The 57,671-nt window shown below is 40.7% G+C and carries 47 protein-coding genes (1 of these 47 running past the window's edge); 16 read left to right on the forward strand and 31 right to left on the reverse strand.

The window, feature by feature from the left end; genetic code table 11:
* Positions 1-207: 207 nt before the first annotated feature.
* Positions 208-423, reverse strand: a complete 216-nt coding sequence (locus H5125_RS22435) for a TetR/AcrR family transcriptional regulator (RefSeq protein WP_157822837.1) — start codon at positions 421-423, stop codon at positions 208-210.
* Between the two features lie 151 nt (positions 424-574).
* Positions 575-1,936 (reverse strand): Na+/H+ antiporter NhaA, encoded by a 1,362-nt coding sequence (nhaA, locus tag H5125_RS02285; protein WP_182743420.1) that lies wholly within the window; start codon positions 1,934-1,936, stop codon positions 575-577.
* 380 nt (positions 1,937-2,316) lie between these two features.
* On the opposite strand from nhaA, the gene H5125_RS02290 reads away from it, so the two are divergent.
* Positions 2,317-2,529 carry a hypothetical protein gene (locus H5125_RS02290; RefSeq protein WP_011637494.1) on the forward strand — a complete coding sequence of 71 codons (213 nt, stop codon included), beginning with the start codon at positions 2,317-2,319 and terminating at the stop codon, positions 2,527-2,529.
* Positions 2,530-2,660: 131 nt separating this feature from the next.
* Here H5125_RS02290 and H5125_RS02295 read toward each other — a convergent pair whose 3' ends face one another.
* On the reverse strand, positions 2,661-3,128 hold the full coding sequence (locus H5125_RS02295; protein WP_162023135.1) for a hypothetical protein: 468 nt from the start codon (positions 3,126-3,128) through the stop codon (positions 2,661-2,663).
* 187 nt (positions 3,129-3,315) lie between these two features.
* Entirely contained in the window at positions 3,316-3,603 is a 288-nt protein-coding gene (locus H5125_RS02300; RefSeq protein ID WP_162023137.1) for a coiled coil domain-containing protein, read from the reverse strand.
* A 586-nt stretch (positions 3,604-4,189) separates the two neighbouring features.
* Between H5125_RS02300 and H5125_RS02305 the strand changes: the two genes are divergently transcribed.
* The gene (locus H5125_RS02305; protein ID WP_101088256.1) at positions 4,190-4,798 is read left to right on the forward strand and encodes a flavin reductase family protein; all 609 of its coding nucleotides are present in this window, start codon (positions 4,190-4,192) and stop codon (positions 4,796-4,798) included.
* 126 nt (positions 4,799-4,924) lie between these two features.
* Here H5125_RS02305 and H5125_RS02310 read toward each other — a convergent pair whose 3' ends face one another.
* Both H5125_RS02310 and H5125_RS02315 read right to left on the reverse strand, forming a co-directional pair.
* Complete coding sequence (locus H5125_RS02310; RefSeq protein WP_182743421.1) at positions 4,925-6,664, reverse strand: DUF885 domain-containing protein; 1,740 nt, start codon at positions 6,662-6,664, stop codon at positions 4,925-4,927.
* A gap of 270 nt (positions 6,665-6,934) precedes the next feature.
* A complete protein-coding gene (locus H5125_RS02315; protein ID WP_182743422.1) occupies positions 6,935-8,731 on the reverse strand; it encodes an acyl-CoA dehydrogenase C-terminal domain-containing protein in 1,797 nt (598 codons plus the stop codon).
* Between the two features lie 576 nt (positions 8,732-9,307).
* Between H5125_RS02315 and H5125_RS02320 the strand changes: the two genes are divergently transcribed.
* The 9 genes from H5125_RS02320 (at position 9,308) to H5125_RS02360 (ending at position 19,569) form a co-directional block, all read left to right on the forward strand.
* Positions 9,308-11,758, forward strand: a complete 2,451-nt coding sequence (locus H5125_RS02320) for a TonB-dependent receptor (RefSeq protein WP_182743423.1) — start codon at positions 9,308-9,310, stop codon at positions 11,756-11,758.
* A gap of 141 nt (positions 11,759-11,899) precedes the next feature.
* On the forward strand, positions 11,900-12,562 hold the full coding sequence (locus H5125_RS02325; RefSeq protein ID WP_182743424.1) for a nitroreductase: 663 nt from the start codon (positions 11,900-11,902) through the stop codon (positions 12,560-12,562).
* Positions 12,563-12,587: 25 nt separating this feature from the next.
* On the forward strand, positions 12,588-13,592 hold the full coding sequence (locus H5125_RS02330) for an alpha/beta fold hydrolase (RefSeq protein WP_259395376.1): 1,005 nt from the start codon (positions 12,588-12,590) through the stop codon (positions 13,590-13,592).
* A 135-nt stretch (positions 13,593-13,727) separates the two neighbouring features.
* Positions 13,728-14,933, forward strand: a complete 1,206-nt coding sequence (locus H5125_RS02335; protein WP_182743426.1) for a DUF2855 family protein — start codon at positions 13,728-13,730, stop codon at positions 14,931-14,933.
* Positions 14,934-15,019: 86 nt separating this feature from the next.
* Positions 15,020-15,931, forward strand: coding sequence for a bile acid:sodium symporter family protein (locus tag H5125_RS02340; protein WP_182743427.1), 912 nt, complete (start codon positions 15,020-15,022; stop codon positions 15,929-15,931).
* Positions 15,932-15,965: 34 nt separating this feature from the next.
* Positions 15,966-16,658, forward strand: coding sequence for a crotonase/enoyl-CoA hydratase family protein (locus H5125_RS02345; protein ID WP_162023146.1), 693 nt, complete (start codon positions 15,966-15,968; stop codon positions 16,656-16,658).
* A 10-nt stretch (positions 16,659-16,668) separates the two neighbouring features.
* Positions 16,669-17,523, forward strand: a complete 855-nt coding sequence (locus H5125_RS02350; RefSeq protein WP_182743428.1) for a crotonase/enoyl-CoA hydratase family protein — start codon at positions 16,669-16,671, stop codon at positions 17,521-17,523.
* A gap of 90 nt (positions 17,524-17,613) precedes the next feature.
* The gene (locus H5125_RS02355; protein WP_182743429.1) at positions 17,614-18,399 is read left to right on the forward strand and encodes an alpha/beta fold hydrolase; all 786 of its coding nucleotides are present in this window, start codon (positions 17,614-17,616) and stop codon (positions 18,397-18,399) included.
* Between the two features lie 72 nt (positions 18,400-18,471).
* Positions 18,472-19,569 carry a sorbosone dehydrogenase family protein gene (locus H5125_RS02360; protein WP_182743430.1) on the forward strand — a complete coding sequence of 366 codons (1,098 nt, stop codon included), beginning with the start codon at positions 18,472-18,474 and terminating at the stop codon, positions 19,567-19,569.
* 1,076 nt (positions 19,570-20,645) lie between these two features.
* Here H5125_RS02360 and H5125_RS02365 read toward each other — a convergent pair.
* A complete protein-coding gene (locus H5125_RS02365; RefSeq protein ID WP_182743431.1) occupies positions 20,646-21,668 on the reverse strand; it encodes a hypothetical protein in 1,023 nt (340 codons plus the stop codon).
* A 422-nt stretch (positions 21,669-22,090) separates the two neighbouring features.
* Here H5125_RS02365 and H5125_RS22110 point away from each other — a divergent pair, with 422 nt between their 5' ends.
* Both H5125_RS22110 and H5125_RS02375 read left to right on the forward strand, forming a co-directional pair.
* The gene (locus H5125_RS22110) at positions 22,091-22,390 is read left to right on the forward strand and encodes a phage integrase N-terminal SAM-like domain-containing protein (protein WP_310734166.1); all 300 of its coding nucleotides are present in this window, start codon (positions 22,091-22,093) and stop codon (positions 22,388-22,390) included.
* Between the two features lie 1,034 nt (positions 22,391-23,424).
* A complete protein-coding gene (locus H5125_RS02375; protein WP_123777506.1) occupies positions 23,425-23,763 on the forward strand; it encodes a cytosolic protein in 339 nt (112 codons plus the stop codon).
* 614 nt (positions 23,764-24,377) lie between these two features.
* Here H5125_RS02375 and H5125_RS02380 read toward each other — a convergent pair.
* The 18 genes from H5125_RS02380 to H5125_RS02465 all read right to left on the reverse strand — a co-directional run bounded on the left by H5125_RS02380 (position 24,378) and on the right by H5125_RS02465 (position 45,975).
* Positions 24,378-25,169 carry an SGNH/GDSL hydrolase family protein gene (locus tag H5125_RS02380; protein WP_259395378.1) on the reverse strand — a complete coding sequence of 264 codons (792 nt, stop codon included), beginning with the start codon at positions 25,167-25,169 and terminating at the stop codon, positions 24,378-24,380.
* 102 nt (positions 25,170-25,271) lie between these two features.
* Complete coding sequence (locus tag H5125_RS02385; RefSeq protein WP_182743433.1) at positions 25,272-26,180, reverse strand: haloalkane dehalogenase; 909 nt, start codon at positions 26,178-26,180, stop codon at positions 25,272-25,274.
* A 142-nt stretch (positions 26,181-26,322) separates the two neighbouring features.
* Positions 26,323-27,495: a VWA domain-containing protein gene (locus H5125_RS02390; RefSeq protein ID WP_101087185.1), complete on the reverse strand. Its 1,173-nt coding sequence runs from the start codon at positions 27,493-27,495 to the stop codon at positions 26,323-26,325.
* Between the two features lie 6 nt (positions 27,496-27,501).
* Positions 27,502-28,335: a MoxR family ATPase gene (locus H5125_RS02395; RefSeq protein WP_101087184.1), complete on the reverse strand. Its 834-nt coding sequence runs from the start codon at positions 28,333-28,335 to the stop codon at positions 27,502-27,504.
* 74 nt (positions 28,336-28,409) lie between these two features.
* Positions 28,410-30,524, reverse strand: coding sequence for a molybdopterin-dependent oxidoreductase (locus H5125_RS02400; RefSeq protein ID WP_182743434.1), 2,115 nt, complete (start codon positions 30,522-30,524; stop codon positions 28,410-28,412).
* Positions 30,525-30,725: 201 nt separating this feature from the next.
* On the reverse strand, positions 30,726-31,724 hold the full coding sequence (locus H5125_RS02405; RefSeq protein ID WP_182743435.1) for an NADP-dependent oxidoreductase: 999 nt from the start codon (positions 31,722-31,724) through the stop codon (positions 30,726-30,728).
* Positions 31,725-31,808: 84 nt separating this feature from the next.
* Positions 31,809-32,873, reverse strand: coding sequence for a patatin-like phospholipase family protein (locus tag H5125_RS02410; RefSeq protein WP_182743436.1), 1,065 nt, complete (start codon positions 32,871-32,873; stop codon positions 31,809-31,811).
* Positions 32,874-32,927: 54 nt separating this feature from the next.
* Complete coding sequence (locus tag H5125_RS02415) at positions 32,928-34,598, reverse strand: AMP-binding protein (RefSeq protein ID WP_182743437.1); 1,671 nt, start codon at positions 34,596-34,598, stop codon at positions 32,928-32,930.
* 89 nt (positions 34,599-34,687) lie between these two features.
* Positions 34,688-35,869, reverse strand: coding sequence for an acetyl-CoA C-acyltransferase (locus tag H5125_RS02420; RefSeq protein ID WP_101087179.1), 1,182 nt, complete (start codon positions 35,867-35,869; stop codon positions 34,688-34,690).
* Positions 35,870-35,990: 121 nt separating this feature from the next.
* Positions 35,991-36,911 carry an SDR family NAD(P)-dependent oxidoreductase gene (locus tag H5125_RS02425; protein WP_182743438.1) on the reverse strand — a complete coding sequence of 307 codons (921 nt, stop codon included), beginning with the start codon at positions 36,909-36,911 and terminating at the stop codon, positions 35,991-35,993.
* A gap of 74 nt (positions 36,912-36,985) precedes the next feature.
* The gene (locus H5125_RS02430) at positions 36,986-37,447 is read right to left on the reverse strand and encodes a MaoC family dehydratase (RefSeq protein WP_059743536.1); all 462 of its coding nucleotides are present in this window, start codon (positions 37,445-37,447) and stop codon (positions 36,986-36,988) included.
* 385 nt (positions 37,448-37,832) lie between these two features.
* Positions 37,833-39,638: an acyl-CoA dehydrogenase gene (locus H5125_RS02435; protein WP_182743439.1), complete on the reverse strand. Its 1,806-nt coding sequence runs from the start codon at positions 39,636-39,638 to the stop codon at positions 37,833-37,835.
* Between the two features lie 103 nt (positions 39,639-39,741).
* Positions 39,742-40,503, reverse strand: a complete 762-nt coding sequence (locus H5125_RS02440) for an SDR family NAD(P)-dependent oxidoreductase (protein ID WP_182743440.1) — start codon at positions 40,501-40,503, stop codon at positions 39,742-39,744.
* Between the two features lie 162 nt (positions 40,504-40,665).
* Entirely contained in the window at positions 40,666-41,700 is a 1,035-nt protein-coding gene (locus tag H5125_RS02445; RefSeq protein WP_182743441.1) for a phosphotransferase family protein, read from the reverse strand.
* A 223-nt stretch (positions 41,701-41,923) separates the two neighbouring features.
* Complete coding sequence (locus H5125_RS02450; protein ID WP_182743442.1) at positions 41,924-43,135, reverse strand: acyl-CoA dehydrogenase family protein; 1,212 nt, start codon at positions 43,133-43,135, stop codon at positions 41,924-41,926.
* A 90-nt stretch (positions 43,136-43,225) separates the two neighbouring features.
* Complete coding sequence (locus H5125_RS02455) at positions 43,226-44,350, reverse strand: NADH:flavin oxidoreductase (protein WP_182743443.1); 1,125 nt, start codon at positions 44,348-44,350, stop codon at positions 43,226-43,228.
* A gap of 65 nt (positions 44,351-44,415) precedes the next feature.
* Positions 44,416-45,186 (reverse strand): SDR family oxidoreductase, encoded by a 771-nt coding sequence (locus H5125_RS02460; RefSeq protein WP_101087172.1) that lies wholly within the window; start codon positions 45,184-45,186, stop codon positions 44,416-44,418.
* Positions 45,187-45,240: 54 nt separating this feature from the next.
* Positions 45,241-45,975 (reverse strand): histidine phosphatase family protein, encoded by a 735-nt coding sequence (locus H5125_RS02465; protein ID WP_101087171.1) that lies wholly within the window; start codon positions 45,973-45,975, stop codon positions 45,241-45,243.
* A 354-nt stretch (positions 45,976-46,329) separates the two neighbouring features.
* Between H5125_RS02465 and H5125_RS02470 the strand changes: the two genes are divergently transcribed.
* The gene (locus H5125_RS02470; RefSeq protein WP_182743444.1) at positions 46,330-47,244 is read left to right on the forward strand and encodes a LysR family transcriptional regulator; all 915 of its coding nucleotides are present in this window, start codon (positions 46,330-46,332) and stop codon (positions 47,242-47,244) included.
* Positions 47,245-47,429: 185 nt separating this feature from the next.
* Here H5125_RS02470 and H5125_RS02475 read toward each other — a convergent pair whose 3' ends face one another.
* The 3 genes from H5125_RS02475 to H5125_RS02485 are packed head-to-tail and all read right to left on the reverse strand — an operon-like array spanning position 47,430 to position 51,152.
* Positions 47,430-48,563 carry an HDOD domain-containing protein gene (locus H5125_RS02475; RefSeq protein WP_182743445.1) on the reverse strand — a complete coding sequence of 378 codons (1,134 nt, stop codon included), beginning with the start codon at positions 48,561-48,563 and terminating at the stop codon, positions 47,430-47,432.
* Positions 48,560-50,545 carry an EAL domain-containing protein gene (locus H5125_RS02480; RefSeq protein ID WP_182743446.1) on the reverse strand — a complete coding sequence of 662 codons (1,986 nt, stop codon included), beginning with the start codon at positions 50,543-50,545 and terminating at the stop codon, positions 48,560-48,562. The genes H5125_RS02475 and H5125_RS02480 overlap by 4 nt, the downstream gene beginning before the upstream one ends.
* 4 nt (positions 50,546-50,549) lie before the next feature.
* Positions 50,550-51,152: a response regulator gene (locus tag H5125_RS02485; RefSeq protein ID WP_182743447.1), complete on the reverse strand. Its 603-nt coding sequence runs from the start codon at positions 51,150-51,152 to the stop codon at positions 50,550-50,552.
* A 100-nt stretch (positions 51,153-51,252) separates the two neighbouring features.
* Here H5125_RS02485 and H5125_RS02490 point away from each other — a divergent pair, with 100 nt between their 5' ends.
* Entirely contained in the window at positions 51,253-52,587 is a 1,335-nt protein-coding gene (locus tag H5125_RS02490; protein WP_182743448.1) for an HD domain-containing phosphohydrolase, read from the forward strand.
* A 90-nt stretch (positions 52,588-52,677) separates the two neighbouring features.
* Positions 52,678-55,782 (forward strand): ATP-binding protein, encoded by a 3,105-nt coding sequence (locus tag H5125_RS02495; RefSeq protein WP_182743449.1) that lies wholly within the window; start codon positions 52,678-52,680, stop codon positions 55,780-55,782.
* Here H5125_RS02495 and H5125_RS02500 read toward each other — a convergent pair.
* The 3 genes in view from H5125_RS02500 to H5125_RS02510 are tightly spaced (at most 14 nt apart) and all read right to left on the reverse strand, a layout consistent with a single transcriptional unit that may run on beyond the window.
* A complete protein-coding gene (locus tag H5125_RS02500; protein WP_259395379.1) occupies positions 55,771-57,063 on the reverse strand; it encodes a sensor histidine kinase in 1,293 nt (430 codons plus the stop codon). The two genes, H5125_RS02495 and H5125_RS02500, sit on opposite strands and share 12 nt — an antisense overlap.
* A 14-nt stretch (positions 57,064-57,077) precedes the next feature.
* Entirely contained in the window at positions 57,078-57,656 is a 579-nt protein-coding gene (locus H5125_RS02505) for a chemotaxis protein CheC (RefSeq protein WP_101087163.1), read from the reverse strand.
* On the reverse strand, positions 57,653-57,671 hold the 3' portion of the coding sequence (locus H5125_RS02510) for a response regulator (RefSeq protein ID WP_162023171.1). It continues 347 nt past the right edge of the window; the window shows 19 of its 366 coding nt (coding positions 348-366); its start codon lies beyond the right edge, outside the window — the gene reads right to left on this strand; its stop codon occupies positions 57,653-57,655. Before H5125_RS02510 ends, H5125_RS02505 begins: the two co-directional genes overlap by 4 nt.

A 57,671-nucleotide genomic window follows, 5' to 3' on the forward strand; every position in this document is an offset into this window, starting at 1 on the left:
TAAATAGTTAGATAAATAGTTAGATAAATAGATAAATAGATAAATAGATAAGCATCTACGTTTTTAAATAAATCCTAACGCGCGTGACAATCAACAGTTTCAATACTGCTTATTTCATCATCCATACAGAAATGTGGGCAACCCAACACGCGGCCATGTTTCTCGATAGCTTCAATTAGTGTTTGTTGTATATCGTCAAGGTAGGCTTTAAGTCGTTCTAAAGGTGGCCTGGTTAGCGAAAAAGGTGTTCATTTTCGGCTTTTTTATCTCCAATCCGTCGAGGATGGCCTCAGTAACATGTTCTGATTTAGATTTGAAAAAATAGTAGCAGCCCTTCTTGACGCCGGCTCGCTCACATATAGCATCAATAGTGAGAGTGCCATAGCTGCTCTGCCACATTAAATCTAATATTGCTTGTAGCAAACGTTCTTTGCCATCACTTTTGGCCCATTTCCAGTACCTATCAATACGTTGACATTATTGACGTTAACATTATTGACGTTGACATTGACATTATTGAAATTGACTATTATCTATTCGTCTCGATACGCTAATTGGGGCTAACTAATTTAACTTAATCATCAGAAACCAAAAACAATATAGTAGCCCCTATTATCCCGGCTAATAATGAACCGAAAAGGATACCCAGCTTAGCTTGTTCGATTAAAGCGGGCTGCCCCTCAAATGCTAAGGCTGATATAAACAATGACATTGTAAAGCCTACACCCGCTAAAAATCCGATACCTATGATATGAGGGAATGTCACCCCATTAGGTAACCTTACCGCACCCACTTTTAACCCTAACCAAGCAAAAAGGCTAATACCAATGCCTTTTCCCAACACCAATGCGAGTATTATTGCTAGTGTGACCACAGTATCTTTAAATTCAGGAATCATTGTGGGTAACATTACACCTGCGTTCAAAAAAGCAAACAAAGGTAAAATAATAAGGCTAACGGGTTTGTCTAGCGTATAGCCCCAACGTAATATCGGCGCTGTACTTTGCTTGGCAATATCTTCGGCCTTTACAGCAAGTGCGTGTTGTTTTTCATTCTCAAGGATAGGAGTGTCTACACTGTCTACGTCCTTAAATTCTTGAATGACATTTTGCATTTTACGACGAAACCAAATTTTATTGGTATAAGGACGCGTCGGTACCATCATTGCAGCTAAAAGACCGGCCGTGGTTGCATGTACGCCTGATTGAAGAATAAACCACCAAAGAAAAAAACCGCCCATTAAATAGAAAATAGGTTTTCTTATGCCCAGAATGTTGATAAAAAATAACACTAATAACGTCAGAGCAGCCCACAATAATGACAGAACTTCGATTTGTTCAGTATAAAATAATCCAATAACAGCAACGGCTCCCATGTCATCTACAATGGCTAAACCCGTAAGAATAATGTAAGCAGCCCGAGGTGCTTTAGCGCCTAACAGTGTTAAAATACCTATAGCAAATGCCGTGTCTGTGGCCATAGGAACACCCCAACCTTGATACGCATTGGACGAGTCACTAATCCAAATAATGCTTGAATATATCAGTGCTGGGAGCACCATGCCCCCTAATGCCATAACAATAACTAATGCAGCATCTTTTAAATCGCTAAGAGCGCCGACCAAACATTCATATTTTATTTCTAATCCTAAAATGAAAAAAAACAACACCATCAAGCCATCATTGATCCAATAATGTAAGGAATGACTTATTGACCAATCGCCAAGAGAAATAGTTAATTTAAGTGTACTGAGTGCTTCATAACTGTGTTGCCATCCTAAGTTAACCATAAGAATTGCGGCTATTGCCGAAACAAGTAACACGATTCCAGCTACGATCTGGCTATCGATGAATGACTCCACAGGTAATGAAAACTTAAGAAAACCACGCTCTAACGGAGCATGATCACGATTCTCTTCCTTTATTTCGTAACCCATAACTTGTCTCCATCACGTTATTGCATGATTTTTTAACCGAAGAATGTATCCAGAACCCTTTAAAATCAATACATTAAACATCGAGTAAATACGATACCATCTTTGCTAACAAAACGGCTTTATATCCTGTCAATCGCGCTGAAATTTAATGCAAACCTAGCATCACGTTTGCCAAACCAGCGGAGCTAAGCGATTAACATTGCTGATAAACTGTCAAGACACGCCTGAGAATATGACTGTAATCGGTTTAATCAACTGACTATGTATTCTGGTCTGTTTCGGTATATTTACCATCACTATGATTGCAACATACACGGTTATATTGTTAGTGTGGTAACCCGCTATGACATAAATATCGAACAATTAACGGAGCGAAACTAATGGGATCTAACAATACTGATCAACATAAACACAGTATCGCGACTTTTGCAGCCTTGAAAACCGCCATTGCAAATGATGAAGAGCAGTTAGTAAAGGAATTATTGGCAGATGAACCGATGCAAGAGCTTGAGAAAAGCTACCTCCTTGACCTAGCCCATCTAAACAATAATCGTACTATCATAAAATTACTTGAAGATATTCCTGAAAAATAGCTAAACAAAGAAATATAGTGTGTTGATGTCCTCTCTATTTAGCTAGCCATTTTCCCTTAAGAGAATCGCCGCTTATAGCGGCGAATAAATACTTATCTAAGCGATACATAAAAACCATTGTTCACAAATGACTATATACTTTCCTCTTCTCTTTTTTCTATAGTAGCGCTTAATTTTTGATATACACCAAGTGCGACAATTAAGATAGCTGATACCATAATAAGTAAGGCTGGATAGAGCAAAAGGCTAAGGTCTTTCGTTCCTGCTTTAAATATAAAAACCAGTCCTTCAATGCTGACTGCTATAGTAATAATGACAATAATTTTTGTAATTGTTCGTCTTGCCTCTTTGGGATCTCGCAGCTCTTTGTCCTTAAAAACCTCTTCTTCCATCATATACTGTGCTACATCAATAATGGCTGCTGCAATAATGATAGCAGCGACAGATTGAAGCATTAATGGAATAAATCCAGAGTCATACTGTATGCCAGAAATGACCTCATAAATGGACCACAGCATAATTATCAAAGATAAGATGATAAGCACTACAGCTGCGAACAAATGAACTCCAGCGAAAATCTTATTAAACAGTTTTTTCATATTTTTTCCCTCTAAGAATTTATCAACCAACGTGGCCCATTCAGCTATTAATGTGTACACACATTTGAAGCGAAGGTGTTCATCCAATATTGATACTTGCTTGTATCATTTAATGCATAAACTCATTAATGATTGGCCGCCATAATGTAGGGATACTATTAACTCGAGTTTCTATTATGTAGCATGCTTATTTGAATCTTGACGTCGCAGACTTAAATGCCGAACCAAGCGAATCCCAGGCGCTGTCAATACCGACTTTTATGTCTTCCCAAGCATCGTCACCGGCCTTTTTAAGCTCAGTAAGCTTTTTATTGGCAGTGTCCTTCATAGACTGAAGTTGCTCTATTTGTTTGTAGTATTCAAGCTGCTCATCAGCTGCGGCCGCATCAGCTTTTGCTTTAAGTTTGTCGATATCAGCGCTCCACTCGTCGAGCTGCGCTTGCAATTTCTTTTCGTATGCTTGTTTCTTACTCATAATGATTGTCCTTTTAAATACATTGGATACGCTATACATTTTAAGTGTTTCTAGTTTATTTGAATCACTGGGCCTCAGCATATTTGATTATTTACCGGCATAAATTTACCAGCCTAAATTTACGTTACCACGCAAGGCGGCATATTGCTCACTTCTGCCTCATTATTGCTTGTCATGTAATATCGTTATGAAGATATGTTAATGGATCTATTTGCTACCTTTGCTCGTAAAAAAGCCTGCGATTAAAAAATTTAAGCTGTTATATGAGATACATGAGATACATGATGGTTATTTATCAAGGCAATTGAGCACTGCGCAGTATCGAAATACAGTAGCTAGAAACAAACTAACATGAATAAATCATACTAGAGGTATATTGGTTTGATTTATTTAGCATTAATATCAATGAATTATAACCATAAAGCTAATGAGTCATTTACAAGCAAAAACACACTCAGATGAAATAATTTATGGCCTAGATATCATATAATGCAAATTGACGAACAATATCCCAGATGTAGCGTTAATTGGTGAAGCAGCCAATTTTGATTGATAAGGTTGCACTAGTTAGTGTTAAGGACTTTTAATGCATTTTACCAAAGAGCGCTTAGACGCGCTTGAAAAACACACCCGTAGCCATTTAATCAATTCACTGTCAGGATTTAAAAGCGCTAATTTAATAGGTACACAAGATTTACAGGGCAACACTAATTTGTCGATTGTCAGTTCGGTTATTCACCTAGGTGCCAATCCGCCGCTGGTTGGTATGATAATCCGCCCTCACAGTGTGCCGCGTCATACCTTTGAAAATATTTTACAAACCGGCTTGTATACCATTAATCAAGTCAATCAATCTATTTATGAGCAAGCTCATCAAACATCTGCTCGATATGATAAAGATGAATCAGAGTTTGAAGCGACGGGATTAACGCCTGAATATCTATCAGACTTTAGCGCGCCTTTTGTAAAAGAAAGCCGCCTAAAATATTCAGTTAAGCTAGTAGAGCATCAACATTTAGCTATCAATGGTACCGAGTTTGTTATTGGTGAAATAGTTGACGTGTATGTAGACGATGATGCGGTTCAAACTGATGGGTTTATAGATTTACACACTATTGATACGGTAGCGATTAGCGGGCTCGATTGTTACTACACAGGCAATAAACTGGCTCGTTTGCCTTATGCTAAAAAATAGCGGTGACATAATTTTATCGTGCTTAAGCTAATTTATAGCATGTGCGGCTGCATAAAATAGCCAGAATACGAGCCGTATTTGATAAATCCCATTTAACTAAATGGGATTTATCAATATCAACGTATTTTACTTTTTAGTTAAAAAGCGTTCTTTAACGGCTTCTGCCATTAAATTGGGTGGAATTAAGCCTTGCTCTAACACAAAGTTATTAAATGCCAAGCGATCAAACTTATCGCCTAGGGCTATTTCGACGTCGGCCCTGATCTCCAATAATCGTGATAAGCCATAAAAGTAACTGCCAGCCTGACCAGGCATTCTCATGGTGTATCGATCCACTTCTTGTTTCACTGCCGCTTCTGAAAATACCACGTCATTGCGTAACAATGCATAGGCGTTTTCTTTTGTTGTTAGACCTAGGTTCAACATCGGATCTAACATGGCGCGAGCATTACGTAATAGTCGATGCTGAAGCGCTATAAGCTGTGCTTCAATAGGAAGGTATGGCAACATTTCAGCTTCGGCATACAGTGCCCAACCTTCAACGTTTACGCTGTTAAAAGCATAATAAACACGTGCGAGTGACACGCCCTGCTCCAACATGACCGCAAATTGTAATTCATGCCCAGGTCTGCCTTCATGAGCACTTAATGTATAAGCAACGGCATTAAAATTAAAGTCATCGTAAGCAGCATCCCCGGTTAATGCAGGGTTACCGGTTGTCAGTACAAATTGCCCTTGTTCACCCGTATTACCAATAAACGGTGGCGGTAACATATGAGGCGCTGGACTGCCCGCAGCCTCTGCTTCGCTGGCCAATCGCATAATCATGTCGCGCTCAGGTAAATTGACCACTTTTTTCTGAGTGATTAACGCTTCAAGTTTTTTATTAATGGCTCGATAATGATCTTCAATCTTATCGTTGTCTAAAGAGTCTTTTTTAAGTGCTTTTATCACATCGCGATAATCACTTGATGGCATATTAAACTTTTGCGCAACCAACGGCGCTAACGCCTGCATGTTGGCTTTGGTTATCATATAGCTTGCTTTCGCGCGTTCAATTAACAACTCAGGTTCGATATCAATGCCAACTGTTTTGAGTTTTAAAGCGTAAATTTCTGACGGTAAGCGGAAGTCATCTCGGCTAGTTGGAATAACGGTTTTTTCTGCCCACTGACGGTAATCTGCAATTTGCTGCTTTAGTAGCGACAAATTCTCATCGGCTTTTATGAATTCATTTTTCTCAAACAACTGCTGCAAACCTTGCAATAAGGTATCGGTTCTTGCCAGTGCTTGGTTTACTTCTTCTTTTGTTGGCCCCATTAATTTTTTGTTGGCTAATGCGGCTTCATACAAGGTTTTTGCTTGTTCAGTTAACGCAGGTTGACCCGTTTTACCGACATAACACGCTAAACGAGTATTAGCCGCTTGTTTACGTGTATCTGACATTTGATCATCTAATAATGCCGACACGCCTCTAAATATAATTAACGGCACGTCCACCCAAGGCAACATGTATTTGTCTTCTAATTTACCCGAGGCAATGGTCTGATCAATATTGTTGATAATAATGTTGAGGTCTTGACGAACCTGCAATGATTTTTCAGTTTTAAGCGCTTGTAACAACGTCTTTTTACTGGTTTCAAGAGTACGAATATACTTATCTTGTTGTGCCTTAGTAATGCTGCTGCATTGACTATCGGTTTCAGTAATGCCAATTGAACTTGCCATTTCAGGTTGAAATTGACTCGTTACCTGAATTTGTTTGTTGGTGTATGCATTACTGACATCAACCCAGGATTCCGCTGATGATGTCAACGGAATAAGAGCAAGTAGTGGAATCACAGACGTGAGTATTTTGCCTGACATCGGCTTAGTCCTTTTTTTATTATGAAGTGATTACTATAACCGAATAAAGATCTAAAGTGATGAGCGCTGAATTAACTAATCTGTAACGAATAGTGATCAACAAATCAGGTTATAAAGTAAACCCTTTTAAAGTAATGATTAGAAAAACAGTCAGTGCATGAGTTACATCTGTATTGTTACTTCGCAGCCAATAAAAAACCGCAGCGATTGACGCTGCGGCTTGTTCTATCGAGAATATAATCGATTTTAGCGGATGATATAATTGCTCAATTAAAAAGCAAAGTCTTCGCTATCAAGTGCCATCATAGAATCGACACCATTGGCAATACATGCCGCATGGCCTTTAGCCCTTGGCAGCATGCGCTGCATAAAGAACTGAGCTGTTTTAATTTTAGCCTCATAGAACGCTGGCTCGGTGGTGCCTGCAGCCAATTTATCTTGCGCCACTTTCGCCATTTTCGCCCAGAAGAAAGCGAGTGTGACGTAACCGGCATACATCAAGTAATCCACAGACGCCCCGCCGATTTCATCCGGGTTTTTCATCGCCTTGCCACCAATTAACACGGTCAGTTCATGCCACTCTTTGGCATAAGCCATAATCGGTTTAATAAACTCAGCCATGGCTGGGTTATCCATGTTTTGTTGGCAGAATACGGTAACGTCTTTAGAGAAAGGCTTTAATACTTCACCCTGAGTACCAATAATTTTACGCGCCAGTAAGTCTAATGCCTGAATACCGGTAGTACCTTCATATAAACAGCTAATCTTGGTATCGCGCATTAACTGTTCCATGCCCCACTCTTTGATAAAGCCATGACCACCAAAAATCTGCACACCGTGGCTGGTACATTCAAAACCCAGCTCTGAAAGGAATGCTTTAGCAATCGGCGTTAATAAGGCTAACTTTGTTTCAGCATCAGCTTTAATGGCTTCGTCTTTTTCGGCATGGCCAATATCAACTAGCTGGGCAAGATACGAAATTAACGCACGGCCACCTTCAGCAATCGATTTCTGAGTTAACAGCATTCTGCGAACATCTGGATGAACAATGATTGGGTCAGCTGGGCCGTTAGGATTTTTAACCCCGCTGATTGAACGCATTTGTAGACGATCTTTTGCGTATGCCAAAGCCCCCTGGAATGACGCTTCAGCAGCCGCAACACCTTCACTAGCAACGCCAATACGGGCAGCATTCATAAAGGTGAACATGCACTTAAGGCCGCGATTCGGTTCACCAATCAAATGTCCTGTAGCGTCGTCGAAATTAATCACACAGGTCGCGTTACCATTAATGCCCATTTTGTGTTCAATAGAACCACAACTCACGCCGTTTCTATCTGAAATGGTGCCATCTTCATTAACGTTGAATTTAGGTACGATAAATAACGAGATACCTTTATTACCTTCTGGCGCACCAGGAATACGGGCAATAACGATATGGACAATGTTGTCAGAAAGATCATGCTCGCCAGCTGAGATAAAGATTTTAGTGCCGCTTAATGAATAACGTCCATCGGCCTGTAACTCAGCCTTGGTGCGCAACATACCTAAATCGGTACCACAATGCGGCTCAGTTAAACACATTGTGCCAGTCCACTTACCTTCAACTAACTTTGGCATAAATTGTTGTTTTTGAGATTCTGTGCCGTGTGCTTCAATGGTGGCTAAAGCGCCATGACTTAGCCCTGGATACATGGCAAAGCTATGGTTAGCACTGGAAAACATCTCAGCAATACTGATATTTAATGAATGCGGTAATCCTTGGCCACCAAACTCTTCAGACTGAGATAACGTTGGCCAACCACCTTCTACATATTGAGCGTACGCCTCTTTAAAACCATCTGGTGTGGTCACCACACCGTCGTTCCATGTACAACCTTGCTGATCGCCTATTTGGTTTAATGGTGCCACAACCTGTTCGGTTAATTTTGCCGCTTCAGCAATAATCGCATCAACCATATCGATACTGGCATCTTGGTAACCCAAACGCTGATAGTGCCCTTCACAATCTAGCAGTTCTTGCATAACAAATTTTACGTCACGAATGGGGGCTTTATATTCAGGCATTGTTACTCTCCATGTCATTATCAATCTATATCTAGTTAGTGATTATTTGGATGAATTTTTCCATGCAAATAATATTTGTTACTACCGATGCTAAGTTAACTACAAGTATTATCCAAATGCATAATAATTATATGTATACATTCGTTTGAATTATAGTTTGTCGGTATTGTTAGACTTTCAGCAACCACTTCGCAACAAAACCGCCTCAGCCCTCGACGATTATTCATCCTACGCATAACTAAAAACACTCAGACGGTGAAATTCCTCAGTGCATTATTCGTTATATGAATAGTTGCTTATCAAAATAATTGATTTGTTTAATTATAAAACACCCCCTAGCATGATTTGGCGGTTAATTGTTCACTAAAGTGGTAATGACGTATTTTCAGGATAATTTTTCAACATAGAAAATTAAGCTGATTGATCCCCCCTTGATGTTATTGAATAACGCTAATTTTACAACGCTATATATTTACAGGTTACAAATAAGAACGCTTAAGCGTCATACATATCTTTTGTAAATCAATGTATTGGCAAGCTTGTTTAATAACGATTAGTCATCGTCTGGGGAAATAAATGAATAATAATAAATCAACATATTTTAAGCATTCTTTACTCGCATTTGCGATTATGGGAGTAATGAGCTCAGCTGCAAATGCTGAAGATGAAAAACCAAAAGCACAAAAAAGTGCAGACGATATAGAAAGAATCGTCGTAACGGCATCTAAACGTGCCAAAGGATTACAGGAATCTCCTGTGGCCATTACGGTAGTGAGTAGCAAAGCAATAGAGCAAGCTAAAGTAATGGACATAACAGACTTACAAACTCTGGTACCAACTCTACGCGTCACCCCACTACAACGTTCAACTAACACCAACTTCTCAATTCGTGGCTTTGGTAATGGCACCAACAATACGGGTATTGAGCCTTCTGTTGGGGTATTTATCGATGGTGTGTATCGCTCTCGTGCGGCATCTCAAATAGGTGACTTACCAAGACTGCAGCAAATTGAAGTGCTAAGTGGACCACAAAGTACCTTGTTTGGTAAAAATGCTTCTGCTGGGGTCATTAGCGTCACCACGCGAGAACCCGCTTATTATCAAGAAGGTAAAATTGAAGTTGGCGTAGGTAATTTCAACCAAAAAGAAATTAAAGGTTATTACACCAATGGCATAACCGATAATTTAGCATTTAGTGTTTCTGGTGGATTGAACAAACGAGATGGTTACACTGAAAGTGTGGTGGGATTAGACGATATTAACGACCGTGACCGTTGGAATATTCGAGGTCAGGCACTGTACGAACCAACTGAAGACGTAAAACTTCGATTAATTGCTGACTATAGTAAAATTGAAGAAGCATGCTGTACCGTAGAGAATTCAATTAATGGCCCTACTACTGGCGCTGTGCGTGCGCTCGGGGGCATGGACCTTGATGAAACAGATTCATTTGCTTATCAATCTACTCTTAATTCTAATCCCGATAACAACGTCAAAGATGGTGGAGTATCACTGCAGCTAGATGTTGATTTTGATGGTTATTCATTTACCTCAATCAGTGCATTTCGTACCAACGATTCTGATTTTATGAATGATGTCGATTACACTTCTCTCGATATTTTGAACGAAGGCGGCTACACCGATATCGAAACAATTACCCAAGAGTTTCGCTTAACCTCTACCGGTGAACGTCAGCTCGAATGGATGTTTGGCGCATTCATTTTTCATGAAGAAGTGACCACTGGCGATACCTTGTATTATGGTAACGACATTAGAAATTACTTTGATGTGTTGATGGCTGCTGGTGGTGCTCCGGGTTTATTAGCGGGTGTTGAAGGAGTATATGGCTTGGATCCCGGCACATTTTTCTCAGGTGACTCGGCAGTAAGTTCTGAGTTTGAACAAGAAAATGATGCTTACTCGATATTTGCCAGTTTTGATTACCATATCAGCGACGATTTTACCGCCATATTTGGCGTGAGTTACACCAATGACCAAAAAGAAATCAACATCACTCAACAACATTCCGATGTCCTTTCTGCACTCGATTTAGACACAGTACCAACATTGTATGGCGTGCCTATTGGCAGTATTCCTCAGTTGGCACCTGCGGTACCAGTGATTAAAAGTTTGCAGTTTTTACCCCCTATGCTGGGGTTGCCAAATGCTGTTGAAAACAATCAATCAGATGATAGTAAAACCACGTGGTCACTACGCTTAGCTTACGAAATTAATGACAATGTCAATATATTCGCTACAGCAGCAACAGGTTTTAAAGCAACGTCTTGGAACTTATCGCGTTATTCAAGCCCTTTCGCAGCGGATCAATCTGCATTAGAAACGGCAGGCTTAGCACTTCCCAATCAGGTTTATGGCGGCCGTTATGCCTCACCTGAAGAAGCAATGGTGTACGAGCTGGGCATTAAGACTCAATACGAACACGGATCATTTAGCGCAACCATATTTGATCAAACCATTGAAGGGTTTCAGTCATCTATTTTCATTGGCACAGGTTATGTACTGGCTAATGCGGGTAAACAAAGTACCCAAGGTATTGAGTTCGACTCTAATTATAACCTCACTGAAGATTGGTCATTTACCTTAGCGGGTACCTTCCTCGACCCTGTTTACGACTCGTTTGTTGGTGCATCAGGTTTAAACGGACCGGTTGATTTATCTGGCGAGAAACCGGCTGGTATTCATGAAGTTAGTATCACTGCCGGTATTGTGTATAACTTTGAAGTATTTAATGGTGCCGATGGCTATGTTCGTACCGATTACCTTTTCGAAAGTGATACTAAGCTGGCTGAAAACACCCCTGAATCATTATCTCGCGAGGTAAACACCTTCAACGCAAGTACGGGACTGGCATTTGATAATGGCGTCAGTTTACAGCTTTGGGTGCGTAACTTAACCAATGATGAATATCTGTTGTCGGCATTCCCACCTCCAATTCAAGCGGGCAGTTTTAATGGTTATCCAAATCAACCACGTACCTTTGGAGCCAATATTTCGTACCAATTTTAACTAGCTAAACAGTCTGCAGTGACGGTAATAGCGCTTTACTGCCACTGTAGGATTTTTTATTAACATCAAGATTAAGCAACTGATTTATATCGCTAATAACGCTATAAACTCACTATCAATAAAACAATAAGAGTGTCCTATATGTCTATAGAATCAATATTAAAAAACCGTTACTCAGCACGCGCCTTTCTCGACAAACCGGTTGCCAAGGAAACCTTGGATTTGATTTTTGCCCATGCACAGCTTTCTCCTTCCAATTGTAATGTGCAGCCATGGCAAACTTGTGTGGTTTCGGGTCAGACAAAAGACACATTGAAACAAAAGTTTATGGAAACACTCATGAGCGGCGCCTCGCCAAATCCTGACTTTAATTGGCTACCGCAATATCAAGGTATTCATCGTGATCGTCAATTTGGCTCAGCGAATGCGTTGTATAGTGCAATCGGTGTAGCACGAGAAGACAAAAAAGCCCGTCAAATGGCGATGGTACGTAACTGGCAGTTCTTTGATGCGCCACATGCGGTGTTTTTCACTATGGATAAATACTTAGACATTATGGGCGCTGTTGATTTAGGTATATATGCTCAAACACTGTCATTGATTATGGCAGATCACGGCATATCAAATTGCATGCAAGGTGCATTAGGGCAATTCCCCGACCCAGTAAGAGAAATATTAAACCTCCCTGCCGAGCGCGGTATTTTATTTGGGATGTCTTTTGGTTACGCCGATGACAGTGCAGCGGTAAACAATACCCGTACCGATCGTGAATCCATTGAAAACGCTGTGGCATTTTTCGATTAACCAGTCATGACTAATGAGATTGAATATGAAACTAGAGCATAAAAATATTTTAGTGGATAACGTCAATATTCATTACGTTGAATCAGGGCAATCTACTGAAGCAAATAACGTATCTGCTGTAGCTGACATCACTGTGCTCAAAGCGACAATAATTTTTTTGCATGGATTTCCTGAGTATTGGGGCACATGGTCAGCTCAACTGAGTTTTTTCTCACCACATTATCGTGTTATCGCACCTGACTTACCGGGATACAACTTAAGCGACAAACCCGACGATGTTAGTTTTTATGCGGTACCCAATCTTATCGGCTTTATGGCCAAGTTTATTGCTGCAATTAGCCCTACTCAGCCTGTTATTTTAGTCGCCCATGATTGGGGCGGTGCTATTGCTTGGCCATTAGCAGCGTTTCATGCTCAGTTAATCAGTAAGCTGATAATTGTTAATGCGGCTCACCCAAGTACCTTCACTCGAGAAATGATTAACAATCCACTACAACGCAAAAAAAGTGCTTATATACATCAATTAATCAGCGCATCGGGGGAGTCATTATTAACGCAAGATGATTATCGCTATTTAAGCGAAGACATCATGGTTAGTACCAACCCAAGCGTGTTTACCGCCGCTGTAAAAGCGCAATATAATCAAGTGTGGAGCCAAGCAGGCGCAATTAATGGCATGTTGCAATATTATCGCGCTATGCCACAACTGGCAGAAAATGACACAGATAATCAACGTTGCAATTCAACAACGGCATCATCCCTAGACACAACATCGACTCAAAATGACACAACTAAATCGAGTCCCGTTAAACAAGCATCGCAGCTTAAAGTACCCAATATACGGATCAATGTTCCCACATTGATTTTATGGGGCGAACAAGACCTTGCCTTCGTTAATGAAAATCTCGATGACATTCATCACTATGTGCATAACTGCACCATAAAGCGTTTTCAAGACACCAGTCATTGGCTACAACATGAAAGGCCAGACGAAGTGAATGTCGCCATTAATAATTTTATAAACGATTAATATCAATTTAAATACATTTAAAAGTATTTAAAAACAAAAGGTTAATTGCATCCTTAGTTAAAGGCTCGTTGTAAAACAAACTCAATATAGTGCGCTAAATAACAAACAAAATAATAATAACGATAAAGGGATTTTATGACGACATTAACATCACAAGTTCAGCCGACACTTGTATTTGAAGTGGCTAAAAATGACTTGTCACAAACACGTGTTGTTGAGCTGAATATTGAGCAGCCATTGGCTGACAATGAAGTATTGCTTAAGGTGAGTAAGTTCGCGTTAACCGCAAATAACATCAGCTATGGCATCACTGGGGATACATTAGGTTATTGGCAATTCTTTCCTGTTAACAATGTCCCTTCAGATACAGCTTCAAATTCGATTACGTCTACAACGCATACTGCTCAACAAACTCAATGGGGACGATTACCTGTCATGGGGTTTGCCGATGTGGTGTCGTCAAATAACAAAGATATCAACGTCGGTGAACGAGTGTGGGGATTTATGCCAATGGCGACCCATCTCAAAATCATTGCTGGTAAAGTTAACCCAAGCGGGTTTTCAGATATCAATCCATGCAGAGAAGGCTTATCTCCGGTTTATGCGCGCTTTGATCGTGTTACGGCCAATCCTTTTTATCAGCTAAAAAATGAAGACTACGACATCTTATTACGCGGACTGTTCACCACATCTTGGTTAGTGGATGACTTTATGTTCGACAATAATTATTTCGATGCCACGCAATATCTGATTACCAGTGCATCCAGTAAAACCAGTATCGCCCTCGCCTTTGCCATCAAGCAAAGAGGCCAACGTAGCACGGTTGGCATTACCTCAATGGCCAATCTCAGTTTTGTTGAATCATTAGGTTGTTACGATGTCGTTATTAGCTATAACGACATCACCACCCTAGATGCCAATGTGGCATCCATCTTAGTGGACATGGCCGGTGGTAAAAACACCTTAGCCGCCATTCATCACCACTTTACCCAACAACTGCGCTATTCATGCCGGATCGGTGCAACCCATCATGGCGATATTGACTTAACAGACACACAAAGTGATGGTCTGCTACCAGGTGCACCTCCAACATTCTTCTTTGCACCAACACAATTGAAAAAACGCAGTCTTGAATGGGGGGTTGGCGAAACCATGAAACAAATGAATCAATCGTTACTCCGTTATATAGACTTTTGTAGATCCATTATCACCATTTCCCACACCCATGATCTTCACCACGTTAATGATATTTACCAACAGGTTTTAGCCGGAACAGCTGATGCATCTGTTGGACAAATCATATCGTTAGACCCAAATACACTCAAACCAAGTAAGCAATAGGCAAACTCTCAATCAACAAGCTCGTGTTTAAAAAATAAAAATGGACGTTATCGGCCCAATAAAGGTCATATCTGAATGAGGTTATTATGGAAGATATTGAATTAGTGACATTTGTTAATTCGCAAGTTATCCCAGTGTGCATCTTTTTAATTATGATGGGCATGGGGCTATCTTTAGTGACAGACGATTTTAAACGCGTGCTTAAATACCCTAAAGCAGTTGCAATTGGATTAACTAACCAGCTACTTTTGTTACCTATTATTGGCTTTGCATTAGCCAATATCATGCCATTAGAACCAGAATACGCAGTAGGAGTCATGTTACTGGTACTGTGTCCAGGTGGCACAACATCCAATATGTTTTCTCATTTAGCGAAAGGTGATGTGGCACTGTCGGTCACCATGACGGCGGTGGCCAGTTTAATTACCGTGTTTACTATTCCCGTGGTGCTTAATTACTCATTAATTCACTTCATGGGGCAAGGCAATGAATTCCAGTTACCAATACTGGCAACCATGTTTAGCTTAATGAAGCTGACCATTGTGCCTATTTTGCTGGGCATGTTGATCAGACGTTACGCTCCCAAAATTGCTGAAAGTATTCAAGTCCATGTATCACGCTTTGGCATATTGTTTCTGACGTTGTTAATTATATTTTTAACGTATATTCAGCAAGATATCGTTATTCCTGCACTTATCGCCGCAGGACCGGTATCGATTATTCTTAATATTTCAACCATGCTATTAGGATATTATTCAAGTAAATGGTTTGGATTAAATCTTGCTCAAAGAACGTCCATTACCATTGAAGTCGGCCTACAAAACAGTACCTTATCCATGTTTATGGCGTTAACATTGTTGGCTAATTACAAGATGTCATTCACGCCGGCGATTTACACCCTCACAATGCTCTTTACCGCAGGGATTCTAGCGGGTATGTTAAATTCCAAGTATTTTAAATCGAAAAATAATGGCGAAGTGGTTGCCGATAACGCCTAGACGAAACTAATAATTAAAATAACAAAGGTAAACAATGGAACTGATCACCGTAGTAATTGAAAACAATGTGCATGTTATTACCCTTAGCAATGGCAAAGTTAACGCAATATCGCCTGAAGTCATCGCCCAAATCAACAGTGCATTGGACCATGCAGAGCAGCAAAATGCAGTGGTCATAATAACTGGCCAACCCGGAATTCTATCTGGCGGCTATGACCTTAAAACCATGAAGCAAAGCGCTGAAGCGGCAATTGCTTTGGTCACTGCAGGCTCAACGTTAGCCCGCAGAATGCTCGCATTCCCAACGCCTATTATCGGTGCCTGTTCAGGCCATGCCATCGCCAAAGGCGCATTTTTACTACTCAGCTGCGACTACCGTATTGGCAGCGCAGGTCCGTTTAAAATTGGCCTTAACGAAGTGGCTATTGGCATGACTATGCATCAGGCAGGCATTGAAATCGCGCGTAATCGTATTCCGCAAAATTATCTGTCGCGCGCGGTAATCAATGCTGAGTTATTTACACCAGAACAAGCAGTAATGGCAGGTTTTCTCGATCAAGTGGTTGAGCCAGAACAACTCATGGACACTGCACATGCCGTGGCTAAACACATGCAAACGCTGAATATGGCTGCGCATTTAGGCACCAAATTAAAAGAGCGTAAGACTATTCTCGCCTCATTGGATGCAGCCATCGAGCAAGATAAGCAAATTTCATTGAAATTATAAGGATATAAATATGATATCGCAAAAGACCTATCAAACGCTCACTGTCGACATTACCGATAAAGTGGCTCACATTATCCTTAATCGTCCTGACGCGTTAAATTCAATGAACGTCGATTTTTGGCATGAATTTCCAAGCGTAATACACGATATCAATAATCAATCGGCGGCTCGCGCCATTGTCATTTCCTCAACTGGCAAGCATTTTAGTGCTGGTATGGACTTAGCCGTATTCAGTGCGAGTAACCGCGACGAGAATATCGAATTAGGCCGTAAACACGACCAATTACGCCGCTTGGTTCTCAAGCTACAAGATTGCTTTAACGTGCTTGAAACAGCTCGCATGCCTGTGTTAATGGCTATTCAAGGTGGCTGTATTGGCGGCGCCGTTGATATGGTCACCGCGGCAGATTGCCGTTATTGCACCAGCGACGCTTTTTTTAGCATCGAAGAAACCAAACTCGGCATGACCGCTGATGTAGGGACCTTGCAGCGTTTACCTAAATTGATTTCAATCGGATTAGTGAAAGAGTTAGCCTACACAGGCCGAAGAATGCCTGCGGCTGAAGCCAAAGCAGCCGGATTAGTTAATCATGTATATGAAGACCAAGCATCAATGTTAACTGCTGTATTAGGCATTGCTGCAGATATTGCCGCCCGCTCGCCTTTAGCCGTTACCGGCTGTAAAGAGATGATTAACTATGCCCGCGACCACAGTGTCGCCGACAGTTTACATTACATGTCGGTATGGCAAAGCGGCATGTTCCAACCTCAAAACGACATGATGGAAATCTTTAAAGCGAAAGCGCAAAATCGTGCGCCTGAATTTGAAGAGTTAACGCAAATTGACCCATTAAAAATATTCTAAGCATTGGGTAAACCAGCGTTATTGCCAATTAACTTAGCTCATGACTGAATTAATTTAATCATTAATAGCGCTAACCCTTTAGAGTGAACTATGACAAAACCTTTGATAAACCTAGTGCATGCCAATGGCTTCCCCGCTGGCAGCTATAAAACATTTCTACAAGAGTTTGATAACGACTACCGTACCGTTGCCCACAATCAATTTGGCCATAATGTTCTGTATCCAATACACAATAACTGGCAACACCTTGTTACTGAACTTGTTGAATTTATTAAGAAGCAAGATGAAAAAGTCATTTGTGTTGGGCATTCATTCGGCGGTGTTATATCGTTTATCGCTGCTTGCCAACATCCTGAGCTTTTTCGAGGTTTAGTGATGCTCGATCCACCTGTCGTCACCGGCGCATTCTCACATTTGCTGAGTTTTATTAAGCGAACACCTTATATTGATAAGCTTTCTCCAGCAGGAAAAGCCAACACACGCCAAAATCACTGGCCAGAAAACACTAACTTAGTTGATTATTTTTCACAGAAAACATTGTTTAAAAACTTTGATTCTCGTTGCTTACAAGACTATGCATCATCAAGTGTGGTGCTACGCAATAAACGTTTAGAGCTCAGCTTCTCTCCTGCCGTCGAAGCCGACATCTTTAGGCATTTACCGACCAACCTTGTTAAATACAAAAACAAACTGACCGTGCCAGCAAAACTGATTTACGGTGAAAAGACTCAGATATTCCCGATTAAACATTTTGTTCGGTTTGCAAAACTGAACGACATCGAGTTAATGACGCTACCCAATGGCGGACACATGTTTCCATTAGAACAACCAGAAAACACCGCCAATATGGTCAAACAGATCATTAAAGACTGGTGATAATTACCATTACACTTGGCAACTAACTCAAATAACTCAAACAGATAAACAATCTATTTTAAGAGGCCCAATATGATTAAACCAATCAGTTTGCTATCTACCCTCGCGCTTTTGGGCTTATCTTATTCAGTCTATGCACTGCCGTTAAATAACATCCAATTACCAGCAGGGTTTACCATTGATGTGTATGCTGAAAATGTTGAAAATGCGCGCCAGATGGCGCTTGGTGACAACGGAACTGTTTTTGTAGGCAGTCGCAAAGCAGGCAATGTTTATGCGCTTATAGACAGTGATAATGACTTCAAAGCTGACAAGAAAATCATTATCGCAACGAATTTGTTTATGCCATCCGGTCTTGCTTACCATAATGGCAGTTTGTATGTCGCTGAAGTCGATAAAATCTGGCGTTATCCTGATATTGAACAATCATTACCCAAGATCCCTAAACCAGAATTGGTGTACGACAAGCTGCCTAACAAATCCCATCACGGCTGGAAATTTATCGCTTTTGGCCCAGATGGAAAGCTGTACATTCCCGTCGGCGCGCCTTGTAATGTGTGTGAAAGTGAGCTTCCCTTTGCCAGTATTTTACAATTAGATCTTGAAACAAAACAAACCACTATCGTCGCTCAAGGTGTACGCAACAGTGTCGGATTTGATTTTCACCCACAAACAGGTGAGTTATGGTTTACCGATAATGGCCGCGACATGATGGGCGATGATTTACCCGATGATGAGCTTAATCGAGTCACTCAAACTGGGAAACACTTTGGTTTTCCTTATATTCACAACACAGATATTGCCGATACAGATTTTACTAACCCCAAAATCGCCAAACTCAACACGCCTCCGGTATTAACCTTAGGTGCTCATGTTGCTGCATTAGGCATGGAGTTTTATCAAGGTAGTCAATTCCCTGCTACTTATAAACAATCAATCTTAATTGCCCAGCACGGCTCGTGGAACCGCACTAACAAAGTGGGTTATCGCATTATGCAGGTGGCACTTGAGGGGAATAAGGTGATTGATTATAAGCCGTTTGCCACGGGTTGGCTTGAAGGCGAACAAAGCTGGGGCCGACCAGTTGATGTGATGACCCTGGTAGATGGCTCTATCTTGGTATCTGATGACTTTGCCAATGCTGTGTATCGGATTAGTTATACCAAGTAATAAAAAGCCAAGCGTTAAGCTTTAGCTGTACGACTGGGATACAGTTTGATCACTATCAAACTCACTCTTGGACAAAAGTGTATTTAAGATATGGCCTGCGGCCACTAACGTCGTGGCGCTTCGCCCACACCAGACCAAGTGGAAACCAACGGCTGTTCCCTCTTGGAACTCCCAGCCGCCCCGCAACATTTTCGCTATTTACAAAACAAGAACTGCGAAAAGGTCGCCATGGGAATTGATCCATCTTTGAATCTCGTTTGTAATCGGCCTCGGCCTTACTCGAAAATGCTAACGCTTTCGATGGTACATCCTGTACCGCGAAAGCTAGCCTGACGTCCTGTCAGGCTCACGCTATTTTCTTCAACGGCCTCAAGTTCAGAGTTGAATTTATCCATTCCCAATAATGTCTTCTGACTCATTTATGGACTGAAATCGGTTAGATCTTAGGCTCTAAAATTTACGGTTCACATTATCATTGCTAATGATTAGCTTAAGAAAGTGAGTTTATGTTCACTAAAAGATGGATCGCAATTCACTCTTGAAACAAGAAGCTAACCAGAAAGCTTAGCTAGACGTTATAAATGAACCGCTCTCACCTCCTAAATCCATTTAGACGTGTGCGGAGCCGCATGCAGGGTAGTGTGGGGACTGGAGGCTAAATACCTCCGGCTACCCGATTAGTTGCAACAACGTTAGAGATGATAGGTTAAATTATTTATAAATATTAATAATAACAATGCCGCTAAAAAAGACTATAAAACTAAGTAATTGTATAACATTACTTGCAATAAATAACTTTTGGACTTCTTTAGGTACTTTATCTCTTTGCTTTAATCTATCACAACGTTTTGCCTGCCAATAAAATTGAAATATCAGTCCGTAACGTGAAACACCTAAAGTTGCTGAGAATATATTCAATGAAAACAAATAGTAGTTATCATCAATAATGTCCTCAACCATGGGTAGCCATTTGTTTTTTATAAAAAAAATAAGTAATACACTAGTAATAAGTAGGCATATTCCTGCACAAAACAAGATGAGTGATATTTGAGTTGTCAAACTTAAATTGCTGAATATCAACGAATTATACTCTTTGATTTATAGATCTCTTCACCTAAATACTCTCCTCCAGAGCCCCCATACTTCCCACCGACAAAACCAGTACCAGCACCAACGACTAAAGAACACCAAAAGAGGCTGGTTCCTGCACTTGGTGCACCAAATATAATGTTACAGCCGCCATAAGCAACTAACCCACCCAAAGCCCCACCACCAATACTACCAGCAGCCTTCCCTGTTTGGGTATATTTCGATTTACTACATTGAGAATCATCACCAACGGTACAAGCTTTTTGAATGTTAGATACTGCATCAACACCTGTTAGCATAATTCCTAAATAGCCTACACGTTTCAAATTACGTGACATTTCAGCTACTGCTGCATAGTTCTTATGAAAGTTGGGTACAGTTGTGGCATTTGCAGGCTGCTTATTCCACTGTTGAATGATGCTTTTACTGCTTAGTCCCAAATTACTACGGATATCACCAGCCACAAGTTTTCCACCTAAACTTGGTTGTCCAAAACGACTTAATGCTGCATCCAATCTAGCAAATTGTATTTTACGTTGGGTGAAAAAATTCTTATTATGTAGGTTACCATTTGATTTATAACTAGTAACATAGGTTCGCTCTATATCTTTCAAAATAGATTTAACTTGGGCTGTATGAGCATTCCACGCGGTATTACTTACGCCTATCAATAAGCCGTTATAACTAGCAATATTTGAGAAAAACTCATATCTATTTACTAGCAATTGCTTTTCAGAGTTACTCAATTTTAATAAAGTTAAATCAACTGCTTTAGCGACATTTAAAAATTCAGCTTCCTCAATTGTGCATTCTTGAGCATCTGCTGGAGATAGCAATACCACCTGTCCTACTTGAACAATTCCATTCTTAATATGGGAATTAACCATTTTAAAGTGTTTGTAAGTATTCTCGGAGGGAGAGTTGTACATAGTCATAATCAGTTGATCAACAGGCATCTGTTTTTCAACTATATGTATTGCTTTATTTTGTGTACTAGGCAGTGCATCCATGTTTTAATCCTTTAATTTCCATTTGTGATTTTGTTGAATTAACAACTAATCGCCTGAGATTGTACTCAATAAGTAACTGTTAATAAAGTAACTTTCTCTAACTATCGACAAACTCCGAAAATAGTTTTACCGCAAGCAACTAACGCCCATTTAAGGGGCTGATAATTGTTGGCTATAATGTGATAGGAGCGAAACAGCCAACGGTAATTTGTCCCGCTTGAACAGCTTGTTGAACGAAGCCGCTCTGCGGCAAAAAAAGATAAAAACACATCTTTAGTCCCATCATAAATACTTACTAGACCCTGCCAATATTGGCATTTATCTAGGAGTATCACCATGAACGCATCTGAACAACAACGCTTTGATTTTCTTTATAACAACATCTTACCAATTTAACGCTGCAAGGCAAGCGGCCTGCTACCATCGATGCTTATAGCCGTGCAGTCAGGCGCATTAGTGCTTATTTTGACTATTGCCCTGACAACCTTTCAATCGATGATTTAAAGCGCTATTTTGCTGATTTAATTGCCTCTCACTCCTGGAACACCGTAAAACTCGACCGTAGTGGATTACCGTTTTTCTATCGATATGTTCTTAACCAGCACTGGGAGTGGCTGAGGCTTGTTAAGCCACTGCAGGTCAAACGCCTACCGGATATTCTAACCTCTGCCGAAGTCTCAATCGTCATTAGCCTCACCCATAAGCTGCGATATCAAGTGTGATTTAACCATGTGCAGCATGGGATTGCGTCTCGGTGAAGCAATTTCATTGCAGGTTGGCGATATCGATTCTGCGTTGATGCAGGTGCATATTCATGACACCAAAGGCGGCAAGGATAGGCTTGTACCCTTACCATAACGCACATTGTTAGCGCTGCGGTATTATTGGCAAACTCATCGTCATCCCCGGCATGTTTTTCCTGGTAAAGACGGTAAACCTGACTCACTGATAGATTGCGCATTAATGTCGTTTAAAAAACAAACGATTAAATTTATTTGCAACATTATCAATCAATTATACTTTTCTAAATAAATCTGCATTACAACTTTAGGCCTACCTAACGAGTTGTTTGATTTTAATTAAGCTAAATCTATTTATACCTGTATATAAAACCAGCTCATTAGGTTATGCAATCTAGCAAATAAAAAATGGTTTCTGTAAAAGAGTATTATCAATTAAATTTTGTATGTAAAACGAAGGGAACCATTTTTAAATAGGGCTTTGGTTCTAAGTAACTTTGGGGCATAAATGATTTGCATACCTTGCTTGCAATTGGCGTCATTCAACTCTGAACTTGAGGACGTTGAAGAAAATAGCGTGAAGCTCACATGGCCTTTCTCGCACATCCATGTGCTACAAGGCATTCAGGCATCCTGCCTATCAGATGTGAGCTTAGCTTTCGCGGTACAGGATGTACCATCGAAAGCGTTAGTATTTTCGAATAAGGCCAAAGCAGTCTGCAAATGCAGGTCAAAGTTAAATTTAACCCCATGGCGACCTTTTCGCTTTTCAGAAAATGTTGCGGGGCGGCTGGGTGATCCAAGAGGGAGCAGCCGTTGGTTTCCTTTTGGTCTGGTGTGGGCGAAGCGCCACGACGTTAGTGGCCGCAGGCCATATCTTAAACAAAATTTGGGACAAAGACGTGTTTCAAGGTGGCCTAGTGAATGACCGTAAATTGCACAGAATTACTAAATCTCTACTATGTTCTGCCCCTGATCATGTTAAAATCTCCGCATCAGAATTACCGAGAAACTCAATGTTTATCCATCATGTTAACGGCATCGACTGGCTAGTAATCACAGCTTTTGAAGAACTGAAAACTATGTTTATCGAAGAAGCCGGTACGATACCCTCTTGCTTCTCTACCGCCAGCGAATTGAACCTGGTTGATCAGGCAAAGCGAACTTATAGATATTTGCCTACTCTCAGCGGCGTAATCACCGATATCGGTACATATCAAAGACAGGGTAACGAAGAAGATTTGGACCCACAGCTTGCCTGCTTAGTTGAGGGGCATGGTCGGGTATTTATCTATCACGGCGGCTTTGTAGCTTTTGTGGATGACGAGCAAACCTTTATTACCCGAATAGACTGAAAATTATTCAGTAAGTTGAAATTGACGAATTGGCATCCCTAGCAAGGAATGGGGCATAAATGAGTCAGCCGGCCATAATTTAACATGGACGGGTTTAACTCTGAACTTGAGGGCGTTGAAGACTCTTTATACAAGAATGCGTGAAGCTCACATGGCCTTTCTCGCACATCTGACCGATAAGGATATTGGAAATGTCATTAGGATGTAGGGAACATCATTGACCATGTGCTACAAGGCATTCAGGCATCCTGCCTATCAGATGTGAGCTTAGCTTTCGAGGTACAGGTCGTTCTTTGGCATCTGACCCAATGGATATGGGGAATGTCATTATGATGTCGGGAACATCATTGACCTTGCCATCACGACATTCGTGAATCCATTCACATCAGATTCCCATCGGAAGCGTTAGTATTTTCACTCCTTATTACAGATGGACCAAAGCAGTCTACAAACGAAGTTCAAAGCTAGATAAATCCCATGGCGACCTTTTCGCAGCTGTTGTTTTGTAAATAGAGAAAATGTTGCGGGGCGGCTGGGCCCATTCTTTTATAAAGAGTAAAGAGGGAACAGCCGTTGGTTTCCTCTTGGTCTGGTGTGGGTGAACCGTCACGACGTTAGTGGCCGCAGGCCTTGTGTGAAACACATGTTGAAGCACAAATACCACCAACTATTTGTTCTACCACTAACTTTGCCCATGCATTATAAATCGGTGCACCTGGGTGAAACCCATCGGTAGCCATCACTTGGCGCATAAACTCCAGCATAGTGATGTCAGGTTGTGGGTTTTCCAGTGGCAATTTGATTAATCTGAAACTTGTGGATTGGTCGACTTGTTGATTTAACTTAATAAGTAATTGCTGTAATTGGCGATTAAATTGATTTGCTCGCTGGCCTAAACTCCAACGAAGTGGATGAGGCAATGCAGGAAATAGCCCCAAAGGCGGTAACGCAGTGACCAATATCAATTTGGGCCTGTATCGCTTTGTAATCAGTTCAAATAACGCTTTTTGTTGCAGCAACCACTTCTCGCAACTGATTGATGAGGTAATGTCATTCACCCCTAATGATGTCACGATGACATCATAATGCGTTTGCCCGAGTATGGGATGTGCGTTATCAATCTGCTGTTGTAAGGCTTGTAAGGTGGTATATGTAGTCGAGCCTGTTTTAGCAAATAAGCCATAACTAAACTCGAGTTGAGGACTTAATTGCTCAATAACCTGCCCTAACAAAGCATGCTGTTGAAATGCCACTCCCACTCCTGCAGCGGCTGAGTCGCCCAAAATAAGCAAACTCAACGCAGGATTGGGCCCAGTTTGCCCGACACGCTCGCCCTCGGGTTCCGGTAATCTTGGCGTAGTGCGGCGAACCTTAAGCCCCTGAAACACCAACAACGGGGCTAACATGAGTGACACTCCTTGATACAGCATGGTTATCCTTTATTCACTATTAAACGAATCCTAATATTGTCACTCAGCACGGCTTAATCATTAATGTTGAATAGACCCTTAACGATTATCAGCAATAAAGTTCACTACAACGTCGGCCAATACTTCGCCTTTGTCCTCTTGCAAAAAGTGCCCTGCAGCGATGATAGTGGTGTGCTTTTGCCCTTTTGTTCCTGGAATGAGTTTTTGCATCAAGGCATCACCACCCGCAGTAATCGGATCTGAATCACTAAACGCGGTTAAAAATGGCTTTTGCCATTGGCACAATACTTTCCACGCGGCGCGGTTTTTATCTGCAGCAGGATCGTCAGGCGTTATTGGCACTAATAACGGGAATTGACGCGCGCCCTCTTTGTAGCGCTCATCTGGAAACGGCGCATCGTACGCAGCAATAACCTCAGCACGTAAAGTCGATACACAAGCGCTGTTAATTAAGTTGCCCGTTGGGAATATCTCAACGTCTTGTGAGAACTGACGCCATTTTTTAAATGCTTCACCTGGCTCATGGTCACCAGTGGGTAACATGGTGTTGGCACAAACAACCCGTGCAAATCGCTCGCTTTCTTCAGCCGCTAAACGTAAACCAATTAATCCGCCCCAATCCTGACAAACCAAGGTAATGTTAGTGAGATTAAGTTGCAGCATCAGTGATTTAATCCAATCGACATGACGTTGATAAGTATAATCGTTACGGTTTGTCGGTTTATCTGAGCGACCAAAACCAATAAGATCAGGTGCAATAACACGATGACCGGCTTTAACGAGAATGGGGATCATTTTGCGGTACAAAAAGCTCCAGGTCGGCTCACCATGTAATAACAATATTGGTGCGTCATCCTTAGGGCCTTCATCAAGATAATGGACTCTCAGTTCACCACCCTCAGTGTCATCAACGGTTAAGTAATTCGCAGTAAAATGGTAATCAGGTAAATTGGCGAAACAACTGTCGTCGGTGCGTAAAAAATCCATATTAATTCCCTTCCTTATTGTGTTTTGTATCAATATTGTCTGAGTAATGTAACCTCGCGCTAAATAAGCCACATTGCTGACTGTCACTGAACCTTGAATGTTGACGTCACGGCGTTAGTTCATTGCATGCAACGAACTGACATTAACTCAGATCCTTAATCGCCCGTCCTATTCCATCAACCGTTAATGGATACATTTTATTGTTCAGCAACTGTTGAATAATGGAAATAGAATGATGTATTGGCCAGCGATTTTCCGGTTGTGGATTAAGCCATGCCACTTTATTGAAATGCCCCAGCAATCGATTCATGTATTCAATGCCGGGCTTTTCATTCCAATGTTCAACACTGCCGCCTTTAGCGATAATCTCGTAAGGCCCCATGGTCGCATCACCGACAAAAATGACTTTATAATCGGCACCAAATGTTCTGATGATCTCTTCTAAATTAATCACTTTATCAAAGCGGCGGTTATTATCTTGCCAGAGATTTTCGTACACACAGTTATGAAAATAAAAGAATTTTAAATGCTTAAACTCACTGTGCGCCGCAGAAAAAAGCTCTTCACATGTATGAATATAATCATCCATTGAGCCGCCAATATCGAAAAACATCAACACTTTAACGGCATTGTGACGTTCCGGTTCCATGTGAACATCTAACATTCCACCGTTCTTGGCGGTTGAACTGATAGTGGTATTAATATCCAGTTTTTCACTGGCCCCAGTGCGGGCAAATTTTCTGAGTTTTTTAAGTGCCAATTTAATATTTCGAGTACCCAGTTCACGGTCTTGGTCGAAGTTTTTAAACTCGCGCTTATCCCACACTTTCACGGCACTGTTATTACGGTTTTTATCTTGGCCGACTCTAATCCCTTCAGGGTTATAGCCATAAGCGCCAAACGGAGATGTGCCGCCTGTGCCAACCCATTTATTGCCGCCTGCATGACGTTTTTTCTGTTCTTCTAGACGTTCTTTTAACGCCTTCATTAATGCTTCAAGCCCGCCTAAAGATTTAAGCTTGTCTTTTTCTTCTTGAGAAAGGTGCTTTTCAAACTCCTTTCTTAGCCAATCTTCGGGCAAAATTTTATCAAATACATCAATACTTTCGATGCCTTTAAAATACTCAGCAAAGGCGTTATCGTACTTGTCGTAGTGGATTTCATCTTTAACCATGACAATTTTGGCAAGGTTATAAAACTCTTCCACATCGGCAAACACCACCCCAGCTTTTAGTAACGCAATCAAATCTAATAGCTCACGTAAGCTACAAGGCACTTTGTGCTTTTTTAGGATCAGAAAAAAATCAATAAACACGATGCACTACCTGTTTCTGCGGCTCATAAAAGCAAGCTTTTCAATCAATGAAACGTCTTGTTCATTTTTAAGCAATGCGCCAAACAAAGGAATGATGTCTGATTGTTTATTTAGCAAAGTGCTTTGAGAAATATCATCCGATATTAATAACTTAAGCCAATCGATCAATTCAGATGTTGAGGGTTTTTTCTTAATACCGTTGACATCTCGTAAATCGAAAAACACCTCTAATGCTTGCTGTAACAAGTCTTGCTTAACATTAGGATGATGCACGTCGATAATTTTTGCCATTTCATCTTTGGTGGGAAATTTAATGTAATGGAAAAAACACCGTCTTAAAAACGCATCTGGTAGCTCTTTTTCGTTGTTAGAGGTAATGATGATAATGGGACGTTGTTTAGCTTTGATAACCTGTTGAGTTTCGTACACATAAAACTCCATTTTATCGAGTTCTTGTAGCAAGTCGTTAGGAAACTCGATGTCCGCTTTATCAATTTCATCAATCAGCAATATCGGTCTTTGTTCTTCTTCAAACGCATGCCATAGCTTACCTTTAACGATGTAGTTACCGATGTCGTGTACACGCGCATCACCTAACTGACTGTCACGTAGACGGGACACAGCATCATATTCGTATAAACCTTGTTGCGCCTTGGTGGTCGACTTAATGTGCCATTGATACAGTTTACAATTAAGAGAACGAGCAAGTTCTTCTGCTAACTGGGTTTTACCCGTGCCCGGTTCGCCCTTAATTAATAACGGTTTCTCTAAAGCAATAGCGGCATTTACCGCTAAAGTAAGCTCGTTTGAGGCAATGTAGTTCTGTGTACTTTTAAACATGGTCAACCTTTTCATTTATGTCATTTTGCCGTAGCAAAGCTTTTTCATGTATTTGTTTGGGCATATATCTGGCTTTAAGCCACGTTAATGGCAACCGGCGTGCCATTAAATGCTGCATTTCCTGTTAGCATATCAACTCTAGCGGCATCCGTTAAATCATTAATGCTCACGCCAGGCTGCGCAGATGCCACTGACATGTTAGTGCCTTGCTGATTATGGCCCCACCCTTGCGGCATACTCACAACACCTTGTTGAATATCGTCAGTAATAACCACTTCGATATTGATTGTTCCAACAGCAGAAGTCACCGTTACCACTTGTCCCTGCTCAATACCTAATTTTTTTGCATCTTCAGAATGCACTTCTAAAGTGCAAGGGTTTTTACCTTTAGTTAAGCGCTGCGAGTTTTGTGTCCAGGTGTTATGACTTTTCACTAAACGACGACCGATTAAATCAAATGGATAAGCCTTGTCGCGTGCAGTTGGTGTCATCATCGCGTCTAAACGAGGTAAGTCATCGACATACACTTGTGGGAATAAATTGACCTTACCGTCTGCGGTTTTAATGCGTTGTTCAATACAGGGCATTAACGGGCCAAGGTCGATACCATGCGGATTGTCTATTAACTTTTGCAAGCTGATGCCTTGTTCACCATACGGACCATTTTTGAGTTCCATGTCCAGTATCATCTCTGGGGTGACTTTTTGCATTGGGTCATCGGCAGGCAGGTTTAGCATTCTGGCTGAAATCTCTTTTAGAATTTGCCAATCGCTGCGTTGTTCTGGCAGTTTTTCAAATAATGGTGCTGAGTATTTCACCGTGTTTCGCACCGAAAATGAATTAAAGAAAATATCAAAGTGGGAGTTCTCGACTCCTGTAGTGCCCGGTAAAATAATGTCTGCGTATTTGGTAGTTTCATTTAAATAGATATCTACCGACACCATGTATTCAAGCCCAGCAAAGGCTTGTGCCAATTTATGACCACTGGGCGCTGACAATACAGGATTGCCCGCGACGGTAATGAGGCTTTTAATCTGCCCTTCACCCTCGGTTTGTATTTCTTCTGCTAAGGTTGCCACCGGGAATTCGCCATTAAAGAATGGCAATTGACGAACACGAGTGTGATGCTGACCAAATGAGCTTTTATGGCCTCGTTTATGATGACGTAATAAATCAAACGCAGGTTGTGGAAACATCGCCCCACCGGCACGGTCAAAGTTGCCAGTAATAATATTGAGTACATTGGTGAGCCATAAACATAAGCCACCGAACGTTTGAGTCGAGGCGCCCATGCGGCTATAACAGACCGCAGATTCGGCCGCCGTCATGTCATCTGCAAGCGTACGAATACTAGCGGCATCAATACCGACAAACTCTGCTAGCGCTTCTGGCGAATAACCTTTGGCAAGCTTAGCTACATCATCCAATCCTTCAACCATGTTCTCTAAATGGCGTAAATTGACCTTATCATTGGCAAATACACAATGAATTAATGCCAGTAACAACAGTGCATCTTTTTCAGGTCGAATAAATAAGTGCTGGTCAGCAATGTTAGCGGTGCGGGTTTTGCGCGGATCGACTACAACAATTTTTCCGCCACGCTTTTGAATCGCTTTCATTCGCCCAATGACGTTTGGCGCGGTCATCATGCTGCCGTTTGATACCACCGGATTAGCGCCAATGATCAACATAAAGTCAGTTCTATCAATATCCGGTACCGGAATTAGCATACCTGCACCAAACATAAAGTTAGACGCTACATGATGGGGTAATTGATCAGCCGAAGCTGAGCTAAAGCGATTGACAGTGCCTAATGACTTCATAAAAGGTTTAAGCACTAACGCATTGCCTAGGCTATGGGCGTTAGGATTACCTAAATAAACTGCTAAAGCATTGTTGCCATGTTGCTGTTGAATACTTTTAAACTTAGCGGTGATTTCACTAAATGCGTCATCCCAACTAATGGCTTGCCAACCTGAATCGGTACGTTTGATTGGGGTTTTTAAGCGATCTTTATCCGTATAAAAATCTTCCAGCGCCAATGCTTTAGGGCAGTTGTAACCTTGGCTAAAGGGATCGAGCTGATCGCCTTTGATCGACAAAATTTGTTTGTCTTGATATTTTATTTCCAAGCCACACATGGCTTCACAAATATTGCAATTTCTATAATGGGTTTTTATGTCGCTCATATATATCGCCTGACTTGGAAAATGAATGTGAATGTAACTGAACTGCCAACGTTAACGCACCTAATAACGCACCTAATAACACACCTAATAACACAATGCTGACGGTGCTATTAGGCTTTATTTGGCGAGGTTATGTGGTGGCTAAGCTCCGTTATGCCCCATTAATAACTAAGGCTTATCGATTGCTGATAGCCATAACACTTACAGTTTGACGATTAACTTGCCTTTGTTTTTACCAGTGAAAAACAAATTCAAGCCAGTCATTGCAGACTCGAGTCCATTTAATACGTGGGCACGATGCTTAATTTGCCCTTTCATCACATAAGGGGTTAATTTTTCGAGCAATGCGGGCACATCACCGAAATGATCTGGCATAGTGAAACCTTGGATAATCAAGCGCTTTTTAATCACTTGGATCCAATTAGGGCCTAAATCAGGTACCGCTTTTGGGTAATCCGCAATCATGCCGCACACCACAATACGCCCATGGGCATTCATTCTGGCAAACACATGATGCTGAATTGGGCCGCCAGTATTTTCAAAATACACATCAACGCCATCTGGGGTTAACTCGGCAAGCTTTGCTGCAATATCATCGGTTTTGTAATTGACTGCGCCATCAAAACCAAGCTCATTTACGATCCAATCTGCTTTTTCGTCACTGCCGACAACGCCAATCACTCTTAGTCCGTCTGCTTTAGCAAGCTGCCCCACAATAGAGCCAACAGAACCTGCCGCGCCAGAAACCACAATAGTTTCACCTTTTTGTGGTTTACCTACGTTGAAAAGTCCCTGTGTTGCTGTTAAGCCCGGTAAGGCGAATACCGATAAAATAGCTTCGTCTGGTAATGGCGCGGTGACTTTATTTAACCCTGCACCATTACTTAAAAAGTATTCTTGCCAGCCCATCATGCCCATTACGCGGTCGCCCACGTTAAAATCTGGGTGATTGCTTTCAACAATCTCACCAATGCCAGAACTGCGCATCACATCACCTAACTCAACTGGTGGAATATAGCTTTCGGTGTCTGCGCTCATCCAACCAAACATGGCAGGATCCAGTGACATATGATTCTGTTTTACCAAAAATTGCCCTTGTGCCACTTTCGGCATGTCTTTTTGGACCACTTCGAATAATTTAGGACCGACTGGGCCACCGGTTGGACGGGCGATTAAGTTAATGGCTTTGTATGTGGTCATGTTCAAATCCTTTTTTAATGAGTTAACGTCAACATAGTAATGACGCGTTTTTAATTGATATCCAAAAATGAAATCTTATTGCCGTTAAGCCAGTAACTGCTCAATACTTTTAATGCTGTGAATATTTTGCTGTTGATAAAAATGTTTAAAATGCTCGGCTAGCTTTTCACTTTCCACAAACACCTGCTGCCAATACTCTAAGCGCTGCGTCGGTTTCATTTCGACAAAATCACTACGGTCGGGGATTTTGCTAAACGGCAGTGATGCGACAAATTCAGCGGATGGACACAGGAGCACAGTTTTGTCGTAGTGTTGTAAACGCACTTTGCGAGACAGGTTTTTATCAAACCAACCCGGCTTTAATGTCGAGCTGAAATGTGGATACAGAGTTAAGCCTTCATTTTGAATATTAAAATCAAAATGATAGTCAATAATTCCACCATCTCGGTACATACCTTGAGGGCAATCAGCAATGTCTTTTATCCCTTGCATCACCATAGGAATCGAGCCAGACGCTAATAGCGCTGCTTTGATATTACGCTGGCTTAATGCCATAGACGTTGTGGCGATATTGTCAGGATCATAAATCGCCAAATCGCTTTGGCGATGTTGAAAGATGTAGCGTTCGTACTGACTGTTAAGCAGTGGCCTGCTGATGGAATTTCTGACAAAACTGTTGAATAAGCCAGCCCCTTGCAGCAGTTTATTTTCTGACGCAACCAGTCCTTTGCATTTAGCCACAATAAAATGGGCTTTAAAGACTTTGTTATTGATAATCTCATCTGCACCGCTGTCACCAAATAACTCATCGAGTAATTCAACTGCTTTAGCTGTAATTTCATCCGGTTGCGGTTTAGTGTCATTAGAATAAACGGTTTCACTGTAATTTTTGGCTAAGCGTTCTATCGCCGCGACAGGGTCATTTTGGGCAAAGCACGCGGCGCGAAATGCACCGGCACTTGAACCAATCAGGTTTAAAGGTTGTTGTCTGCCTTTAAAGAATTCCCCAAAAAGGTATTTGTCTAATCCCAGCAAGGTGAACCATTTAGGTCCACCACTTGCACCAAGGAAAGAACTGAATAAATCTGGAGAAAAACCCTGTTGTTGTATCGATTTTAAAGCCGTTTCACCAGCGTATATTTCTAACATATGACTCTTATTATTGGACTGTCGCAATACATGCCGACAGCAGCTCTTGTTATTTTACGCTTGTGACTGATTACGAAGATCTTTACGCAATACTTTACCGACATTGCTTTTAGGCAATTCATTCATAAACTCAATGATTTTAGGGCGTTTATAGTTAGTGAGCATTTTATTGCAGTGATCAAAAATATCTTGTTCTGTTAATGTTGGGTCCTTACGCACAATGTACACTTTGACGCGCTCGCCAGTAATGTCGCAAGACACGCCCACAGCGGCGGCTTCCAATACCCCTTCGTGCGACACAATTACTTCTTCAATTTCGTTAGGGAACACGTTAAAACCAGACACGTTAATCATGTCTTTTTTGCGATCCACAATTTTAAAGAAACCATTCTCGTCCATGGTGGCAATGTCACCGGTGGCTAGCCAACCATCGATTAACACTTCGTCAGTGGCTTTTTGGCGATTGTAATATCCCTTCATCACTTGTGGGCCTTTAACCCACATCTCACCTGGTTCACCTAATGCCACATCTTCACCATCTGCACCGACTAAACGAATATCGGTTGATGATGCCGGTAAACCAATCGAGCCATTATAGCTTTTTTGGTTATAAGGACTCATTGTCACTAAAGGCGCACATTCCGTTAAACCATAGCCTTCAAGTAAACGGCTTTTAGTGACTCGCTCCCAATGTTCTGCAACTGGTCGCTGAACTGACATTCCGCCACCAAAGCCCATCTTTAATGCACTGAAATCGAGTTGATCAAATCCTGGAGTATTCAATAATCCGTTAAACAAGGTGTTTACACCTGTAATCACAGTAAAGCGATATTTAGCTAGTTCTTTGACAAAGCCGGCCATGTCTCTTGGATTGGTGATTAATAAGTTGGTGCCGCCAAAAGGTAAAAAGGCTAAGCAATTAGAAGTTAACGCGTAGATATGATAAAGCGGTAATGCGGTAATAATCAGCTCTTTACCAATTTCATAGACGTTTTTGGTAACCGCATTTGACTGTTCAAGGTTAGCAACCATATTACGATGAGTTAGCATGGCACCTTTTGATGGACCTGTAGTGCCGCCAGTATATTGCAAAAAGGCTAAGTCAGAACCGATAACGTCAACCGGTATAAAGGTTTTTTTACTGCCTTTTGCCATGGCGTCATTAAATTTAACCGCATTGGGTAAATCGAACGCTGGCACCAATTTCTTCACGTGCTTAATCGCGCCGTTGACTAATGCACCTTTAATAAGACCTAATCGGTCACCCACCCCAGTGGTGATAACATGTTTAACATCGGTTTTATCAATGACAGCCTGTAATACATGAGCAAAGTTTTCTAAAATTAATATGCCTTTCGTGCCTGAGTCTTTTAATTGATGTTCTAACTCACGGGCGGTATAGAGTGGATTGACATTCACCACAGTTAAGCCTGCGATAAGTGCACCAAATAATGCGATCGGATATTGCAGTGTATTGGGGATCATGATGGCAAACTTATCGCCTTTCACTAAACCTAAGTCTTGCTGTAAATAGGTTGCAAAGTCAGTTACTTGCTGGGCAAGCTGCGTATAAGTAATGCTAACATCCATGTTGATAAATGCCGTATTCGTGGCATATAACTTGGTATATTTTAAAAACAAATCTGCCAATGAGTTGTATTTATCTGGATCGATTTCAAACTCAACCCCAGGCGGATAACTCTTTTCTAACCAAATCCTTTCCATAATACTGTCCCCAATTATTACAAAATTATCAGCAGCCTACATTACCGGCTGCTGTGATTATTATTGTTATTTTTAACCTACATCCAGCTTTACAACACTTCAAATAAACCTGCAGCACCTTGACCGCCACCAATACACATGCTGATCACGACGTATTTAACACCACGACGTTTACCTTCAATTAACGCGTGCATCACCATACGAGTACCGCTCATGCCATAAGGATGACCAATAGAAATTGCGCCCCCGTCGACGTTTAAACGATCATATGGAATGCCCAATTTTTCGGCACAGTAAATGACCTGAACCGCAAACGCTTCATTGATTTCCCACAAACCAATGTCATCAATATTCAAACTATGACGTTCAAGCAACTTAGGAATAGCAAAAATTGGACCTATGCCCATTTCATCTGGCTCACAACCTACAACCACCATGCCTCGGTAAACACCTAACGGCTTAAGACCGCGTTGCTCAGCGAGTTCTCGTTCCATTACCACAACAGCGGCAGCACCGTCAGACAGTTGCGATGCGTTACCGCCAGTAATTGAGCCGTTATCTTTTACCGCTTTTAAACCCGCTAAGCCTTCAATATTGGTTGAAGGACGATTACCTTCATCTTGAGTTAAGGTGACTTGTTCTTTAGTGATATCACTGCTGGCTTTATCCATCACCAATTTTGTACACGTAACAGGCACAATTTCGTCATCAAATTTACCTGCAGCTTGTGCATCAGCAGTGCGTTGTTGCGAGATTAATGCATAAGCATCTTGTGCTTCACGCGAGATGCCATAACGATTAGCAACCACTTCGGCGGTATCAAGCATCGGCATATAAATCGCTGGACGATAAGCTTTAACACTTGGGTCGACCGCTCGGTGCATGTTCATTTTATCGTTTTGAACCAAGCTGATTGAGTCACAACCGCCAGCAACTACCACGTTGGCGCCATCACAAACAATATAATTGGCAGCGATAGCAATAGACATTAACCCTGATGAACATTGACGGTCGACAGTCATACCTGGCACAGACACAGGCAGTTTTGCCGCCATTGCCACTTGACGACCAAAGTTCATCCCTTGGTTACCTTGAGTTAGTGCAGCACCAAAAATACAATCTTCAATTTCATTTGGGTCAATACCCGCACGCTCAACGGCTGCATTAACAGCAACTGCAGCTAATGTTGGAGCAGATAAATCATTAAACGCACCGCGGTACGCCTTACCAATGGGGGTTCTCGCTACAGATACAATGACGGCTTCTCTCATAATAATTCCTTGTTTATATGTCTTCTAAGACATGTATTTAATCAGGTTTTGAGGTTGAGCTAAGTATTAGTCATAATCACAAGAACAGTTAACGAAACAGCTCAACCTACATTAGAATCATTTACTGTTGCTGCGATTTCATAAATGCCATCGCCTTGATCACAAACTTCTCGCCTTGTTGAGCACCAGATTTCAACGCTTTTTGATTATCTTGCGCAGTGAGTTTCTCCCAGTTGTCACGCACCGTTTCTGGGGTTTGTGATGCTTTAGGGATAAAACAACCTTCTGTTTCAAAGATACTGGCACTTGAATAACCACCCGCTCCGGCACATAAAATAAAGCGGTTTGGCGCGTGTTCATCACACAAGGTCAACATCCCCGCAGTTACCGCTTCTGGCGCGAAGGCTTTAACGATTTCTTCAGGCATTAAATCTTCAGTCATACGCGTCCCCGCAGTGGGAGCTAGCGCATTGATGTGGATATTATTTTTTGCACCTTCAAGCACTAAGGTATTCATTAACCCAAGCACGGCCATTTTGGCTGCACCATAATTAGACTGACCAAAATTACCGTACATGCCGCTTGACGATGTGGTCATCACAATACGACCATAATTTTGCTGTTTCATTATTTCCCACACTGCTTTGGTGCAGTTAACCGAGCCCATCACGTGGACATCCATGACTAACTTAAAGTCATCTAAGGTCATTTTAGAAAACGACTTATCGCGCAAAATTCCGGCATTATTGATTAAAATATCAACGCGGCCCCACTTGTCCATGGTTTGTTGCACCATGTCTTGCACTTCGTCAAAATTAGCGACGTTTGCACCATGACTAATAGCTTCACCGCCCATTTCTTCGATTAAACGAACCACATCTTGCGATGCTGCAGAAGATGCGCCGCTTCCATCACGTGCGCCACCTAAATCATTTACCACCACTTTAGCACCACGTCTGGCGAGTTCCAACGCATGAGAGCGACCTAAACCATTACCGGCACCTGTGACTATGGCTACTTGTCCTGCAAAACTGATCGTCATAATGTTTCCTTAACGCTTTTTTTGATTTTTTATTGTTGTTTTGTGTTCATGTGAAGGTGACAAATGATAGAAATCTACTTAACCATTTGCACAGAAATCCACTCAGCCACTAATGCCGGAGTATCAACACCTTCAATTTCAATGGTCACTTCGGTTGATAAACGGAACTGCCCTGGTTTCTTTTCTTCAATTGAAAGGGTTTTAGCGTGTGCTCTAATGCGACTGTTAACGGTAACCGGCTGTAAAAATCTCACTTTATCGAAACCGGCATTCAAGCCCATATAAAAACCGTCAATGATGACGCTAAATTCTTCAGCAAAATGTGACAGCATAGAAAGTGACAGGAAGCCATGGGCAATGGTCGAGCCAAAAGGCGTGGCTTTGGCTTTTTCTTCATCTACGTGAATAAACTGATGATCCAGTGTGCAATCCGCAAACTGATTAATCTGATCTTGAGTGATTTGATACCAGCTTGTTGGCTCGGCTTGGAAGCCAATATAGTTTGTGATGTCGTTACGATTGATGACTGTCGGCATTGTTCCCTTTCCTCTTGTACGTTCAGGTACTGTCCATGAATGAAATTTAAGCGATATCTCATGCTAGTTGGGGTGGGCACATTAAACAAATGAATAGTTTTAATACCAAGACATTCGCAATATGAATAGTCTAGAGTGTTGAAAGGAAGTAATACGTCAGGGAGATTATAACAAAAACGCATTACCCAATTAATGGGTAATGCGTTAATAATAAAGGATTTATACTAGTTAGAATTGAGAAATTACCTCGCGAATCAAAATCCAACTAAAGGCAAAGTCTGACTGGTAATACTCATCTAGGGAATCGACCTACCTACAAATAAATCAGCTCAGTCAGTGATAACCTATGATCACTATGACCAACTTGGACATCATTCAATTTAGGTTAAAACCAGTCGGCTTGCATGTCAAAACTGGTACTGTCAGTACTCATCAACAGAGATGACCACACCGCAATTTTGGGTAATTCAAAGCGATAGAAATACTGCGATGCCTGTAACTTACCTTTATAGAAAAACTCATCTGCTTGATGCGGTTGCTGTGCTAAGGCTTTGGTGGCAACCATACTTTGCTTAAGCCATAACCACGCAATAATCACATGGCCAAACAACTCTAAATACTTAACTGAGTTGGCTAAGGCTAAGTCGATGTTCTTCGTCGCCATGCCGTTGAGTACCGCTTCAGTTGTCAGCGTTAATGTCTCTACCGCTTCGCTTAGCTTCTGGGTATATTCGCTCAAGCTGTCGTATTGTTTGGCTTGCTCAATGGTTTGGGCAATTTCATGTAAGGTTGCTTTATAACCCTGCATCTTATTCATCGGCACCTTACGGGTAATCAAATCTAACGATTGTATTCCCGTGGTGCCTTCATGAATGGGATTTAAACGGTTATCACGATAGAACATCTCAACTGGATGCTCATTGATGTAACCATGCCCGCCCATGACTTGAATAGCATAAGAGTTAGCTTTAGGGCCATATTCAGATGGCCAGGTTTTAATGATTGGGGTTAAAAAATCTAATAAGGTATGGGCATGTTCACGTTGTTCAACGGTGTCTGCAGTACGCTCATCATCACTTAATTGAGTCCCATACAACACTAACGCCATTGCCCCTTCGGCATAAGCTTTTTGTGCTAATAACATGCGTTTTACATCAGCATGTTCAATGATGTTGACCATTGGGGATTGCGGGTCTTTACACGAGGGTAGTCGACCCTGCGGACGGTTTTTAGCGTAATCGACTGAATATTGATAACCGGCCACAGCCAATACCGCACCACTAGTACCCACCATAATGCGAGCTTCATTCATCATGTGGAACATGTACTTTAAACCGCAATGTTCTTCACCGACTAAATAACCAATTGAACCATTTTTCTCACCAAAACTCAGTGCAGTAGATGTTTGCGCGCGGCCACCCATTTTATGAAATAGCCCAGCGAGAGCCACTTCATTGTCTTCACCGACGGAACCATCTTCATTAAGCAAAAACTTAGGTACCACAAATAACGAAATACCTTTAACACCTTTTGGTGCGCCTTGAATTCGTGCTAACACCAAATGAACGATATTCTCGCTTAAATCATGGTCTCCGCCTGAAATATAAATTTTATTGCCAGTAATCCGATAAGTACCGTCGTCCGACTTTACCGCTTTGGTAATTAAGTCGCCTAACGCTGAGCCACTGCCCGGTTCAGTCATGGCCATGGTGCCCATAAAACGGCCTTCACGCATGGGTTTAACCCAAGTGTTAATCAGTGCTTGACTGCCATGTGCTTGTAACAAGTTGGCGTTAGCAGTGGTCAACATGTTGTAACCCATACCGACCCCGCCAGCCACACTCAAAAATGAGGCTGCTGCACTGGCGATAATGGGCGGTAATTGCATACCACCCAAATCATAATCAGCTGTTGCAGCACCAATACCAGACTCATTAACTGCATCTATCGCGGTTTTAAGTTCTGGGATGATATGCACTTTTTTACCATCAAATGTTGGTTGATGGGTATCAAGTTTTTGACGGATAGGAAGAAAGTATTTTTCTGCGATCGCTTTAGCCGTGGTGACGACTTCATTGAAGGTCTGGCGATCGTGATCTTGATAACGCGCTCGGCTCGTTAACGCTTCACTGTCAAACAGTTCGTAAAGCATAAATTCAAGATCGCGTTCATTCATTAACGTTGCAGGCATAATAGTCTCTTCTTATCTTGTTACTGAGCAAATGTCATGACATCTGCTCACAATGTATTGTTAAATGGATAGTGACAAATATTTGCTGACTGCCCACTGAGGCTTAAAACGCTGACACGCCGCCATCAACCGCAATGCATTGTCCTGTCATATAGGTGTTGGCGGGTGATAACATCATTAACATCACCGCGACGATTTCTTTTGGCTCACCTAAACGATTCATTGGCGCGCCACGGGCCATTTTCTTTTGCTTTTCTTCGTCAGCAAAGTTGGTCACCATCGGCGTTAGGGTAAAGAATGGGCATATTGCATTAATACGAATATTCTCGCGGCCGTATTCAACTGCACCCGTCTTGGTTAAGCCAATAACAGCATGTTTTGCCATAGAATAAGCACTGCCTCGAGCAGCGCCACCTAAACCGGCCATTGAACTGACATTGAGAATAGCGCCCTCGCCTTGTTTAAGCATTTGTTGTATTTGATGACGCATGCCAAATTGCACACCTTTGACGTTGACAGCAAATTGGCTGTCCATAATGGATTCTTCAATGTGATGCAGCGGCATAAACTCGTGCGCGATACCGGCATTATTGACGCCAATATCCACTCGACCAAAATATTCAATCGCGGTATCGACCATCGCTTTACAAGATTCATTTTTGGACACATCGCATTTCATTGCGACCACTTCAGCACCGGTCGCGGCAATAGAATCTGCCACTTGATGCACGCCAGCTTCGTTAATGTCACTGATGACTAACTTAGCGCCACGTTTGGCTAACTCTTCGGCCAATAATTTACCAAAACCTTGTGCGGCGCCTGTAATAACGGCGACTTTGCCCGTAAAGTCTAATAATGGATCCATGCGAGTAACTCCTGTAATTGATGGTCTTATTGTTATATTGAGTGTCTGTTTATCAATTTTTTATCATTTTGTTTTTAGCTTAAATCTTAAGTATTAAGTATTAAAGATTAAAATGAGTGTTAACGTCGCGTTATCACGGTAGATGTCGTTGATAGAACGCTGTTATTTCTCTTGTGCGACAACCTGCAACGCCATTTGTGCCAGCGGTTCAACGAACGATCCGACTTTATTAGCATGTTCATTTGATGCATTGCCTTCTGCAGCGCGTTTTGCCACTCCTTGGGCAATTGCCGCTAAACGGAAGAAACTAAACGCAAGATAAAACACCCAGTTTTCAATCCGTTCAATGCCCATGCGGTGGCAATATAAATCGACATATTCTTGTTCAGTCGGAATGCCTAAGCTGCCACGGTCGACGTCTTTTAAACCGTCAATACTGCCCATTCCTGCTGGCATACGTAATTGCATGCATTGATAAGCAAGGTCGGCATATGGATGACCTAATGTCGATAATTCCCAGTCGAGCAACGCAATAACCTGTGGCTCATCTTTGGCAAACATCATGTTGTCTAATCTAAAGTCGCCATGGACTAAACACACTCGGCCATCATCTTCGGGTAAATTATCTTCAAGCCACTGGCTTAGCTGGTCCATCGCGGGTATTTTTTTTAGCTCGGTCAACCGATACTGTGATGTCCAGCGAGTTAATTGACGCTCAAAATAATTTCCTGCTTTACCATAATCAGTTAAGCCAACCGCATTCACATCAACACTGTGCAATGCAGCTAATACTCGGTTCATTTCGTTATACATGGCTGAGCGGCGCTCATTGGTGTCAATCTCAGCTAACGATGCGCTCCAATAAACGGTGCCATCGCAATATTCCATTAAGTAAAACATCGAACCGATAACAGAGATGTCTTCACACAGATGGAATACTTTTGCGACCGGAACTTCGCTGTCTTTTAATGCATTAACGACCCGATATTCGCGATCTACAGCATGAGCAGACTTTAATAACTTGCCTGAAGGCTGACGGCGTAATACATACACACCCGATTTTGCGGTGACTTTAAACGTTGGATTAGACTGACCGCCGGCAAACTTTTCTAAGGTAATCGGGCCTTCAAAACCCTCAACTTGATTTTCTAAGTAAGCAGTCAGCTGTTCATTATTAATTGATAATACTTGGGGCATTTAGCAATACTCTTGTTGTTATTCTTAGTCATTAGATTGCAGTCATTGGATCGCAGTCATTAAAATTAGTCAGCTTGAATCAGTGTTTACGATCCAATTTTTATGACTCAATGTTTAGCAATCAATGCTCATAAATGATTGCGATCTGACTGGTGACACGGCATTCAGATTGAAACGCAGTAATGCGTTTCAATCTGTTGCTCAATGTCTGCAACGTATCGAATTATTCTGCAATCTTTTTCACTAAATCACGGCCTAACTGCATCATATGCACTTGGTCTGGACCATCGGCTAAACGCAAAGTACGTTGGCCTGCCCATGCGTGTGCTAAGAAAGTATCTTGACTCACACCCACAGCACCATGGCACTGAATAGCACGGTCAATCACATCAAGTGACATGTTCGGCGCGACAATTTTGATCATTGCAATCAGTTCTTTGGCGGCTTTATTGCCGTCGGTATCCATTTTTTGCGCCGCTTTTAAGGTCATTAAGCGGGCTTGTTCAATCTGGCAGGCAGATTTAGCAATGTCTTCACGAACCGACTGTTGCTTAATCATCGGTTGACCAAACACAATACGTTCTCCAACGCGTTTACACATTAAATCTAATGCGCGCTGAGCGATACCAACTGAACGCATGCAGTGATGAATACGTCCAGGGCCAAGGCGGCCTTGGGCAATTTCAAAACCTTTACCTTCAGCAACAATAATATTTTCAACCGGTACGCGGACATTGGTAAACGTCACTTCGCCGTGACCTTCGGGAGCGTCGTTATAACCAAACACTTTCATTGGCCGCACTAACGTCACGCCAGGCGTGTTCATTGGCACAAGCACTTGTGATTGTTGAATGTAACGATTGCTGTTGGTTGGGTCTGTTTTGCCCATCACAATCATAATTTCGCATTGCTTACGACACGCGCCACTGATGTAAAATTTGCGGCCATTAATGACATACTCGTCACCATCACGTTCAATGCTTAACTCAATATTAGTCGCATCACTTGAGGCCACCTCAGGTTCTGTCATCGCAAATGCTGATCGAATTTTGCCTTCCAGCAATGGCTCTAGCCATTGTTTTTTCTGTGCATCATTACCGTATTTAGCCAATACTTCCATATTGCCGGTATCGGGTGCCGCACAGTTAAACACTTCAGATGCCCACATCACTTTGCCCATAATTTCAGCCAGTGGTGCATATTCTAAATTGGTCAATCCTGCACTGTATTTGCCGTACGCCACAGGCAGAAATAAATTCCACAATCCTTCTGCTTTCGCTTTGGCTTTTAATTCTTCCATTAACGGAGGCGTTGACCAAGGATCAAGCTCTACCTGTCGGTGCATTTCTTCTTCAACCGGAAACACGTTCAAATCCATAAAATCGGTTACACGTTTGATTAATGCTTGAACTTTTTCACTGTATTCAAAATTCATGTTCTACCCTTCTATTGGTCATTACGGTGTAATAGCAGTGCTAGAGTGAGGCTTAATATTTCAATTAAGACTCAAGCAGATCAGCAAACGTTAACTGAGTGACGTTAATGATTTTTTGTTAAACGGTTTAATCTCCGCGATGGCTTTGTGTTTAATTTTATTGACCCACTGCGGATCGACTAACAAGGCTCGGCCAACTGCGACTAAATCAAATTCGTCATTATTTAAACGCACTAATAACTCATCAATGCCAGTTGGATTAGACGTGCCAGATAAATCGGCATTGCCTTCACCAATAAAGTCAGCGTCTAACCCTACATTGCCAACGGTAATGACGGGCTTATTAGTGAGCTTTTTGGTCCAACCTGCTAAGTTAAGATCTGAACCTTCAAACTCGGGTACCCAGAATCGGCGGGTACTGGCATGAAAAATATCGACGCCAGCATCGCTTAGCAAACCTAAAAAGGTGGCTAACTCTGTAGGGGTTTGACACAGTTTTGCACTGTAATCTTGTTGTTTCCACTGTGAAAAGCGGAAGATAATCGTAAACGCCTCACCCACTGCGGCGCGAATGGCTTTAACAATTTCAACGCCAAAGCGAGTTCGATTTTCTAACGAACCACCGTATTGGTCATCACGTTGGTTAGTGCCTTCCCAAAAGAACTGATCCACTAAGTAACCGTGCGCGCCGTGCACTTCGATAGCATCAAAACCAATATTTTTAGCATCTAATGCGGCTTGTGCAAATGAAGCAACCACTTCATCGATATCATCTTGGGTCATCGCAACGCCATTTTTTGCACCGGGTTTATATAAACCTGACGGGCTATAGGCTGGTGCTTCTTTGTCTGGGCCAACACCGGGTTTTCTCACTGAACCTACATGCCAAAGCTGTGGAGCAATTTTGCCACCTGCGGCGTGCACTTCATCAACCACGAGTTTCCAGCCTGCTAATGCTGCTTCGCCATAAATTGCAGGTACATTTTCATAACCGTTGGCCGCTTTATGAGAAATAAACGTCCCTTCGGTGATAATTAATCCCACATCACCTTCAGCACGTCTGCGGTAATATGCTGCAACATCTTCATTAGGAACGTAGTTTGGTGAAAACGCACGTGTCATTGGTGCCATAACGGTTTTGTTTTTGAGTGACAGCGATTTAGTGCTAAATGATTCAAATAACTTATCGATGCTGGTGTTTTTGTCACTGTTCATGTGGATGTCCTAGCGTGTTATAGTTTTTTATTCATCTGTTATTTTTTCTGATACTAATCAGGCTATTACCCAATCAGATAACCGCCGTCGACATTGATGGCGGTACCTGTGGTGTAACTTGATGCGTTAGATGCGAGATACAACACAGTGCCGGCCATTTCGTCTGGTTGAGCAACGCGCTTCATTGGCACGTGGTGCATCATTTGCTTCAAAATGGCTGGGTTATCGACTAATGCAGAAGCAAACTTAGTATCTGTTCCGCCGGGTAATAAAGCATTCACGCGGATATTGAATTGGGCGCATTCTTTTGCGAATGCTTGAGTCATTGAAATAACAGCCGCTTTAGTAATAGAGTAAATACCTTGGAAATCTCCTGGGATAACACCATTAACAGACGCCACGTTAATGATTGAACCACCGCCACTGTCTTTCATTAATTTTGCGCCTTTAGTCGACATAAAGAAGTAACCACGAATGTTAACGTCGACGGTTTTTTGAAAGGCGATTAAGTCTGTATCAATAATGTGACCAAAATATGGGTTAGCCGCAGCGTTATTCACCAGAATATCTAATTTGCCATGTTGCTCTGTAATGGCGGCGAAAATCGACTCTATTTGATCCATGTCGCCAATGTGACACGCGATGGCTTGTGCACTGCCGCCGGCTTTAACAATCTCATCAACCACTATCTGGCAAGCTTCAATTTTTCGACTTGATACAATCACATGAGCACCGTACTGAGCTAATAGTTTGGCAACACTTTCGCCAATACCACGACTTGCACCAGTCACTAAGGCAACCTTCCCTGTTAAATCAAACAAATTGACATTGTTCATGTTTTTTCCTTTATATTTTTGATTAATGGTTCAAAGCGCTAAAGAGCCTCGTGATTACCTAAAGGTTACCCAGTCATCGCCAGCCTGCTCTAAGTGACTGTAGTTATTAAAATAATCAACACTCAACATGTTTTCAGAAAATAACAGTTTAGTGACACCTGTATTTCTAGCCTGCTGATTCAAGGCTAATGTTTGCTGATCGTTCAATTGTAAAATGTGTTGCACGATTGCTGAAATAGTCCCTCCTGAAGTAAACACTAAAATGTCTTTTGATTTTTTTGTGTTATTTCCAGCGGTGGTAATCTCACGCTTTTTTGCTAATTCTTGTTCAATAATATTGTGCAGAGCCCGAATACAACGCGCTTTAAATTGTGGCCAACTCTCTTTGTATTCATGATCTTTATCACCAGCAATCCAACGACTGAGTGCTTGAGAAAATTCTTTTTGTAGCGTTTTATTCGGTTCATTACGTTGACTAATTTCTAGACTCATTTCTGCAAAGTTTTGCCACTGGTCATTGTACTTTTTTAAAATATCTACATGGTCAAACTCATTAAAGCCAGAATGGATAATCATGGGTGTTGATTCACCTTGGTATCCTTTTACAAAGCTGGTTAACGTTTGGCCATGACGCAATAAATCACCACTATAAAACTTGCTGGGGATAGCCCTAGCGCGCCAGTACTGACCTAATATTGTCGCTTGCTGGCTACCTTTATCTGACAGTTGATCGTAATCAGTGCTTCCAAAAGATGCCTGCCCGTGTCGAATCAAATAAATTGCTGCCATATTAGGTCTCTAACTGATTAAAATGATGGTTCAATACAAAAGTAAAAAATTAACTCACTGTTTAACTTATTGTTTAGATTGTCGTTAATCTAGGTTTAACAACCTTGAAAGCAATATTGAATTATTTTCGAATATCTGTAGTAGATGTTAATAATGAATACTTTTAGCGTATATTTAGCCATTTTTTGTACTGCACCGAATCTACTTGACTATGCTAATAGCAACATCTAAATTGAACAAATGAATAGTTCTAATACCCTACTATTTATAATTTAAATAGTAGATGTTAGATCTAAAATAGCAGATATGAGTTGAGGTGCTCTCAACGTACACCGTGAGATCACTGGAGTGAGTATGAAAATTGATTTGAATTTGTTTGTGGTTTTCGATGCGATTTATTGTGAAGGAAACATAACCAAAGCAGCGTCAGTGCTAAATTTATCGCAACCAGCAGTGAGTCATTCATTAGGTAAATTACGCACTCATTTTGATGATGCTTTGTTTATCAGGCAAGGCAATGAAATGCGGCCAACACCGGTGGCAAAGAATGTCATTGATGACGTGCGCGAAGCATTACATCAACTACAGGTGTGTTTAGTACAATCGCGGCAGTTTGAACCCTTAACCTCACGTAAGAGTTTTTCACTGTCATTACATGGCTCGATAGAACCTTACTATTTACCGATATTGCAGCAAAGTTTGTCGTTAGAGTCTCCGGCAATCAATTTACGCAGTAATAAAAGGGTCAGACGAACGGAACTCGAAAACAAGCTTGCCAGCGGTGATATTGATTTGGCAATTGATACCTTAATCCCTGTCAGCAATAACATTATGCACACCCAATTAGAAGTAGACCAACTGGTTGTTGTTGCTCGTAAAAACCACCCAGCTATTACACCAGAACTTGATTTAGATACTTACCTTCGTTTAGATCACGTGCTAGTTTCATCTCGCTCAACGGGCCCTAGCTTGGAAGATTTTGAACTTTCTCGCATTGGTTTGCATCGTAAAATCTCATTACGTTGCCAGCATGCTTTATCAGCGTGCCAAGTCATCTTAAATAACGATATGTTGCTCACATTACCTAAAACCGCCGCAGCCATGTATAGCAAGATGCTTGATATTGCTATTTACCCTATGCCAGTGGAATTACCTGATATTGGCGTGCATTTATATTGGCATGTTAACGTCGACAAAGAACCGGCTAACAAATGGCTTAGAAACAAAATGATTATTGCGGCAACAAATACTCGCATAGAGAAAAATTGACATTCATATAGGTAATGATTGAGCTTAAATGCCAACTATATTTTTTCACGCAATATATAAGGGCATGCCCCTTATATATTGCCGTTTAATTAACACTGCAGGTAATTATCCATCAAACTGTGTTCTTGCAGTAAATTGATATGTTCACCTAATAAACCTAAATACTGTTCAATCAATTTTATACACTAAGAGTTGCTGATCCATTGCCTAATATCGACATCGACAACTAAATTTAACAGCTCATTTTTTGACGGTTCATCGAGTTGATGAGTTAATGATAAATTGACAACATACAAAATTAATCCCAGAGTATTCACGTTTAATCCAGTGGCATTAAAATCCGGTTTATCTTGCATTAAAATCAGTTCACATAGATCAAGTGGGTAACCCCAAAGTGTCAAGATATAAACCGTCAAGACAGTCGCATCTGCAAGCATGGTATGAGTGTCATCTGAATCAAAATCAACATGCTCGTTTGTTTCAGACATTAGCACTAAATGGCCAATACCACTGAGTAAAGCCGCTATAAAAACAACATCTTGCTGCTCAACGCTAAATCCCATCGACTTACTTAACTGACGACATAATCGAGAATAATTAAATGACCATTCATTAATTTTTTTATGTGCTTTTTCTGGCACTCTTAAGGCTAATGCTTGATCAACGACCATACTAACAACGATCGTTTCAGTCATTTTAAGACCTAAACGTTTTATGGCCTCTTCCAAACTCACAGTCTTGCGGCTGTAGCCTAAGAAAGCTGAGTTTGCGATTTGTATCAGCTTGGCAGCGATAACACTTTCCTGGTGAATTATGTCCGCGGCATGAGAGATATCAACTTCTTCATTGGCGAACATAGACTGAATTTGTCTCGCGATATCTGGTAATGCAAAAAAGTACCCGATACGACCCAGTTTATTTCGTAGAGGTTGTTCTATCTCTAGGGTATTTAAGTGTTCTAATGAGCAAAAAACATCATTTATGTCTTGTTGTGTAAAAGGTTTTTTCAACACAAAATGGGCAATTTCTGTTACTTTAGACACAACATCCTCGGCGGTGTCACCGGTTAATAACACCCGTAATGCCGACGGCATTATTTGAGAAACCTGTTTTAGCAGCTCATCACCATTAATATCTGGCATTAAGTAATCACAAATCACGGTATCGACAATGGCCCCATCAGGCAAAGCCTGCTGCCAATGAAGTGGATCACTGCATAAATAAAATTGCCAATGTGGTTTGAGACGACTTGCGACTCTATTTAGCGCTTTAAGCATAAAAATATCGTCATCAATAAACAGTACAGTTAATGTTTTCATAAATCACCCATTAATCTGGCAACTGAAAAATTAGGATCAGAAATTAAAGAAATAAACTGCTCCTCTTTTTGAGGGCGAGCAATAACATAGCCTTGGATAATGTCACAATTCAGCCGTTCAAGAATTGGAATTTGGTCAAAATACTCTACTCCTTCAACCACCACTTTCATACCTAAATCATGGGCCATACGAGTAATGTTAGCGATCATGCTTTGAGTGTTTAAATTACTGGCAATGTCGATGATTAAAGACCGATCTATTTTAAGAACATCGATTGGCAATTTTGATAAATAAGACAAAGATGAATAGCCCGTACCGAAATCATCAATCGCAATACTGATCCCTGCTTTTTTAAGTCTAGCCAGTTTCTCTGCACTTTCTTCAATATTATCAACCAACCATGACTCTGTTAATTCAAATTCGAGAATTGACATGTCGATATCGAAACCTTTCAATAACGCTTCGACTCTTGGTATAAAATCGGGTTCAGATAATTGCTTTCCAGAAATATTAACAGCAACATGATCGAGAACGATTCCGTTTTTAAGCCAATTTGAAATCGCTAAACAGGTTTTTTCAATTACCCAGTAGCCTATTTCAATAATTTGCCCTTCTTGCTCCGCTATTGGAATAAATACGTCTGGAGAGACCATTCCTAACTCTGGACTATTCCAGCGTAACAGTACTTCACAACTAGCAATTTTACGTAATCTTAAATCGTACTTAGGTTGAAAATTTAAAAATAACTCTTGATTTTCAATGGCATGATACAAGGCTTTACTTGTAAATAATTGTTTGCGTTTCTGCTCGATGATTGAGTCGTCAAAACGCATGTAAAAATGAGAGTTTCCATTACTATGCAGTCTGTTACTGACCAATGCATTACTGAATAACTGCTGTGCACTCGCGCCATCACTTGGAGCAATGCAATAGCTAATCGTAAATTCAATGCGTACGGTTTTTTCAGCATATTTTTTGTCAGTAAACGATGAAAAAATATTATCTAGTTGACTGTGTAATTCAATCTCCGATACATAGTTAGCAACAAGAATCACAAAATATTCATTCGGTAATACAGATATTCGGTGATTAAACCTTTCACATTCCATTATTAATGTTGTGTGTATCTCATTAAATAATGCAACAGAATCAATATCGCCTAGCATATCAGCCCAATAGCCATAATTTTTTAGATGTATAGCCACCAAAGCAAATGATTTATCTGTCTCAAGTAATGTTTGCGCAGTGCTTAATAAACTTGTTTGATCGATTAGCGTTTTTGACTCACAAAGGACATTATTATCAACGTCTGACGCCATTGAAATGGAAAAAAATCTAGAATTATCGGTCACATGCTTAAGGCTAAACATAACACTTTCGCCTTGAGTCGTTTGTAATGTCGGGGTTTCAACGTTAGGGCTAAATAAATAGTCAATGCAACGATCAGTACAATACGGAAATAGGTCATTTAATAATGTATTTTCGTTTCTTATTGCAAGTATCTTTTTAGATAAGCCATTGAACCTACCTATTTGACCATGTGGAAAAAGCTCGATTACAGCTTCATCACTGCTGGCGAGTAGATCAGCAATAATACTTCTTTGTTGTTTACTGTGGTATTGACAAAAGGCCTTCTCAACCTCAATAACAAGTGCATTGTCGTCCCATGGTTTTTGTAAAAAACGAAATACAGTACGAGAGTTAAGCAGCGTTAATATAGAATTAAAATCAGACGAACCACTAAGCACCATACACACAGTATTAGGTTGCATAGATTTTATTGCTAGCAGTAAATCAGACCCATTCATCATAGGCATACGATAATCTGAAATAACGACAGGACATGCTTCTTTAGACATGATCTCTAAGGCTTCTTTGCCGTTATCAGCAATAAATACTTGATAACCTACACGCATGAACAATCTTTTTAACGCTCGTAATATGGACTGTTCATCATCAACAATGAGTAGCTTTTGCTTCATAATTTTACCCATTAATTAAAAGACTGTTGACTAAAGATCGCAGCTTGTCGTTATCAAACGGTTTTGATAATACCGCATCAGCACCTAAATCTAAGGCTTTTTGCAATTCATGTTCAGATAATCCAGACAACACAAGGATTTTTAATTCCGCTAATTCTGGCTGTTGACGAATAAATTGCAATACTTCAAAACCATCTAAACTAGGCATTGCAAGGTCAAGTGTAATCAAATCAGGTTTATCACTGAGTAATTTAACACCCGCGTGAAATCCATCTGCGGCAAAAGAGAAATAATAACCGCTTGATGATAAAACTCGGCGTATTGCATTTCTAATTTCAGTTTCATCATCAATAATTAAGATACGTTTTGGTGATGCAGAACCTGAGTCGGAATTAGTCTCTATATCCTCACAGTAACTCATTAATTCTTCAGGCATTGGCATTTTTTGTTGTTGTAAAAACAAAATAAAATCGTCCAGTAGCACTCGGTAATTACCCCTACCCGGCAATTTATGCCCTTTTAACCGACCTTGCGAAATCCAACGACTAACAGTCCTATGATGCACATCACAATACTGCGCAATGACACTGGGTCGTAACGTTTTCATACTTTATCACTCATCATAAAACTTGATTAGTTGTCATTTATAGCATAACTTAATCAATGAGACAAATGAGACATTGAAGACATCGGAAATTTAGGAACATATGAAACAATTAGAAACTGCAGATTTACCTGTAATTTTATGTGTAGACGATGAGACCAGTATTTTAAAGTCTTTACAACGTGTATTTTTTTCATCAAATGTTCAACTATTACAAGCGTCTAGTGGTAAACAAGCACTAGAAATAATGCAACAACACAAAGTGAACCTGATCATTTCTGATATGCGAATGCCAAATATGACAGGTGCAGAGTTTCTTGCACAAGCAGCCGTAATGCAGCCTGACAGTTATCGTATTTTGATGACTGGATACTCGGATATTCAATCTACTGTTACGGCCATTAATATCGGTAAAATTCATCGTTATATTCAAAAGCCTTGGGATAATACTGAACTACTTGCACAAGTTAATGAGGGGCTAGAGACTTATCGCCTAATTAAAAAAAATAAAGAACTGACAAAGAAAATTGCAGTCCAAAATAAACAACTAAAACAATTGAATACCAATCTAGAAGACACGGTACAGCAACGAACCCAACAACTAAAACAAAGTTTACAACAATATAAAACCTTGGCCAATAATCGAGGTAATGAACAGAAAGCCACATTAGAAGTGCTTTATAATTTAATTAGTATCAATCCGGAAATAAACGGTCAGTTTGCACTTAAAATCAGTGAAACCTGCAATAACATCGCTAACCTATTAGGCATCACTCCACCTGGAGTCGAAATTATTACTAAAGCAGGATTATATTCCGAGCTAGGCAAATTAGGGTTACCTTCTTATTGCCTGAATAAGCCATATGATGAACTGACTAGTGCTGACCAAAAACATTTTATGCGTCATCCTCAATTAGCAGAAGAGATTTTAACACCTGCCGTTCATTTATCTGTAATGAGTGAAATTATTGCTAGTCAATATGAACAATATAATGGTACCGGAGAGCCTTTACAGAGAGCGGGCAAAAATATTCACATAGGATCGCGAATTTTATCCGTTGCTAGAGATTTTTGGCATGAATTTCTGCCTAAAAAAAATATTCAAGAGCCGACAAAAGAACAAGTATATAAACTGATAATGCTTCAACAAGGTATTTTATACGACCCAAAAGTGGTTGAAGCATTGGGTAAGTTAATATTTAGTAATGAAAATAATAAAGAAAACATTCATTATTCTGAAGAAGAGTTCTCAAATGGCATACACATAGGAGAAATATCTATTGGTATGCGACTTAGTCAAAATCTCTATAATCGTAAGCATATGCTATTACTACCAAAGGGACATATCTTTTGTGCTAAAACAATCAATAACTTACAGAGTTATGAAAAGAGGCACAAAGAAACGTTACTGATAAAAGCAGAGAAAGTTGAAAAGTGACCTGATCAGGCAGTACAAAAGAATGTATAACTCGATAATCGCATCTACATTGTTACTATTTATCCACATATGTTTTAACGGTGAATTATTATGAAGAACATGTTAATAAAACTGTTTTTCTCAAAGGCATTTTCTACAAGACGCATGTGGTTCTTTATCTACGCCACATCACTTGGCTTGATTGCTAATACCATGGCAATTGACATTCCCATTGTTGTGCCGTTTCTTGTGGGTAATATTGCGTTTTCAATTATACTATTTCGATTAGGTTTCACTTGGTCGTTATTATCGTTAATCATTGTTTGCTTACCACTAGAAAGTCCATTAGTTATTGGTAATTGCGTTTTACAGTTAATGTTTCTTATGTGGCTTAGGCTCAATCTTAAGCAGTCTTTATGGCCCATATTTTGTATATATTCCATATCAATCTTTACCCTTGATTACCTATTGGGTAATGATTCTTTAAAAAGTACAACGATGTTATGGATCATTGCCACCATGTTACATTGCTGTCTTTTTGCCCTGTGTACCAAAACCGCATTGATGCTTAATACCATCACCATCACCCCATTAAATCAAAAACAGCAAAGTTTGCGTCTTCAACTGAGTCACCGAATTGGACTATACAGTGCAGTGCCATGCACAATATTGATTGCATTTATTTTGCAAGCAGCAATCGGACTGCATTTATCATCGCAACTACAATTTTATCAAGATGAGCAAAATGTGTTTGTGTCAAAAATAAAGCAGCACATAGAACGATATATCAGTAATACTGAGCTCGTTGCCAGCTTAGGACATAAAAATATAGATACACATACTCTCCAAACACTTAACGACCAGGAACCTGAATTTATCTCCACACTGGTGACCGATAAAAATGGCATCGTGACGCAATTTTACAAAGCTGGTGTATCGAAACTACCGGTTAACAATGTGTCTGTTACTGACCGCAGTTATTTCAGTCAACCCAAAACAATTAATACCAGCTTTGTGAGTGAGAGTTTTAAAGGTAGAGCCCTCGGAGAAGACCTGCTTTTTGCCGTGAGCGCACCTATTTATCTAAACGGTATTTTTGATGGCGTGGTCGAAGTTTCGGTCGTTCTAGACACTCTCACCAAAACATTAGCGTTTACAGATAACATCAGTCCAAACACGATTATACTTGATCGACAGTCAAAAAAGATATGGGGAAGCAATCACTTAGGGGAATTAGGCGATGTTTGGAATGAACACGCAATATTTGAACCATATCACCCTTCATTACTGCAACAGTTGTTTTTTAACACGGCAAAATCCATTGTTTTCACAACAGATGCTCGTTACATACTAGTAAAAAGCCATTTAGACAAATTAAATTGGTCAACAATACATTATCAAGAAACAACCCCTTTTATTGTTCGCTATTTAATTTATCTTAGTATCGCAATGTTATCTTCATTATTAGTATTGAAATATATCACTGCATTATCAGGTCGTTTAGTGCATAACTATACGGAAACACTCGAAAAAATTACAGAGTTCACACATCAATTAGGCACTGATAAACGAATCAATCAACCGCTGCATTTTAACTATTCGGCGCGAGAATTTGAGATACTGACTCAAAGTATAAACAACCTTAATGAACGTGTTATTAATTCAAGAGAAGCAATGATGAATTCAATGGCTGAAGTCAAAGCGTTGAACAATCAATTAGAAGACAGAGTGAAAGAAAGAACATTACAACTAGAACAAGAGCGCGACAGAGCAAATCAATTAGCAGCTATCAAGACTCGATTTTTAGCGAATATGAGCCATGAGATACGCACACCTATTACTATCATAAAAGGATTCACAGAAGAGTTACTTAACCACACAAATGGTGAAACCCAGCAAGTGTTGAACCGTATTCAGCAAAATACCTTACATCTACAAAATGTTATTAACGACATCTTAGATACCGCTAAAATTGATGAAGGTAAAATGACGTTAGATTTACAGCCTATCGGCCTTAGAGACTTTCTAGTGAATTCAATTGATAGTTCATCACAAATTGCTATATCTAAAGGCCTATCAATACAGTGCGCAATAGAGGACATATCTGACTTATATGTCCTGGTTGATCCCTTTAGGCTACAACAAATTTTACTTAATTTACTCAGTAATGCCGTTAAATTTACAGCCAATGGCACGATTATACTAAAAGCACATAAATCACCTGATAATACTTGTACTGTTCAAATCATAGATGAAGGTATTGGAATGAGTGATGAACAACAGCTCACTCTATTTGCAGCATTTAAGCAAGCAGACGTAAGCATAAGCCGGGATTATGGTGGCACTGGCCTAGGATTGTATATCAGTAAACAACTCGCTGATGCCATGGGGTTATTATTAACCGTGAAAAGTAAATTGGGTCAAGGATCCACTTTCACACTAACGTTGCCTACTACCAATACAAGACCCATGAGTAAGCCACTAGAACACGTTAACTCGACAACATTTACTCAACGAGTATTAGGCGGCACACTGCTTATTGTTGATGATGTAGAGGATATACGCCAACTCATTGCTGTTTATGTCAAACCGTTAAAAATGAAAATATTATTTGCTGAAAATGGTAGGCAGGCTGTAGATATCGTCGACAAAGATCAGCCAGATATTATTATCATGGATCAACAAATGCCCATTATGGACGGATACCAGGCTGCCCAAGTGTTAAGAAACAGGCACTTTACCAAACCCATTATTTCATTAAGTGCGGACGTATTTAAAGAAGAACACTCACCGAATACCGTCTCGCCTTTCAATGCAGTATTGAACAAACCCATTGATAAAACGCAATTATTGCAAACCATCACTCGATGTTTTGACAAGCATCAAACCAACGTATCAAAACCAGATAACGACGATGTAAAAACACAAGACGAATTAGACATGTTAAATGAAATTAAAAACTTACGCCTAGAGTATCTAGATAGTTTACGAGCAATGCCCGACCAACTCATCTTACTTGCATCAAGTGCAGATCACGATCAAGTTAAGAATTTATTTCACAAAATTAAAGGAACCAGTGCTTGCTTAGGGTTAGATAATGTCAGCGAATCAGCAAAACAAGCCGAAATAGGCTTAAAGGCTGGAGAAAATCTACATGACGTATGCAAAAAATTCAATTCTAGTTTAAATAAATTAATTACAGATTCAGATGCTTAGATGTGTTTTATCAATTTCACCTGGTGGTAATAAGGGTAAAATGATGGTAAAAGTCGTGCCAACATTCACAGACGAACTAACCGATATCTTACCGTTATGTTTTTGAATGATACTGTAGGACAAGGACAGGCCTAAACCAGTGCCCTGACCTACGGGTTTGGTCGTATAAAAAGGCTCAAATATTTTACGTATCGCGCTGTCACTAATACCACTGCCGGTATCTTTTATCTCAATAGTGACCTCAGTATCATCGCCGCGCACTGAGATATAAATGTGGCCTTTATTTTCGATCGCTTGTGCCGCATTGACCAATATATTAAGAAATACCTGATTCAGTTGCATTGGCTGGCATAACAATAGAGGTACAGACTCTTGATAATCGCGATGAATTTCGATTTTGTGTTTAAATTGGCTATTGGCAATTTTTAAGGTGCTTTCGATGCCATCAATGACATTACAGTTTTCCCATTCACTGCTATCAACATGAGAAAATGCTTTCAAGCTTCTGACTATATCGGTTACCCGTTCAATACCTTCGATAGATTCACTGACTAAATCTGGCATATCGTCGCGTAAAAAAGGATATTGCATGCGTTGTTGCATGTCTTGTTGAAGATTAATAAAAGTTTGATTTTTGGTTTTATCAATCACTTTTTCATAAAAACTAACCAGTTTTAGTAGCTTACTCGAGTAATCTTGTAAAATTTGTAAATTTGAAAAGATGAAGCCAATCGGATTATTAATTTCATGCGCAACACCAGCGGCTAATTGTCCTATTGCAGCCATTTTCTCAGATTGCAATAATTGATTCTGTGCAGCTTCAAGTTTATTGTTTAACTCTAGCAAAACAGAATGTTCTTGCGCCAGTTGTTGAGTTAATCCTTTTTGGCCTTGATAATAACTGGCAAGTTCAGTCACATCTTGCACAATCATACACACTGTTTTAACCGTATTATTAGACACATCCAATGGTAGAAACTCAATATTTTGATACATCAAGGTTTCTTCACCCGTAATTGGACGGCTACTGCCAAACACAAAAACGTGCGGCTTATGTTCCCAATAAGAAAAACTGGCATTATTTAATATAAAGACACTGTTGATTTTTTTCTTTAAATACGTAGCTTGGTCTGGAAACATCTCTAATAAATTGAGCCCTCTAACATCATCGCTGCTAATCTTGAGGCGATCGGCAAAAAAGTCATTCCAATACTCAATCTCAAACTGATCATTCAGCACACAAACACCTAATGGAAGTTTTGCGGTTAGATTCTGTAACATGGACTCTGTTGCCATCATGACTCCAATAACTCATTTAATTTGGTTAAAACAATCGAAATTGAGTCAGCTTCTAAACAAATCATGATTTTAGAATCAAATCGACTAGATTCTATTTTAAATTCAACTTCCATTAATAATGTGTTGCCCCAGCGATAATGACCCGCAGAAAGAAGTGTTGGGTCAAATACTGTTGGCATACTTAATTTTGTATTCAGTGTTAATTGTTGTGCAAAACCATTTAAGCAGGCCCCTGCAAGAATATTAGATAATTCCAGTAATAACTCTTCTTGGGTAATGTTAGACAATGGCAATTCGTAATCCATCAATTCAGCAATGGCTTCACAGCCCTGTTTGGATTGCAGGGAAAGTACTTCCCCTTTCACTGTACCCAGAAAAGACTGCCTGGTATGCCACATGGTGTCTAAGTTGATCATCTCAACAAACTCTGTAGGGGTAACTGACGATATTTGAGGGATAGAAAGTGTAATCTTAGCGCCAATCAGTCTCGCAAGAGAATTGGCTGCTTGCCCCATAGAAATGTTCATTAGCTCCTGCAAAGCATCACGCTGTTCTTCACTTAAATAGTCATTCATATTAACCCCACGTCA

This window comes from Shewanella sp. SR44-4, from assembly GCF_014163715.1.
In the GTDB taxonomy this organism is placed as follows: domain Bacteria; phylum Pseudomonadota; class Gammaproteobacteria; order Enterobacterales; family Shewanellaceae; genus Shewanella.

Bases quoted from the DNA above. Each gene is read 5' to 3' on its own strand.
- nhaA (WP_182743420.1), bottom strand. From the start codon at position 1,936: ATGGGTTACGAAATAAAGGAAGAGAATCGTGATCATGCTCCGTTAGAG.
- H5125_RS02290 (WP_011637494.1), top strand. From the start codon at position 2,317: ATGGGATCTAACAATACTGATCAACATAAACACAGTATCGCGACTTTT.
- H5125_RS02295 (WP_162023135.1), bottom strand. From the start codon at position 3,128: ATGAAAAAACTGTTTAATAAGATTTTCGCTGGAGTTCATTTGTTCGCA.
- H5125_RS02300 (WP_162023137.1), bottom strand. From the start codon at position 3,603: ATGAGTAAGAAACAAGCATACGAAAAGAAATTGCAAGCGCAGCTCGAC.
- H5125_RS02305 (WP_101088256.1), top strand. From the start codon at position 4,190: ATGCATTTTACCAAAGAGCGCTTAGACGCGCTTGAAAAACACACCCGT.
- H5125_RS02310 (WP_182743421.1), bottom strand. From the start codon at position 6,664: ATGTCAGGCAAAATACTCACGTCTGTGATTCCACTACTTGCTCTTATT.
- H5125_RS02315 (WP_182743422.1), bottom strand. From the start codon at position 8,731: ATGCCTGAATATAAAGCCCCCATTCGTGACGTAAAATTTGTTATGCAA.
- H5125_RS02320 (WP_182743423.1), top strand. From the start codon at position 9,308: ATGAATAATAATAAATCAACATATTTTAAGCATTCTTTACTCGCATTT.
- H5125_RS02325 (WP_182743424.1), top strand. From the start codon at position 11,900: ATGTCTATAGAATCAATATTAAAAAACCGTTACTCAGCACGCGCCTTT.
- H5125_RS02330 (WP_259395376.1), top strand. From the start codon at position 12,588: ATGAAACTAGAGCATAAAAATATTTTAGTGGATAACGTCAATATTCAT.
- H5125_RS02335 (WP_182743426.1), top strand. From the start codon at position 13,728: ATGACGACATTAACATCACAAGTTCAGCCGACACTTGTATTTGAAGTG.
- H5125_RS02340 (WP_182743427.1), top strand. From the start codon at position 15,020: ATGGAAGATATTGAATTAGTGACATTTGTTAATTCGCAAGTTATCCCA.
- H5125_RS02345 (WP_162023146.1), top strand. From the start codon at position 15,966: ATGGAACTGATCACCGTAGTAATTGAAAACAATGTGCATGTTATTACC.
- H5125_RS02350 (WP_182743428.1), top strand. From the start codon at position 16,669: ATGATATCGCAAAAGACCTATCAAACGCTCACTGTCGACATTACCGAT.
- H5125_RS02355 (WP_182743429.1), top strand. From the start codon at position 17,614: ATGACAAAACCTTTGATAAACCTAGTGCATGCCAATGGCTTCCCCGCT.
- H5125_RS02360 (WP_182743430.1), top strand. From the start codon at position 18,472: ATGATTAAACCAATCAGTTTGCTATCTACCCTCGCGCTTTTGGGCTTA.
- H5125_RS02365 (WP_182743431.1), bottom strand. From the start codon at position 21,668: ATGGATGCACTGCCTAGTACACAAAATAAAGCAATACATATAGTTGAA.
- H5125_RS02375 (WP_123777506.1), top strand. From the start codon at position 23,425: ATGTTTATCCATCATGTTAACGGCATCGACTGGCTAGTAATCACAGCT.
- H5125_RS02380 (WP_259395378.1), bottom strand. From the start codon at position 25,169: ATGTTAGCCCCGTTGTTGGTGTTTCAGGGGCTTAAGGTTCGCCGCACT.
- H5125_RS02385 (WP_182743433.1), bottom strand. From the start codon at position 26,180: ATGGATTTTTTACGCACCGACGACAGTTGTTTCGCCAATTTACCTGAT.
- H5125_RS02395 (WP_101087184.1), bottom strand. From the start codon at position 28,335: ATGTTTAAAAGTACACAGAACTACATTGCCTCAAACGAGCTTACTTTA.
- H5125_RS02400 (WP_182743434.1), bottom strand. From the start codon at position 30,524: ATGAGCGACATAAAAACCCATTATAGAAATTGCAATATTTGTGAAGCC.
- H5125_RS02405 (WP_182743435.1), bottom strand. From the start codon at position 31,724: ATGACCACATACAAAGCCATTAACTTAATCGCCCGTCCAACCGGTGGC.
- H5125_RS02410 (WP_182743436.1), bottom strand. From the start codon at position 32,873: ATGTTAGAAATATACGCTGGTGAAACGGCTTTAAAATCGATACAACAA.
- H5125_RS02415 (WP_182743437.1), bottom strand. From the start codon at position 34,598: ATGGAAAGGATTTGGTTAGAAAAGAGTTATCCGCCTGGGGTTGAGTTT.
- H5125_RS02420 (WP_101087179.1), bottom strand. From the start codon at position 35,869: ATGAGAGAAGCCGTCATTGTATCTGTAGCGAGAACCCCCATTGGTAAG.
- H5125_RS02425 (WP_182743438.1), bottom strand. From the start codon at position 36,911: ATGACGATCAGTTTTGCAGGACAAGTAGCCATAGTCACAGGTGCCGGT.
- H5125_RS02430 (WP_059743536.1), bottom strand. From the start codon at position 37,447: ATGCCGACAGTCATCAATCGTAACGACATCACAAACTATATTGGCTTC.
- H5125_RS02435 (WP_182743439.1), bottom strand. From the start codon at position 39,638: ATGCCTGCAACGTTAATGAATGAACGCGATCTTGAATTTATGCTTTAC.
- H5125_RS02440 (WP_182743440.1), bottom strand. From the start codon at position 40,503: ATGGATCCATTATTAGACTTTACGGGCAAAGTCGCCGTTATTACAGGC.
- H5125_RS02445 (WP_182743441.1), bottom strand. From the start codon at position 41,700: ATGCCCCAAGTATTATCAATTAATAATGAACAGCTGACTGCTTACTTA.
- H5125_RS02450 (WP_182743442.1), bottom strand. From the start codon at position 43,135: ATGAATTTTGAATACAGTGAAAAAGTTCAAGCATTAATCAAACGTGTA.
- H5125_RS02455 (WP_182743443.1), bottom strand. From the start codon at position 44,350: ATGAACAGTGACAAAAACACCAGCATCGATAAGTTATTTGAATCATTT.
- H5125_RS02460 (WP_101087172.1), bottom strand. From the start codon at position 45,186: ATGAACAATGTCAATTTGTTTGATTTAACAGGGAAGGTTGCCTTAGTG.
- H5125_RS02465 (WP_101087171.1), bottom strand. From the start codon at position 45,975: ATGGCAGCAATTTATTTGATTCGACACGGGCAGGCATCTTTTGGAAGC.
- H5125_RS02470 (WP_182743444.1), top strand. From the start codon at position 46,330: ATGAAAATTGATTTGAATTTGTTTGTGGTTTTCGATGCGATTTATTGT.
- H5125_RS02475 (WP_182743445.1), bottom strand. From the start codon at position 48,563: ATGAAAACATTAACTGTACTGTTTATTGATGACGATATTTTTATGCTT.
- H5125_RS02480 (WP_182743446.1), bottom strand. From the start codon at position 50,545: ATGAAGCAAAAGCTACTCATTGTTGATGATGAACAGTCCATATTACGA.
- H5125_RS02485 (WP_182743447.1), bottom strand. From the start codon at position 51,152: ATGAAAACGTTACGACCCAGTGTCATTGCGCAGTATTGTGATGTGCAT.
- H5125_RS02490 (WP_182743448.1), top strand. From the start codon at position 51,253: ATGAAACAATTAGAAACTGCAGATTTACCTGTAATTTTATGTGTAGAC.
- H5125_RS02495 (WP_182743449.1), top strand. From the start codon at position 52,678: ATGAAGAACATGTTAATAAAACTGTTTTTCTCAAAGGCATTTTCTACA.
- H5125_RS02500 (WP_259395379.1), bottom strand. From the start codon at position 57,063: ATGTTACAGAATCTAACCGCAAAACTTCCATTAGGTGTTTGTGTGCTG.
- H5125_RS02505 (WP_101087163.1), bottom strand. From the start codon at position 57,656: ATGAATGACTATTTAAGTGAAGAACAGCGTGATGCTTTGCAGGAGCTA.